Source organism: Hymenobacter cavernae, assembly GCF_014641455.1.
Classification (GTDB): domain Bacteria; phylum Bacteroidota; class Bacteroidia; order Cytophagales; family Hymenobacteraceae; genus Hymenobacter; species Hymenobacter cavernae.
The window spans coordinates 114,520-169,744 of sequence record NZ_BMHT01000002.1 but is presented as its reverse complement, the minus strand read 5'-3'; the positions used below and the strand labels follow the sequence as shown (position 1 = coordinate 169,744).

General features: G+C 56.9%; 57 protein-coding genes and 2 riboswitches (2 of these 59 running past the window's edge). Of the genes, 29 read left to right on the top strand and 28 right to left on the bottom strand.

The genetic code is table 11. The features are described from left to right. Positions 1-334: the 3' portion of a molybdopterin molybdotransferase MoeA gene (locus IEX74_RS05150; RefSeq protein ID WP_188811713.1), read on the top strand. It extends 887 nt beyond the left edge of the window; only the last 334 of its 1,221 coding nucleotides appear in the window; its start codon lies off the left edge, out of view; its stop codon occupies positions 332-334. A gap of 26 nt (positions 335-360) precedes the next feature. Here the strand turns inward: IEX74_RS05150 and IEX74_RS05145 are convergent, their stop codons facing one another. The 10 genes from IEX74_RS05145 to metH form a co-directional block, all read right to left on the bottom strand. Next, positions 361-777 carry a putative signal transducing protein gene (locus tag IEX74_RS05145; protein ID WP_188811711.1) on the bottom strand — a complete coding sequence of 139 codons (417 nt, stop codon included), beginning with the start codon at positions 775-777 and terminating at the stop codon, positions 361-363. A gap of 100 nt (positions 778-877) precedes the next feature. Beyond that, entirely contained in the window at positions 878-1,024 is a 147-nt protein-coding gene (locus tag IEX74_RS05140; protein WP_188811709.1) for an MFS transporter small subunit, read from the bottom strand. 34 nt (positions 1,025-1,058) lie between these two features. Further along, complete coding sequence (locus tag IEX74_RS05135; protein ID WP_188811707.1) at positions 1,059-2,492, bottom strand: OFA family MFS transporter; 1,434 nt, start codon at positions 2,490-2,492, stop codon at positions 1,059-1,061. Positions 2,493-2,614: 122 nt separating this feature from the next. After that, positions 2,615-4,123, bottom strand: coding sequence for an N-acetylmuramoyl-L-alanine amidase (locus IEX74_RS05130; RefSeq protein ID WP_188811705.1), 1,509 nt, complete (start codon positions 4,121-4,123; stop codon positions 2,615-2,617). A 27-nt stretch (positions 4,124-4,150) separates the two neighbouring features. Further along, the gene (locus IEX74_RS05125; protein ID WP_188811703.1) at positions 4,151-4,690 is read right to left on the bottom strand and encodes a hypothetical protein; all 540 of its coding nucleotides are present in this window, start codon (positions 4,688-4,690) and stop codon (positions 4,151-4,153) included. A 56-nt stretch (positions 4,691-4,746) separates the two neighbouring features. After that, positions 4,747-5,322 (bottom strand): energy transducer TonB, encoded by a 576-nt coding sequence (locus tag IEX74_RS05120; protein WP_188811701.1) that lies wholly within the window; start codon positions 5,320-5,322, stop codon positions 4,747-4,749. Between the two features lie 179 nt (positions 5,323-5,501). Beyond that, positions 5,502-6,080 carry an energy transducer TonB gene (locus IEX74_RS05115; RefSeq protein ID WP_188811699.1) on the bottom strand — a complete coding sequence of 193 codons (579 nt, stop codon included), beginning with the start codon at positions 6,078-6,080 and terminating at the stop codon, positions 5,502-5,504. A gap of 456 nt (positions 6,081-6,536) precedes the next feature. After that, entirely contained in the window at positions 6,537-7,007 is a 471-nt protein-coding gene (locus IEX74_RS05110; protein ID WP_188811697.1) for a tetratricopeptide repeat protein, read from the bottom strand. A 143-nt stretch (positions 7,008-7,150) separates the two neighbouring features. Beyond that, positions 7,151-8,107, bottom strand: coding sequence for a methylenetetrahydrofolate reductase [NAD(P)H] (metF, locus tag IEX74_RS05105; protein ID WP_188811695.1), 957 nt, complete (start codon positions 8,105-8,107; stop codon positions 7,151-7,153). Positions 8,108-8,268: 161 nt separating this feature from the next. Next, on the bottom strand, positions 8,269-11,982 hold the full coding sequence (gene metH / locus IEX74_RS05100; RefSeq protein WP_188811693.1) for a methionine synthase: 3,714 nt from the start codon (positions 11,980-11,982) through the stop codon (positions 8,269-8,271). A gap of 71 nt (positions 11,983-12,053) precedes the next feature. After that, a riboswitch (SAM riboswitch) is annotated at positions 12,054-12,164 on the bottom strand. A 227-nt stretch (positions 12,165-12,391) separates the two neighbouring features. On the opposite strand from metH, the gene IEX74_RS05095 reads away from it, so the two are divergent. From IEX74_RS05095 to IEX74_RS05085, 3 genes are all read left to right on the top strand, one after another. Then, a complete protein-coding gene (locus IEX74_RS05095; protein ID WP_188811692.1) occupies positions 12,392-13,528 on the top strand; it encodes an alkene reductase in 1,137 nt (378 codons plus the stop codon). Positions 13,529-13,707: 179 nt separating this feature from the next. Beyond that, the gene (locus tag IEX74_RS05090; RefSeq protein WP_188811690.1) at positions 13,708-14,586 is read left to right on the top strand and encodes an SDR family oxidoreductase; all 879 of its coding nucleotides are present in this window, start codon (positions 13,708-13,710) and stop codon (positions 14,584-14,586) included. Positions 14,587-14,750: 164 nt separating this feature from the next. Continuing rightward, positions 14,751-15,512: an alpha/beta fold hydrolase gene (locus IEX74_RS05085; protein ID WP_188811688.1), complete on the top strand. Its 762-nt coding sequence runs from the start codon at positions 14,751-14,753 to the stop codon at positions 15,510-15,512. 21 nt (positions 15,513-15,533) lie between these two features. Here the strand turns inward: IEX74_RS05085 and IEX74_RS05080 are convergent, their stop codons facing one another. Together IEX74_RS05080 and IEX74_RS05075 are read right to left on the bottom strand one after the other, a co-directional pair. After that, positions 15,534-17,846: a patatin-like phospholipase family protein gene (locus IEX74_RS05080; RefSeq protein WP_188811686.1), complete on the bottom strand. Its 2,313-nt coding sequence runs from the start codon at positions 17,844-17,846 to the stop codon at positions 15,534-15,536. A 140-nt stretch (positions 17,847-17,986) separates the two neighbouring features. Then, a complete protein-coding gene (locus IEX74_RS05075; protein WP_188811684.1) occupies positions 17,987-18,358 on the bottom strand; it encodes a DMT family protein in 372 nt (123 codons plus the stop codon). 110 nt (positions 18,359-18,468) lie between these two features. On the opposite strand from IEX74_RS05075, the gene IEX74_RS05070 reads away from it, so the two are divergent. The 3 genes from IEX74_RS05070 to IEX74_RS05060 all read left to right on the top strand — a co-directional run bounded on the left by IEX74_RS05070 (position 18,469) and on the right by IEX74_RS05060 (position 21,027). Continuing rightward, a complete protein-coding gene (locus IEX74_RS05070) occupies positions 18,469-19,200 on the top strand; it encodes a DUF3891 family protein (RefSeq protein WP_188811682.1) in 732 nt (243 codons plus the stop codon). A gap of 89 nt (positions 19,201-19,289) precedes the next feature. Beyond that, the gene (locus tag IEX74_RS05065; RefSeq protein WP_188811681.1) at positions 19,290-20,255 is read left to right on the top strand and encodes a YihY/virulence factor BrkB family protein; all 966 of its coding nucleotides are present in this window, start codon (positions 19,290-19,292) and stop codon (positions 20,253-20,255) included. Between the two features lie 61 nt (positions 20,256-20,316). Further along, the gene (locus IEX74_RS05060; RefSeq protein ID WP_188811679.1) at positions 20,317-21,027 is read left to right on the top strand and encodes a hypothetical protein; all 711 of its coding nucleotides are present in this window, start codon (positions 20,317-20,319) and stop codon (positions 21,025-21,027) included. A 130-nt stretch (positions 21,028-21,157) separates the two neighbouring features. On the opposite strand, the gene rlmN is transcribed toward IEX74_RS05060, so the two are convergent. Next, positions 21,158-22,225, bottom strand: a complete 1,068-nt coding sequence (gene rlmN, locus IEX74_RS05055) for a dual-specificity RNA methyltransferase RlmN (protein WP_188811677.1) — start codon at positions 22,223-22,225, stop codon at positions 21,158-21,160. A 182-nt stretch (positions 22,226-22,407) separates the two neighbouring features. Beyond that, positions 22,408-22,503, top strand: a riboswitch (TPP riboswitch). 68 nt (positions 22,504-22,571) lie between these two features. On the opposite strand from rlmN, the gene thiS reads away from it, so the two are divergent. The 7 genes from thiS (at position 22,572) to moeB (ending at position 29,337) form a co-directional block, all read left to right on the top strand. Further along, the gene (gene thiS, locus IEX74_RS05050; protein ID WP_188811675.1) at positions 22,572-22,775 is read left to right on the top strand and encodes a sulfur carrier protein ThiS; all 204 of its coding nucleotides are present in this window, start codon (positions 22,572-22,574) and stop codon (positions 22,773-22,775) included. Between the two features lie 31 nt (positions 22,776-22,806). Continuing rightward, a complete protein-coding gene (gene thiC, locus IEX74_RS05045; protein WP_188811673.1) occupies positions 22,807-24,678 on the top strand; it encodes a phosphomethylpyrimidine synthase ThiC in 1,872 nt (623 codons plus the stop codon). A gap of 60 nt (positions 24,679-24,738) precedes the next feature. Beyond that, complete coding sequence (locus IEX74_RS05040; RefSeq protein ID WP_188811671.1) at positions 24,739-25,503, top strand: hydroxymethylpyrimidine/phosphomethylpyrimidine kinase; 765 nt, start codon at positions 24,739-24,741, stop codon at positions 25,501-25,503. A 73-nt stretch (positions 25,504-25,576) separates the two neighbouring features. Further along, on the top strand, positions 25,577-26,203 hold the full coding sequence (locus IEX74_RS05035; RefSeq protein WP_188811669.1) for a thiamine phosphate synthase: 627 nt from the start codon (positions 25,577-25,579) through the stop codon (positions 26,201-26,203). Continuing rightward, the gene (locus IEX74_RS05030; RefSeq protein WP_188811667.1) at positions 26,200-26,973 is read left to right on the top strand and encodes a thiazole synthase; all 774 of its coding nucleotides are present in this window, start codon (positions 26,200-26,202) and stop codon (positions 26,971-26,973) included. The genes IEX74_RS05035 and IEX74_RS05030 overlap by 4 nt, the downstream gene beginning before the upstream one ends. A gap of 22 nt (positions 26,974-26,995) precedes the next feature. After that, positions 26,996-28,117, top strand: a complete 1,122-nt coding sequence (thiH, locus tag IEX74_RS05025) for a 2-iminoacetate synthase ThiH (protein ID WP_188811665.1) — start codon at positions 26,996-26,998, stop codon at positions 28,115-28,117. A gap of 167 nt (positions 28,118-28,284) precedes the next feature. Continuing rightward, on the top strand, positions 28,285-29,337 hold the full coding sequence (moeB, locus tag IEX74_RS05020) for a HesA/MoeB/ThiF family protein (RefSeq protein ID WP_188811663.1): 1,053 nt from the start codon (positions 28,285-28,287) through the stop codon (positions 29,335-29,337). Here moeB and IEX74_RS05015 read toward each other — a convergent pair. Continuing rightward, positions 29,323-29,934 carry a thiamine phosphate synthase gene (locus IEX74_RS05015; RefSeq protein WP_188811661.1) on the bottom strand — a complete coding sequence of 204 codons (612 nt, stop codon included), beginning with the start codon at positions 29,932-29,934 and terminating at the stop codon, positions 29,323-29,325. The genes moeB and IEX74_RS05015 overlap by 15 nt on opposite strands. A 13-nt stretch (positions 29,935-29,947) precedes the next feature. Further along, entirely contained in the window at positions 29,948-30,379 is a 432-nt protein-coding gene (locus tag IEX74_RS05010; protein ID WP_188811659.1) for a thioesterase family protein, read from the bottom strand. 140 nt (positions 30,380-30,519) lie between these two features. Here IEX74_RS05010 and mnmC2 point away from each other — a divergent pair, with 140 nt between their 5' ends. The 4 genes from mnmC2 to IEX74_RS04990 all read left to right on the top strand — a co-directional run bounded on the left by mnmC2 (position 30,520) and on the right by IEX74_RS04990 (position 33,932). Continuing rightward, a complete protein-coding gene (gene mnmC2, locus IEX74_RS05005; protein ID WP_188811656.1) occupies positions 30,520-31,194 on the top strand; it encodes a tRNA (5-methylaminomethyl-2-thiouridine)(34)-methyltransferase MnmC2 in 675 nt (224 codons plus the stop codon). A gap of 116 nt (positions 31,195-31,310) precedes the next feature. Then, positions 31,311-32,075 (top strand): type I methionyl aminopeptidase, encoded by a 765-nt coding sequence (gene map, locus IEX74_RS05000; protein ID WP_188811654.1) that lies wholly within the window; start codon positions 31,311-31,313, stop codon positions 32,073-32,075. Between the two features lie 87 nt (positions 32,076-32,162). Then, a complete protein-coding gene (locus tag IEX74_RS04995) occupies positions 32,163-33,392 on the top strand; it encodes a DUF2157 domain-containing protein (RefSeq protein ID WP_188811652.1) in 1,230 nt (409 codons plus the stop codon). Positions 33,393-33,398: 6 nt separating this feature from the next. Next, on the top strand, positions 33,399-33,932 hold the full coding sequence (locus IEX74_RS04990; RefSeq protein ID WP_188811650.1) for a GDYXXLXY domain-containing protein: 534 nt from the start codon (positions 33,399-33,401) through the stop codon (positions 33,930-33,932). Between the two features lie 72 nt (positions 33,933-34,004). Here the strand turns inward: IEX74_RS04990 and IEX74_RS04985 are convergent, their stop codons facing one another. From IEX74_RS04985 to IEX74_RS04945, 9 genes are all read right to left on the bottom strand, one after another. Next, complete coding sequence (locus IEX74_RS04985; protein ID WP_229755125.1) at positions 34,005-34,592, bottom strand: ExbD/TolR family protein; 588 nt, start codon at positions 34,590-34,592, stop codon at positions 34,005-34,007. A 36-nt stretch (positions 34,593-34,628) separates the two neighbouring features. Beyond that, positions 34,629-35,222 (bottom strand): 5-formyltetrahydrofolate cyclo-ligase, encoded by a 594-nt coding sequence (locus tag IEX74_RS04980; protein WP_188811648.1) that lies wholly within the window; start codon positions 35,220-35,222, stop codon positions 34,629-34,631. A 1-nt stretch (position 35,223) separates the two neighbouring features. Beyond that, positions 35,224-36,804, bottom strand: a complete 1,581-nt coding sequence (gene bshC / locus IEX74_RS04975) for a bacillithiol biosynthesis cysteine-adding enzyme BshC (RefSeq protein ID WP_188811646.1) — start codon at positions 36,802-36,804, stop codon at positions 35,224-35,226. Between the two features lie 139 nt (positions 36,805-36,943). Beyond that, entirely contained in the window at positions 36,944-38,257 is a 1,314-nt protein-coding gene (rimO, locus tag IEX74_RS04970; RefSeq protein WP_188811644.1) for a 30S ribosomal protein S12 methylthiotransferase RimO, read from the bottom strand. Between the two features lie 102 nt (positions 38,258-38,359). After that, positions 38,360-39,334 (bottom strand): signal recognition particle-docking protein FtsY, encoded by a 975-nt coding sequence (ftsY, locus tag IEX74_RS04965; protein WP_188811636.1) that lies wholly within the window; start codon positions 39,332-39,334, stop codon positions 38,360-38,362. Positions 39,335-39,515: 181 nt separating this feature from the next. Beyond that, entirely contained in the window at positions 39,516-39,677 is a 162-nt protein-coding gene (locus tag IEX74_RS04960) for a DUF4295 domain-containing protein (protein ID WP_188811634.1), read from the bottom strand. Between the two features lie 8 nt (positions 39,678-39,685). Further along, positions 39,686-39,868 carry a 50S ribosomal protein L33 gene (gene rpmG / locus IEX74_RS04955; protein ID WP_045689232.1) on the bottom strand — a complete coding sequence of 61 codons (183 nt, stop codon included), beginning with the start codon at positions 39,866-39,868 and terminating at the stop codon, positions 39,686-39,688. Between the two features lie 275 nt (positions 39,869-40,143). Continuing rightward, entirely contained in the window at positions 40,144-40,383 is a 240-nt protein-coding gene (gene rpmB / locus IEX74_RS04950; RefSeq protein ID WP_188811633.1) for a 50S ribosomal protein L28, read from the bottom strand. A 114-nt stretch (positions 40,384-40,497) separates the two neighbouring features. Then, positions 40,498-40,665 carry a C1orf53 family protein gene (locus tag IEX74_RS04945; protein ID WP_188811631.1) on the bottom strand — a complete coding sequence of 56 codons (168 nt, stop codon included), beginning with the start codon at positions 40,663-40,665 and terminating at the stop codon, positions 40,498-40,500. A gap of 232 nt (positions 40,666-40,897) precedes the next feature. Between IEX74_RS04945 and IEX74_RS04940 the strand changes: the two genes are divergently transcribed. Beyond that, positions 40,898-41,272: a hypothetical protein gene (locus IEX74_RS04940; RefSeq protein ID WP_188811629.1), complete on the top strand. Its 375-nt coding sequence runs from the start codon at positions 40,898-40,900 to the stop codon at positions 41,270-41,272. A 22-nt stretch (positions 41,273-41,294) separates the two neighbouring features. On the opposite strand, the gene IEX74_RS04935 is transcribed toward IEX74_RS04940, so the two are convergent. Beyond that, positions 41,295-42,209 carry an LEA type 2 family protein gene (locus IEX74_RS04935; protein ID WP_188811627.1) on the bottom strand — a complete coding sequence of 305 codons (915 nt, stop codon included), beginning with the start codon at positions 42,207-42,209 and terminating at the stop codon, positions 41,295-41,297. Positions 42,210-42,431: 222 nt separating this feature from the next. Between IEX74_RS04935 and rocD the strand changes: the two genes are divergently transcribed. From rocD to IEX74_RS04910, 5 genes are all read left to right on the top strand, one after another. Next, positions 42,432-43,676: an ornithine--oxo-acid transaminase gene (gene rocD, locus IEX74_RS04930; RefSeq protein ID WP_188811625.1), complete on the top strand. Its 1,245-nt coding sequence runs from the start codon at positions 42,432-42,434 to the stop codon at positions 43,674-43,676. Between the two features lie 98 nt (positions 43,677-43,774). Beyond that, positions 43,775-44,326: a hypothetical protein gene (locus IEX74_RS04925; protein WP_188811623.1), complete on the top strand. Its 552-nt coding sequence runs from the start codon at positions 43,775-43,777 to the stop codon at positions 44,324-44,326. 162 nt (positions 44,327-44,488) lie between these two features. Further along, positions 44,489-45,481, top strand: a complete 993-nt coding sequence (hemB, locus tag IEX74_RS04920; RefSeq protein WP_188811621.1) for a porphobilinogen synthase — start codon at positions 44,489-44,491, stop codon at positions 45,479-45,481. A 98-nt stretch (positions 45,482-45,579) separates the two neighbouring features. Next, positions 45,580-46,779, top strand: coding sequence for a transglutaminase domain-containing protein (locus IEX74_RS04915; RefSeq protein ID WP_188811619.1), 1,200 nt, complete (start codon positions 45,580-45,582; stop codon positions 46,777-46,779). A 36-nt stretch (positions 46,780-46,815) separates the two neighbouring features. Next, complete coding sequence (locus IEX74_RS04910; protein WP_188811617.1) at positions 46,816-47,340, top strand: GNAT family N-acetyltransferase; 525 nt, start codon at positions 46,816-46,818, stop codon at positions 47,338-47,340. Positions 47,341-47,460: 120 nt separating this feature from the next. Here IEX74_RS04910 and IEX74_RS04905 read toward each other — a convergent pair whose 3' ends face one another. Next, on the bottom strand, positions 47,461-48,006 hold the full coding sequence (locus IEX74_RS04905; RefSeq protein WP_188811615.1) for a hypothetical protein: 546 nt from the start codon (positions 48,004-48,006) through the stop codon (positions 47,461-47,463). A gap of 94 nt (positions 48,007-48,100) precedes the next feature. Beyond that, on the bottom strand, positions 48,101-49,456 hold the full coding sequence (locus IEX74_RS04900) for an APC family permease (protein WP_188811613.1): 1,356 nt from the start codon (positions 49,454-49,456) through the stop codon (positions 48,101-48,103). Between the two features lie 207 nt (positions 49,457-49,663). Between IEX74_RS04900 and IEX74_RS04895 the strand changes: the two genes are divergently transcribed. From IEX74_RS04895 to IEX74_RS04875, 5 genes are all read left to right on the top strand, one after another. Further along, positions 49,664-50,605: a cation diffusion facilitator family transporter gene (locus IEX74_RS04895; protein WP_188811611.1), complete on the top strand. Its 942-nt coding sequence runs from the start codon at positions 49,664-49,666 to the stop codon at positions 50,603-50,605. 95 nt (positions 50,606-50,700) lie between these two features. Beyond that, complete coding sequence (locus IEX74_RS04890; RefSeq protein WP_188811609.1) at positions 50,701-51,933, top strand: glycoside hydrolase family 1 protein; 1,233 nt, start codon at positions 50,701-50,703, stop codon at positions 51,931-51,933. Positions 51,934-51,939: 6 nt separating this feature from the next. After that, entirely contained in the window at positions 51,940-52,650 is a 711-nt protein-coding gene (locus tag IEX74_RS04885; RefSeq protein ID WP_188811607.1) for a phospholipase D-like domain-containing protein, read from the top strand. A gap of 83 nt (positions 52,651-52,733) precedes the next feature. Further along, entirely contained in the window at positions 52,734-53,264 is a 531-nt protein-coding gene (locus tag IEX74_RS04880; RefSeq protein WP_188811605.1) for a methylated-DNA--[protein]-cysteine S-methyltransferase, read from the top strand. 137 nt (positions 53,265-53,401) lie between these two features. Further along, positions 53,402-54,907 (top strand): ArnT family glycosyltransferase, encoded by a 1,506-nt coding sequence (locus IEX74_RS04875; protein ID WP_188811603.1) that lies wholly within the window; start codon positions 53,402-53,404, stop codon positions 54,905-54,907. A 211-nt stretch (positions 54,908-55,118) separates the two neighbouring features. Here the strand turns inward: IEX74_RS04875 and IEX74_RS23425 are convergent, their stop codons facing one another. Beyond that, positions 55,119-55,225, bottom strand: partial view of an OmpA family protein gene (locus IEX74_RS23425; protein ID WP_188811601.1) — the final stretch only. It continues 1,567 nt past the right edge of the window; 107 of the gene's 1,674 nt are visible here — the last part of the coding sequence; its start codon lies off the right edge, out of view — the gene reads right to left on this strand; its stop codon occupies positions 55,119-55,121.

Genomic DNA, 55,225 nt, shown 5'->3' with positions numbered 1-55,225 from the left:
TGCGCTGCCGGGCAATCCGGTTTCTACGTTCGTAAATTATTACCGCTACGCGCAGCCTTGGCTTCGGGCCATCCAGCTGCCTGCACCTAGCTTTGTGCCAATGGCGTATGCCATGCTAGCTACTGATGTCACGTTTCGCCCTAAGATTGTTCATTTTCTGCTCGTTAGCCTCGAATCAACTTCCGATGGCCGCGTGCTGGCGCACCCCGAGCGGGCGCATGGCTCCGGCGACCTAGCTAGTTTGCTGCCCAGCGACGGATTTTTAGAGTTGCCCGCCGAGCAAGACTTCTTTCCGGCCGGTACGGTGTTGCCTGTGTGGCGCTTCCGGGCATAATATCTTACTCAAAGCATGACGGTCTGCTAGCCTTTAAACTCGAACCCGCAGTGAAAACAGTGGTAATGTTCGCCGCGCAACGACCAACTAATCAAGGCGAACACACGCATCGGAACGTTGGCCGAAGGATCGAGCACAGGCTCGGTTGATACGTCGTGGGAGCCGCACCGCGGGCAGGTGCGCGTCGTTGTTTCGTCTTCGACAACGGGATTTACCCGCATCGGCACTACTTCATCCAGCAGAATCTGCTGCGCGGTAGCTAGGTCTTGCTGCCGGACGTGTAGGCGCACGCCGCCAGCAATAGGGCCGTAGGGGCGATTTTCGTTGCTCAGAAAACACGGGATATTCTCAGCGTCGAGGCGGCTTTTGGCTACGTGCGCTGCAATGTAATTCGGGAAGGATTCGAGCAGCACTATGCGGTCGGCGGCAGAGTCAGCAGACATGAGCAGGAGGTGTTTTCAACGAAAACAAAAGAGCACCCGGCTCGGTGCCAAGTGCTCTTCGAAAGTACGAACCTAGTGGGACGGTTCGTGGCCGGGTGAGCTATTTAAACAAAGCCAATGCTTTGATGAAGGTCTGCGACACGCCCCAAAGCAGCGGAATGCCGACGAACAGCCAGGCAAGAACCACAGAACCGCCGGTAGCTGGCTCGTCAGATACGGGAGTGGAAGAATTAGGTTGTTGGGTCATGATAATCAAAGAATTAGTGATGTGGAAGCGCGGCTTAGTGGCTGCCCGCTTCGATGGTAACAGGGCCTTTTTCGTAAAAACGCTCGGCTACGGGCCGCACCAGAAGGTCGGCGAGCAGGCCAACGGCCAGCAGCCCGGCCATGGTGTAGAACACGTTCTGGTAAGCCGCTGCGCCGGTCAAGCCTTTTTCAACGGCGCTTTCGTGCAGGTTGTGCACAATCAGCGGACCTAGCACGCCGGCCGTGCTCCAGGCCGTAAGCAGACGCCCGTGAATAGCGCCGACCTGGTACTTGCCAAACAAATCGGAGAGGTAGGCGGGCGCCGTTGCGAAGCCGCCGCCGTACATGCTGATAATCACGCACGCAACTACCACGTACAGCGTCAGTTGCAGGTTGTGGCCTAGGGTTGGGATGAGGGCGTAAAGCAAAATGCCCAGCCCGAAGTAGATAGCATACGCCACCTTCCGACCTAGCTTATCCGACGCCGACGACCAGAAGAATCGGCCGAGCAGGTTGAACAAGCTCAGCAAACCCACAAAGCCAGCCGCTGCCGCCGCCGTTACGCCCCGCCCCGTGCCCATAAACTTATCGGAGAAGGTTTCCTGAATCAGCGGCGAAGCGGTTTCCAACACCCCAATGCCCGCCGTCACGTTGGTGAGCAGCACCACCCACAACAGCCAAAACTGCGGCGTCTTGATGGCGTTGTCGGCCGACACGTTGCCGGTGGTGATAAGGGCGCTGTGCTCCGTGCTAGGTACATAGCCTTCGGGCGCCCAGTTATCAGCCGGCACCCGAATCGTCCAGACGCCGAACTGCATGAATAGCAAATAAATAATGCCCATCGCGATGAACGTAGGCGCTACCCCTTGCGGTGCGGAGCCCTGGAAATGGTTCATGAGGGCCACTGCCAGCGGCGAACCAATCATGGCGCCGCCGCCAAAGCCCATAATAGCCATGCCGGTTGCCACACCTTTGCGGTCGGGAAACCACTTAATCAGCGTACTCACCGGCGAGATATAGCCGATACCTAGCCCAATGCCGCCCACGAAACCGTAGCCGAAATACAGCAGCGCCAAACTGTGTAAATGCACGCCAAGCGAGCCGATCAGAAAGCCGCCGCCAAAGCACAACGAGGCCGCCATCATGGCCTTACGCGGCCCTACGCGCTCCAGCCACTTCCCAAAAACCGCCGCCGACAACCCGAGCAGCACAATGGCAATAGAGAACGTCCAGCCAATTTGCCCGGCGGTCCAGTCAGCAGGCGCCGGATGGTTCGGGTCGCCGCTGATGAGGGAACCCAGGGGCTTGTTGAACACGCTGAACGCATACGCCTGCCCAATAGCCAGGTGAATCGCCAAAGCAGCCGGCGGCACGAGCCAGCGGTTATAGCCCGGACCGGCAACGGTGCGGCTGCGGTTGAGGACTGAGGTACTGGCCGAACTAGTATCCAGTAGAGAGGTGGTTGCCATGAGGGGGAATGGATGAGGGAGTGAGGGGAAAGTGCCGCCTGCCTCTCGCAAGGCCAAGACGGCAAAAGCGGTGTACGAAGCCGGAAGCTAAAAAGCTAGGTCTGAAAGGATTGAACTTAGACTTATTGCTCTTGCGCTTTTGCCGACAGCCAGCCGCCAATTCCTCTCCGGCGAGTGCGGCGTAAAAACTCTTCTATTCCTTTGGTCAGCTGCTCGGCTATCTGCTGCTGAAATCGTGGATCAATAAGGCGCTTTTCATCCTCTGCATTGGAGATAAAAGCGGTTTCTACCAAAGCGTTAGGATATTCCGTGGGGCCGTTCAGCCCAAAGTTGAAGCTGCCCACATTGCCAAATCCTTTTAAGCCTGTCCTACGCATCGCCTCGTACAGCGCCACCGACAACGGCCGGAAAGCCAGGTAGCGGTAGTAGGTACTCGTGCCCTGCGTGGTTGCATTGCCCGTCGAGTTGACGTGAATACTCACCAGCAGATTCGGGTTGAGCTGGCGCAAGCGCAGAATCCGGTCGCTGTTTTCGACGGTCTTTTCCGTTTCCCGCGTCATCACCACACGGGCGCCGTGGCGGGTTAACTCCTGGCGCAGGCGCTGGGCAATGGCGAGGGTAATGTCTTTTTCGCGGGCACCCGTAGCGCCGGTAGCGCCTACGTTGGTGCCGCCGTGTCCGGCATCCACGGCAATAGTTAGCCCACGCAGGCGCAGCTTGGCAGGCGGGCGTTTTACTTTAATAACGAGCGTATTTCCCTGGTAAGCAATGCTGTAGCCCCAGGCTTGCTTATGACGCAGGTCCAGCACGAGTCGAAATACGTCGGGTTCTGGCTGTTCATAATGAACGTCGCTCAGCGCTTGCAAACCGTCGCGCTGGGTTATCCAGTTAGTGTTGGAAGTGGCTCCAAATACATCCACCGCGAGGCGAGTCGGCTCGGTAAGAAGCTGGGAGCGGTAAGGCAAGCGGGCGTCCAAAGGTACCTGCACGTAGTCATACAGCGAGTCGCCGTACACGCTCCACGAACCCGTGAGCGACCTAGGTACGAAGCCACCCGGCGGCAACAGCCGAATTACCTCCTGCGGCACCCAAGCCATTTGGCTACCAGATAGTTGTACCCGGTAGAGGTTGCCGACGCGCCCCGTGAGGTGCAGCACCACCAACGAATCCAGGTAACCTAGCTTGGCGCCGCCGAGCCGGTCTTCGCCAATGCCATAGTTCAGATAAGCCAGGGCGCCTTTCGTCAGGGCAAGCTGCGGCTCGTTGGGGTTCAGAAATCGGACCTTGTTGCGCGTGCTGGCCGTGGATCGGGTGCTATCAGGTGCAAGCACTTCAACGGTGATGGGGCGGTCGTGCAGCGTGTCGCCGGGCTGCACCACATAGGTCCCTTGGTAGATGCCGCGCTGCCCTTTCGTGAGGGCAGGGGCTAGCTCCACCAGTGGCTTGCCGCCGAAGAAGGTGGCCTGGCAACCCGCCTGCGCTTGCACGCGCACTTGCAGCCGGTCGCCGGGTTGCAGCCACTGATCGGCCGCCGGCACCGTTTCCGCTCGTTGAATAAGCGTTTGCGCGTAAGTGGCTTTATAGCTAAGGATTAGCCCAGCTAACAAGCCACACCCACGCGAAAAGTGCATACAGGCAGCACGCAACATGCTGTTTTACTAACGGTCGGCCGCTGGCTTGTTGCCGATGGCTTGGCCGTAGTCCTTAAGATCACGCCCATTCTCCAGCGCTAGGTACTCAGCCTGTAAGCTCTTGATGCGTACATCGTCAGAGGCCCGAATATCTAGGCGAATAGCGCGGCGGCGCTCATTCAGGTGCTTATAAATGGCGTCAGCATAATCCCAGTCGCGCTGAGTCCAGGTGCGGCGCTTGGCCCGAACCTGGCGCATAAACTGGGTGTAAGCCGCCGCCACATTATCAGGATTAATACTCTGAAAGTCAGAATAGGTGCCGAGCAATTCCTTGGTAAAGCTAGCTTCAGCTGCTTTACCGAGTGGCTGACTTTTGCGCACGCGGGCCGCTGAATCGTACTGCATTGTGCGGCGGCCCGCGGCGCGGAGCTTCACGGCTGCTTTGTCGGCGAGGGTATCGAGCTTACGGGCTTCCTGCCGCACAATTTCCTGTCGCTCGCGTGGCGTGCTGTCGCAAGCCGTGAGCCAAACCAGGCTGGCAAGCAGCAAGTTGGTCCGAAAGAGCAAAAAATAAGGCGCTGATGTCTCCATAAGCGCCTTATACGAAAAGTTGTTACTGTCGACTAATTGGTGGGCATTCGGAACACGACGGGCAGCTCATACTGTACCGCCACCGCCCGGCCATCTTTGCGGGCCGGAATCCACTGGTTCGGAATGTTGCGGCACACGCGCAGGGCTTCTTCATCGCAGCCGCCACCCACGCGAAGCACTATTTTGTGGTTGGATGCGTGACCTAGGGTATCAATAGCGAACGACACCAGAACTTTACCCTGCATCTTGGCTTCCTGCGCCCTAACCGGATAAATTAAGTTGCCAGCCAGAAACAAGGCCAAAGGCTGCTCACCACCTAGGTACAAAGGGGGCTGATCTACGTGGTTGCGGCTCCACTGCCCTAGCTGTAGCTCCACATTGTATTCGATGTCTTCGATGGGGCGATAGAACAGTAGCTTATTGGTGGAGTGGTCATACTTCTGCACCATCACCTTGCCGTCGCGGGTGGGCGCGTAGTACTCCCATACGCCGCTTTTTTTACCTTTTTCGAGCATACCGCTTTCCCACTCGGTGGTGCGTATGCGCTGGGCCCAGCCCGAAGCGGCCGTAAAAACTAGAGCAACTGAGAAGAGTAAATGGTACTTCATAGGTTGAAACGTTGGAGGGTGGGTACCAAGATCGATTCTGTTGGCGCCTCGAAATCGGGGCACCGGACCTACTTAAAAGCACAAAGCCAGCTCACAGCCTGCGCCATGAGCCAAATCTGACTACTATAAACGTTCTGCCATATTAGCTGCTGTCTGGTCGACTATCAGTGTCGAGCGCTTTACTTATCTAGCTTGAAGGAGAAGGGCATCATGTAGCGCACGGCTACGGCTTTGCTGCCAATACGCGGTGCAAGCCACTGATTCGGAATAGATTGGCAGGTGCGGAGCGCTTCCTGGTCGCAGCCGCCACCAACGGATTTCGTCACCTTATGCCCAGTGGCCCGGCCAAGCGTATCAATGGTGAAGGAGACAATTACCTTGCCCTGCACGCCGGCTTGCTGCGCAGTTTCCGGGTACTTCATCTGAGAAATATAGGAGCTAAGCACACCTGTTCCGCCAATGTATATCGGAGGCTGATCTACCTGGCTCATCATCCAGTCGCCGGGGTGCTTCTCTACCTCATAGGTCTGAGGCTCAACGGGTAAGTAGTAGAGTAGCTTATTATTCGTATGATCGTACTTCTGCACCACCATGGGTTGGTCGGTGTTGCGGCTATAGTTGTAGTATTCCCAAACGCCTACTTTCTTCCCCTTATCCATCGTGCCCTGCTCGAACTCAGTCTTAACGCTGCGCTGCGCCTTACTGATGGTTGGAGGAAGTGCAAGACAAAAGAATAACGCAAGTAAAGGTTGTTTCATATTCAAAAGAGGAAAATTAAGGGATTAGCCAAGGAAGCTGCCCCTTTTTGTTATTTCATGTTCTTAGATTAGTAGAATACGGCTATAGCTAAGTTGGTAACATGCTTCCGCTAGATAGTGCCTTATAGCGGTTGAATAGCGTAATAATTACGTTGTATAGGAGTACTGCGCTTCAGATCTTATTTTAAGTATAAAGAATATGCAAATAATAAACCACTTTTCGCAATCGATTGCAGATTGTATTATAAATGATTGCAATCGATTGATGTAGACAAATAGTTACCTGAGCAGCTTGACAGAGTCGAGCACTCCAGACGTCTTGCTAAGCTAGCTTGCAGAGAGTAGCCAGGGCTTTACAAGTAAGTATTAGTGACTTGAGTACCAGCCAAAACAAAAGGCGTACCGGATAGCTTCAAAAGCTAGCTGGTACGCCTAAAAGCAGCTTGTATGTTGAGTTCACTCAAGCTCATCCTCTAGATTCCGAATCTGCTCTGGTAATCCTGGCAAATTCGGGCAGAGGCGCTCTAACCGCCGGAGCACGTGCAACGACCCTCGTTGGTCACCCAGCATCCGGAGCATAGTTGCCCAGCCGGCCAGTGCCCCGAAGTGGCGCGGCTCCCTACGCAGCGTCTCGGTCACGTCGAGCAGGGAAGCGCGGTACTCGCCGCGCAGGTAGTAGGCCGTGGCCCGCTTGTTCCAGCCTTCCGCAAAGCTAGGTTGTGCCTCGATCAGATGCGTAAACAGGCTGATAGCCTGGGTGTAATCACCGGCCGAAAGGGCTCGGATGCCTTCTTCCAGGTGCTTATCGAGCTGCTGGTCGCCGGTCGTGAGCCACAGTTGCCAGATGCCATCCTGCAACGCTTCTATCTCAGCTGGCGCTTTGGCCAGCCGCAGCCGCTCAAATAAATCGTCGAGGTCATTTGTCATTTAACAATTACCAGTTACCAGTTACCAGTTCATAGGTTGACGACTTAGTGACCTAGGTAGGAACCAGGTGAGAAGTGTTAGCAAGGACTTATACCGCAAGAAGTTGAATAGATGTTAAATGTTAATTGGTAAATGTTAACTGACTAAAACAGTGCGGCGGCTATGCGGCGGATTGACTCCGACTTACTCATGGTGTAGTAGTGCAGGCAGGGCACGCCGTGGGCCATCAGCTCCTTCGATTGATTAATGCACCACTCGATACCGATCTGGCGGGCTGCTTCGTTATCGGGGGCTAGGTGCACGGCTTCCGCCAAGGCTTCCGGGATGCTCAGGTAAAAGGAGCGCGGCAGCATGGTGAGCTGGCTTTTGGTGGTGAGTGGCTTCAGGCCGGGAATGATCGGCACGGTGATGCCCGCTTCCCGGCAGCGTTTCTCGAAGCTGAAGAACTGCTCGTTGTCGAAGAACATCTGCGTCACGATGTAGTTGGCGCCGCGGTCTACTTTGTGCTTCAGGTAGCGAATATCGGCGCCGTAGTTAGGCGCTTCGAAGTGCTTTTCGGGGTAGCCCGCCGTGCCGATGCAGAAGTTGGTGGCGGCCGTTTCGTCCTGTTCCTGGTTCAGGTACTCGCCCTTGTTGAGGTCGTGTACCTGCCCGATCAGGTCGGCGGCATACGCGTGCCCGTTGGGATTCGGAATGAAGTGCCCTTCCGATTTGATCGGGTCGCCGCGTAGGGCCAGCACCGTGTCAATACCCAGGAAGTGCAAGTCAATCAGCGCATTTTCCGTTTCCTCCTTCGAGAAGCCTCCACAGATCAGGTGCGGCACCGTGTCCACGTCGAAGCGGTTCTTGATGGCCGCGCAAATACCTACGGTGCCGGGCCGCTTGCGCACCGTTTTCTTCTCCAATAAGCCGTTCGGATGGCGCTGGTACACGTACTCCTCGCGGTGGTACGTCACGTCGATAAACGGCGGCTTGAACTCCATCAGCGGCTCAATGTTGCTGAACAGGTTCTGGATGTTTTCGCCCTTGCGCGGCGGCAGCACTTCGAAGGAAAAAAGCGTTTTACCTTGAGCGCTAGCGAGGTGGTCGGTTACTTTCATGTAGAGAGCCGCCTAGGTTCGGTGAAGGAGTAGACGGAGCGGAATGTAGCGCGAAGCTCCCGCTTCGCGCATCGTTGAACGATAATCATTGTGAGTACAATACAAACAGCGCGGACGATACGTGAAGCGGGAGCTTGGCTAACACCTTCCTTCGGTTCGCGCTACAGCGCCGTAACGGGTACAGCAGTGGGGCTATAATTAAGGTTAGGCGAGAGCCAGCGTTCCAGCTCTGCCACCGGCATGTTCTTGCGTTGCGCGATATCCTCAACCTGGTCTTTGCCAATCTTACCCAGACCAAAATACCGCGAATCCGGGTGCGCGTAGTAGAGGCCGCTCACCGACGAAGCCGGGTACATAGCTAGGTTTTCGGTGAGCCGAATACCCGTTTTGTTCTCGGCATCCAGCAGCTCAAATAGCGTGATTTTCTCCGTGTGGTCGGGGCAGCCGGGATAGCCGGGCGCGGGACGTACGCCCCGGTACTTCTCCTGAATCAGCTCGTCGCCGCTGAGGTTTTCGTTGGGCGCGTAGCCCCAGAACTCCTCCCGCACGCGCTGGTGCAGGCGCTCGGCAAAGGCCTCGGCCAAACGGTCGGCCAGGGCTTTAATCATGATGCTGGAGTAGTCATCGTGCTCAGCCTCAAACCTTTCCAACAGTTTCTCAATACCTAGGCCGGCCGTCACGGCAAAGCCGCCGATGTAGTCCTCGCGGCCAGTTGCTTTGGGGGCGACGTAATCGGAGAAAGCCAGGTTCGGAATCTTGGGCCCTTTCTCGCCCTGCTGGCGTAGGGTGAAAAACTCGGTAGCTACTTGCTCGCGCGAGTCATCGGCGTATACTTCGATCGTGTCGTAACCGACCGTGTTGGCCGGCCAGAAGCCAACTACTGCCCGTGCGGTCAGCAGCTTCTCATCGATGACTTTGCGCAACATCGCTTGGGCATCTTCAAACAGCTTCGTGGCAGCCTCGCCTAATGTTTCATCTTGCAAGATGCGGGGGTAACGGCCGCGTAGCTCCCAGGTGTGGAAGAAGGGCGTCCAGTCGATGTATTGGGCTAGCTCATCGAGCGGATAATCTTCTAGCACCTTGGTACCTAGGAAGCTAGGTTTGGTGATGGGCGTCGTTTTCCAATCGGATTTAAACTGGTTTTCGCGGGCCGCTTCAATGGTGAGGTACTGCTTATCGCGCTGGCGGCCAGCGTGGTCGTCGCGGAGCTGGCGGTACTCTTCCGTCACGGTGTTGGCGTACATGTCCTTGCCCGAACCGAGCAAACCGGCCGCCACGCCCACGCTGCGCGAAGCGTCGTGTACGTGCACCACCGGGCCGGTGTAAGAAGGTGCAATCTTCACGGCTGTGTGCAGGCGTGAGGTCGTCGCGCCACCGATGAGCAGCGGCGTTTTCAGGCCACGCTTTTCCATCTCGGCAGCCACGTATACCATTTCATCCAAGGAAGGCGTAATCAGGCCGCTCAGGCCGATAATGTCGGCACCTTGCTTCTGCGCTTCGTCCAAAATGCGTTCCAGTGGCACCATCACACCTAGGTCCACGATATCGAAGTTGTTGCAGGCCAGCACCACGCCCACGATGTTCTTACCGATATCGTGTACGTCGCCTTTCACGGTGGCTAGCAGGATCTTACCCGCGGTCTGGCGCTCGGTTCCTTCTTTTTCGGCTTGCAGGTACGGCTCCAGGTAAGCCACGGCTTTTTTCATTACGCGCGCCGATTTCACTACCTGCGGCAAGAACATCTTGCCCGCGCCAAACAGGTCGCCAACCACGTTCATGCCCGCCATCAGCGGGCCTTCAATCACATCAAGCGGGCGGCCGACTTGCTGGCGTACTTCTTCCGTATCCTGGTCAATGAACTCCGTAATGCCCTTCACCAGCGCATGTTTCAGGCGCTCGGCTACGGGTAAGCTCCGCCACTCGTCGGCTACGACTACGGCTTTGTCTTTCTGCTTTACGGTGTCGGCAAAGGTCACGAGGCGCTCGGTAGCATCATCGCGACGATTCAGCAGCACATCTTCGCAAAGCTCCAGCAAATCCTTCGGCACGTCATCGTATACTGCTAGCTGGCTGGGGTTTACGATGCCCATGTCGAGGCCAGCGCGGATGGCGTGGTAGAGGAAAGCCGAGTGCATGGCCTCGCGCACCACGTCGTTGCCGCGGTAGGAGAAGCTGACGTTGCTAACGCCGCCGCTGGTGCGGGCACCGGGTAGGTTTTCCTTGATCCAGCGCACGGCGTTGATGAAGTCGACGGCATAGTTGCGGTGTTCCTCGATGCCGGTGCCAACTGTTAAGATGTTAGGGTCGAAGATGATGTCGGTAGCCGGAAAGCCGACTTCGTTCACCAGAATGTCGTAGCTGCGCTTACAGATTTCGATGCGCCGCTCGTAGCTGTCGGCCTGGCCTTGCTCGTCGAAGGCCATGACTACCATCGCGGCGCCGTACTGGCGCACGGTGCGGGCGCGTTCTTTGAACACTTCCTCGCCTTCCTTGAGCGAAATGGAGTTGACGATGCTCTTGCCCTGCACGCACTTCAGGCCCGCTTCCAGCACGCTCCACTTCGAGGAGTCGATCATAACAGGCACGCGAGCAATGTCGGGCTCAGAGGCAATCAGGTTGAGGAAGGTCGTCATGGCCTGCTCCGAATCGAGCATGCCTTCGTCCATATTCACATCGATAACCTGGGCGCCGCCTTCTACTTGAGCGCGGGCCACGGCCAAAGCTTCCTCGTAGGCACCCGTACGAATGAGGCGCGCAAAGGCACGCGAGCCAGTCACGTTGCACCGCTCGCCCACATTCACAAACAGGCTGTTATCGTCGAAGCCAAACGGCTCCAAACCGCTTAGGCGCGTCACGGGCGGTATTTCGGGCAGCGGCCTAGGTTGATACTGATTTACCAACCTAGCTAGCTCGCCGATGTGCTGAGGCGTGGTACCGCAGCAGCCCCCGATGACGGTGATGATGCCATCTTTCAGGTAATCCTCTACCACGCCAGCAAATTCCTCAGCTGATTCGTCGTAGCCACCGAAGGCATTTGGCAGTCCGGCATTCGGGTAAGCCGAAATGTGCACGTCCGAAATGCGGCTCAGCTCCTGCACGTACTGCTTGAGCTGGGCGGCTCCTAGGGCGCAGTTCAGGCCCACGCTTAGCAGCGGTAAGTGACTGATGGAGTTCCAGAAAGCCTCCACCGTCTGCCCCGAAAGCGTGCGGCCCGAAGCATCGGTAATCGTGCCCGAAATCATGATGGGCACCACGCGGCCGCCTTCGTCGAAGAACTTCTGCACCGCAAACAGCGCCGCTTTGGCGTTAAGCGTATCGAAGATCGTTTCGATCAATAGCGCATCCACACCGCCGTCCACGAGGCCGCGCACCTGCTCATGGTAGGCAGTAGCCAGCTCATCGAAGGTAATAGCGCGGAAGCCAGGCCGGTTCACGTCGGGCGAGAGGGAGGCCGTGCGGTTCGTCGGGCCGATGGCGCCGGCCACAAACCTAGGTTTGCTTGGGTCTTGGGCCGTGTATTCGTCGGCGGCTTCGCGGGCTAGGCGCGCCGACTCGTAGTTCAACTCATACACGACGTGCTCCAGGCCATAGTCGGCTTGGGCGATGGTAGTGCCGCTGAATGTATTGGTTTCCACCATATCGGCGCCGGCCGCAAAATACTCGGCGTGGATGCCGCGAATAATGTCGGGGCGGGTGAGGCTCAGCAGGTCGTTGTTGCCGCGCAGAGGCTTGGGATGATCCGCAAAGCGCGTGCCTCGGAAATCCTCTTCCGTCAGCGGATGTCGCTGAATCATAGTGCCCATCGCACCATCAAGCACGAGGATGCGCTGTTGGAGGATGTTGTAAAGGGGCGAGTCGGGACAGGCTATTTTCATGGTTTCTCCTTCGGAAATCGGCGTACTACTTGAGCCTATCCAGAAAGAGAAAACTGCGCGCGCAGGTTCCGTACTTATCTTCTCCGGCCGCGAATTCCGGCCGAATGGGAGTTGGCACCTTGTTTTATTTCAGGTTGCCAAGACGTCACAGGGCCCAGTCCCTCGGTCTTTCTGGATAAGTATCAGGGCAAAGATACGGCGGAACGGTGGAAAAGTAAGCGCTGCCATGTAGGAACGCGCCGTGGCGCGTTCGGCGTTGAACGACCTTTGTTGAACAACCGCCTTCAAACGGCGCGGGTGCCGAACGCGCCGCGGCGCGTTCCTACAGCCCTAAACATTCGTGTAGCTACACTGGTTGATGCCCTTGAATAGTTTGCATCCAACTTAGTATGCTCACATATTTCTTATCATGACTCAGAAAACCAAGCTTTTTACGCCCTTCACCATGGGCGCGCTTACCTTGCCCAACCGTTTTGTGATGGCCCCGATGACGCGGAGCCGCGCCAACAACGAAGGCAATGTTCCGACCGACTCGACGGTAAAATATTACGTGCAGCGGGCTTCCGCGGGCCTCATCATCACCGAAGGCTCGCAGGTTTCGCAGCAGGGCGTGGGCTACATCTTCACGCCGGGTATCTACTCGGAGGCACAGGTAGCGGGCTGGAAGAAAGTGACGGATGCCGTGCACGCTGCCGGCGGCCGCATCTTTATTCAGCTGTGGCATGTGGGCCGCATTTCGCACCCCGCCTTCCACAATGGAGAGCTGCCGGTAGCACCATCGGCGGTGCAGCCCACGGGCGTTAAAGCCTTTACGGCCAACGGGATGGAAGAAATTCCGACGCCGCGCGCTTTGGAAACCAGCGAAGTGAAGGCCGCCGTAGAAGATTTCCGCAAAGCTGCCGAAAACGCCAAAAAAGCTGGTTTCGACGGCGCAGAAGTGCACGGTGCTAATGGCTATCTGGTGGATCAGTTCATCCAGGATGGCACCAACCAGCGCACCGACGAATACGGCGGCAGCGTGGAAAACCGCGCCCGCTTCGCGTTGGAAGTGGTGCAGGCCGTGGCCGGCGTGTTTGGCGCCGACCGTACGGGCATTCGCCTCTCGCCTAATGGTGGCATGGGGGGCATCAACGACGCTGACCGCCTGGGTACGTTTAGCTACGTAACCGAGCAGCTCAATAAGCTAGGTTTGGCGTATCTGCACGTGATTGAAGCGCTGCCGGGCCACCCGATGGCGGCTAAGCCCGGTCAGGGTCTGATTGCGCCAACTTTGCGCCAGATCTTCACGGGGCCGTTCATCCTGAACGGCGGCTACACCCAGGAAACCGCCGAAGCAGCGCTGGAAAACAATGAGGCTGACCTCATTGCATTCGGTGTGCCCTTCATCTCGAACCCCGATTTGGTAGAGCGTTACCAGCAAGGCGCAGCCCTCAATGACCCCGATCAGGCTACCTTCTACGGGGGCGGTGATGAGGGCTACATCGACTATCCGTCGCTGGCGGAAGCCGGTTATGCCACCCAGGATATCGAGCAGAGCAAAAGCTAAAACCTAGCTTTTCAAAAGAGAAAGGCCAACCGCTTTGTAGCAGTTGGCTTTTTTGCTGAACGTTTCCTCCGAAGACCTAGGTAGCCGTCTTTACAGAAAAATGCTCACAACTTTTTGGGTTCGGCCGGACCTTCCTGGGTGTTCTGCGTATTTCAAGGCGACCAATCATCTACTTGACAATGAACACCGAGCAAAACGAACCACGGCCTACCAACAGCGAGCTGAACCCTAGCCCCATGCCCTACCCAACCAGTCAGGAGGACATGAAGCACCAGCCCGATTCGGATTTATCGAACTATAAAGCGGCCGGCAAGCTTACGGGCAAAGTCGCCCTCATCACCGGCGGCGACTCCGGCATTGGGCGGGCCGTAGCCATTGCCTTCGCCAAAGAAGGCGCCGACGTAGCGGTGATATACCACGAAAATGCCTCTGATGCTGACGTGACCGGCCAAGCTGTGCAGGCAGCAGGGCGCAAGTTCCTGTCCATCCAGGCGGATGTGCGCTCCGCAGATGCCTGCCGCAATGCCGTGCGTCAGACCTACGAGGAGCTAGGTGGCTTCAATATTCTGGTGAACAACGCCGCCTACCAGATGGGCTACGAGAGTTTCGAAACCATTCCGGAGGAGAACATTCACCGCACCTTCGACACCAACATCAAAGGCTACATTTTCATGGCGCAGGCGGCCATTCCGTTTCTGAAGGAAGGCGACTCCATCATTAACACGGGCAGCATCGCGGGCCTTATGGGCAACCCGCACTTGGTGGATTACGCTTCTACCAAAGGCGCTATTCACACCTTCACTAAAAGCTTGGCGGCTTACCTGGGCGAGAAGAAGATTCGGGTGAATGCGGTATTGCCCGGCCCCATCTGGACGCCGCTCATCGAAGGCACCATGATCAAAGAGGACCTGAAGAAGTTTGGGGATGAAACCATGCTAGGTCGCCCTGGGCAGCCCGAAGAACTAGCGGGTGCCTACGTGCTGTTTGCCTCGCAGGACGGGAGCTACATGACAGGCAGCTTGCTGGAAGTGACCGGCGGTATGCCGAAAGGTAGCTAAGTAAACCTTTGTTTGTCAACGCTAAAAGCCCTATTGTCTACCAAGTAGGCAGTGGGGTTTTTTGTTGCAAAAAAGGTCTTTGCACCGATCAGGGACTATACGGTAGCCGGCAAGGCCCGTTCTGCGTAGTGGAGCTTATACTAATTGCGATAAGCCACCCGCCCATGCCTGATACCGACAGCTTCCTGAACAATCCGGTATTTGTTTGCCTGCACTACTGGGCGGGTTCCGCTCGCGAGTGGGACCAGGTAGCAGCAGAGCTGGCACCAGAGTTTAAGTGCCTTGCGCCTGACCTAGGTGGTTTCGGGGTTGCTGCAGTGCCCAAAGGTGGCCACAGCATAGAGGCTTACACCGATTCCATCGCCGCGCTGATTGCGGAAAAGCAGCTCACGAGCTTTATTCTGGTTGGCCATAGCATGGGCGGTAAAATCGCGCTGAACCTAGCTGCTCGGCACCCGGCGGGGCTGCGGGGCTTGGTGCTGCTTTCGCCTTCGCCGCCTACGCCCGAGCCCATGACCGACGAAGACCGCACCGCTTCGTTGCGCGCCTATGGCAATGCTACGGCGGCGCTTGGCACCTTCACCCACATCACGGCGCGGCCGGTAAGCACCGAAATCCGCGTTCAGATAATTGAGGACAACCTGCGGAGCCGCCGCGAAGCCTGGGATGCGTGGCTGCTGCATGGCAGCCGTGAGAATATCACCGGACACATGTGCGACATCCAGGTGCCCTGCACCATCCTGGTCGGCGATGCCGATGCGGTGATGTCGCCGTCGGTACACGGGCTGGAAACGCTGCCCTATCTGCCCGAAGGCACGCACCTGGAAATTATCAGCGGCGCCGGGCACCTGTTGCCCTATGAGGCGCCGCAGGAAGTAGCCGCCCTGCTGCGCAAGTTTGGGCGGCGGGTAGAAACACCTAGGTAGGTGCTGAGCGAGTAGCGCTACCTACTCCAGCGACCGATTGTGGAACAGCAAAAAGCCAATGTGGCCGAACACACCCCAGCGCTTGGCCGAGTCGTCGTAGTGGATGAGGTGGACGGCCAGCGGACCCAGGCGAGTGAAGTAGACCAAGCCCGTGCTGGCCGTCAGGCGCGGCCGGTCGAAGCTGCCGCGCCTGACAGCTTGCTGATTGGCGCCTTCCACGAAGGGGCGGTAAGCCAGGTGCACAAACCCTTCGGAACGCCATTCTAAGCTGCCCAGCACCGTGCGGGAGAAGCGCAGACCAGCCGCAGCGTAGCGTGTAGCGCGGTAATTATCCAGGAACAGCGTGCGCGAATCGACCAGCGGCGCAAATACCGGCGCGGTAGTCAACGAGGAGCGGTAGTTGGCAAACCGCCCCTGGCCGCTGATCATAATTTCCCCGAAATAGCCCCAGACGTTCTTTTTATTGATGGCAGCAAAATACTGTTCCGTAGTGGCCGAAAACTGAAGCCATTGGTGGCTATCAGAGTAGTTGTTGTCGAATACGGAGGTGGAGCCGGGCGTGTATTTCTCCGTGCCCTGCACGGCGCGGATGCCAATAGCGGCTCGTCGCCCGCCCGTTGGGTATTGCTTGCGGTTCAAGGAGTTGCGCGTGAAGCGCACCGCTGCCGTGAGGCCGCGAAAGCTGGTGCGGTCGAGGGTGTCGCTGGAAGAAACCGTGCGGTTGTTGGCGTAGTTGTCCTGGTTGCCGAAGTAGCCGGCTTCCAGCGTCACGCGGCTGCGGTAGTTGGGGCTGATGCCGCCTTGTAGCGTCGCACTCAGGTCGCTCTGCTGAATCAGCGTGTTCTGAATGTCGCGCCCCAGCAAGCCGCCCGTTTTCTGGTAGCTCCAGTTATTGTAGGTGATGGTCGGCTCGATGTAGAACGGCAGCTTCTCCGGAATGGTAATCCGAAACCGACCCTGGCCCGCGTTGTAGAACCGGCCCAGGCTCACGTTGGCGGCCGTCGTGTACAGAAACTTCTTCAGGTAGCGGAATTCCAAACCTAGGTAGATGTTATCAACCGGCCGGGTAGCCAGCACAAAACCAACTTCCGCCGACAGGTTGTTGTTCTTGCTGGCATCTACGCTGAAGGTGTAGCCACCCTGCGCTTTGTCGTAGCGGATGCGCGGGTAGACGCCCCGAAAGAAGTCGTCGGCGGCCAGGCGGTAGTAACCTTCCTCAATATCATCGGGTGTGTAGGTGCGCCCCTCGCGCTGAAAAAAGCGGCGCACGTAGGTGTCCTGACCCGGCTTCAGCCCTTGCACCGTGATGCGGCTGAAAACCGGCGCCGGCTCCTCTTTGTGAAACGCCGCGCGCCGGGAGGCCAGCGCTACCGTATCCTCGCGACGCTCGATGCGGCGCAGCATAGTCGGCAGCTTGGCCTGGGCGGCTTTCGTACCTAGGTCGATCAGCTCGCGCACTTTGTCGAAATCCGTGGAGCCGTAGCCTTCCAGGTCAGGCTGAATGAACACGCCATTCGGACCAACGGCCAGCGTGTCGGCCACGCTGGCACCCAGAAAAACCAGCGTGCCGGCCAGCAGCTGGTCGTCCTTCTGAAACGGATATTTCTTGTAGGCCACGTCGCCCACGTTCACCCCAATGATGATGTCGGGCTTAAACTCGGCCTTCATCACGTCAGTGGGGAAGTTGTTGTAGATGCCACCATCGAACAGGTAGCGCCCGTCGGGGTTGCGGATGGGGCGGAACACCAGCGGCACCGCCATCGAGTTGCGCACCGCATCCGACAGCGAGCCGCTGCGCTGCACCACCTGATTGCGGGTGAAAACCTCCGCCGCCAGGCACCGGAACGGCACAAACAGCTTGTCGAAGTTGTAGTCGGCCGCGGCACCGGCGGGGGCCAGCAGCTTGGCCAGCACGAAGTTCAGGTTGACGTCGTTGATCAGGTTGGGCGTGATGCTCGTGCGCAGCGCCGAGTCGATGGCCACGCCCACGCGAAGCGCCGACGGCGACGCATCGGAGTTCAGGTAGTTGAAGGTTTTGCTTTCCAGCTGCCGCCCCGAAACCCAGTTCTGAAACTCCGGGTTCACCACAATCTTCTCAATCTCGGCGGGCGAATAACCCGCCGCGTACATGGCGCCCACCACCGAGCCCATGCTCGTGCCAATGATGTAGTCGATGGGGATGTTGTTCTTTTCCAGCACCTTCAGCACGCCTACGTGCGCCAATCCCTTCGCCCCGCCGCCGCTCAATACCAGCCCCACTTTCTGGGCCGATGCCGCCCCGCAAACACTCAGAAGCAACACCAGGGAGACGAGAAGCGCGTAGGGTTTCGGCATAAAAGAACGAGCTGAGCAGTGGGCCACTATCGGCGCGTTTCCTACGCACCGACAGCCCGCAAGTTATGACTTGACGAGGAGTTGCCGGCGCTCCACCCAACCTAGGTTTGTTGGAGCTGATTTAGGTTCGACGTGTCGGCTTACCACTTCCGGAAAATAACGTACACCGCCGCCACCAGCAAGGCAAACCCAACCACATGGTTCCAACCTAGCTTGTCAGTTTTGAACACGTAAACGGCGCATAAGGTAAAGACCGTCAGGGAAATAACTTCCTGAATGACCTTTAGCTGAAAGAGGTTGAACGGTCCGCCATTTTCCTCGAAGCCAATCCGGTTGGCGGGCACCTGAAACACATACTCGAAGAACGCCAGCCCCCAGCTAATGAGTATAACACCTACTAGTCCAAGCCCATGCAGCCAGCTGATTTTCTTGAACTGCAAGTGCCCGTACCAGGCAAACGTCATGAACAGGTTAGAAATGGTGAGCAGCACGATGGTGGAAAGTCCTTTCATGAAAGAGTAGTTAAGTGATAAAGCAACTCAGTAACGGAGTGGCTGAGTAACGGTTTAAGCGTATTGAACGTCATTACTCAATTGCTCCGCTACTCAGTTGCTCTTCTTTCATGATTGTTAATTACACTTCCGACGGCTGGCAGATCATCTACCAGCAGGCGCACGCCTTGCTGGCCACCCAGCTCGCCTGGCACTGGCAGCCGTTCGGCCCCACCGACCGCTGGGTGGGCATTCTGGCCGCCACCGCCCAGCACGACGACGAGCAGCAGGCCTGGGACGGGCACTACGGCTTGACGCCTGCCGGCGCCCCGGCCAACTTCACCATGAAGGAGTTTTCTCTGGAGCAGGCCACTGGCGTGCTGCGCGCAGCTAGGTTTCAGGGGCAATGGCGCAGCCTACTCACCAGCATGCACCTGAGCTTTCTCTACGAAACCCTACGCGGCCAGAAAAAAGAACTAGATGCATTCCTGGATGAGCAGCACGCCAACCAGGAACGCTGGCGCAAAGCGTTGAAGGTAAACAAGAAAGAAGCGCAGCAAGCCTACGACCTCATGCAGTGGTGCGACCGGCTCTCGCTTATTCTTTGCCGCCACGAACTGCCCGAAATGGGCCGTGCCCTCGAAATCAGCACCGGCCCCGACGGGCGCCGCTACGACGTGGCGCGCCCTGATGCTGACGGCCCTGTGATTGTCACGCCGTGGCCTTTCGTCGTGCCGCAATTCACGGTGAGTGTGGAGGCCAGCACGCTCAGCCAGCTACAGTTTAAGGATGATGCCGAGCTTGCTGCTGCCTTGCGCGCTGCCCCGATCCGAACGTTGCAGTGGGAGCTGCGCAAAAGCTAGGTTACAGTTAATCAAGCCCAACGCAAGCGCCCGAGCGCCGTACTACTAGCAAAACGGTCTGCGTCATCGTTCTCTACATCTGCATTCTCATGGCTCACTATCGCTTCTCCGACGTTGTTTCTGTTCTAAAAGCGTCGGCTGCCGAGTTCAGCAACAACAACTCGTTTCGGCACGCGGCGGCGCTGTCGTACTACACCATTTTTTCGCTGCCGCCGCTGCTGCTCATTGTCATCACGGTAGCCAGCGCGGTGTTTGGCGGCGAGGCCCTAACCGGGCAGATCTACGAACAGCTGAAAGGCTTGGTCGGGGCCGATTCGGCCAAGTTTCTGCAAGACAGCATTGCTAAGTTTACCGTGCAGCAAAAAGGTGGGGTCGCGACGGCCATTGGCGTTGGTACGCTGATCTTCACGGCTACCACGTTCTTCGTGACGCTACAGGAAAGCATCAACGACATCTGGAACCTGAAAGCCAAGCCCCGCAACGGCATCGTGCAGTTTCTCCGCGACCGGGTGCTTTCCTTCGGCCTGATTCTGAGTGTGGCGCTGCTGCTGCTTACTTCGTTCGTAATCAGTGCTTTGCTCAGCGTGTTTACGGGCTATCTGCAGCGTATCTGGCCCGATGCTGCGATCCTACTCATCCGCCTGATTGACTTCGCAATTTCACTAGCTGTTACGACCACCTTGTTTGCCATGATCTACCGCTTCCTGCCCGACGCCATCATCCGGTGGCGCGACGTCTGGATCGGGGCACTTATCACGGCGGCGCTGTTTGTGCTAGGTAAGTTCCTGATTGCCTTCTACATCTCGTATGCCAATCCGGGCTCGGCATTCGGTGCGGCAGGTTCGGCCATCGTGCTGCTCGTCTGGATCAACTATTCTTCGCTCATCATCTTCTTCGGGGCCGAGTTTACCCAGGAGTTTGCCGATGCTTTCGGCCAGAAAGTGCAGCCCAAAGCCCACGCCGTACGCGTCGAATCACGCGAAGTGCCGGAAGGGGAGAGCAAAGAGGAAATTAGTACGGGCCGACCTAGGTCTACGGGCCGGTGGCGGGCCTGATGGCAGTGGTCTTCCGGGTGGCGAATGATAGCTTTTAGCTAATATTTAAGTAATTTGCTGCATGAAGAAGATCTTATTTATTGCTCTATTATCAACTGGGCTCGGTGGTTCTTATGCCACAAAAGCCGCAGATACAGCTACTGCTATCGATACTACCGGCGAGCATAGCATGATTAAGAACATCAGCGCCGATATGTGTCGGCAGCTTGAAGCGGAAAACAAAAAATCACCACTGACAAAGCTTTCCCAAGACGAAGCCATCCAGCTATTTACCCGGCTGATGCTGGCTAGCGCCGCCAACAACCCGACTTTCACCAGGCTTATCGTGGCGCACAAGAGCGATGCCCGCAGCTATGGGGAGCAGCTAGGTAAAAACGTGGCTACATTGATGGTAAGCGAATGCCCTGTCAGCTTGCCGCTCTTTATGAAGCTAGGGGCACAGCAAATGCGGGAAAAGCACTCCATGAGTGAACAGGAAATCAAGCTATTGACCCCAATAGCTTCCGCGGTTTGCCAGAACCTGGAGGATCGGCAGAAGAAACAGGACCTTGCCACTTTGTCGGCCCAAGAACGCATCCAGTTGCTGGGCGAGACCATGCAGCAGGCTATGAAGCCGTATGCCAAGGAGCTAAGCCAGTTTTATGGCCCCGATATCTTTCTGGACAACAAGCGAATGGAGGAGGTAGGGTCAAAATTAGCCATCCAAATGGCTGAACATTGCCCCGCGTCGCTTGGCACTATCAGTGGTGTGGGCCAGAGCCGTCCAAAATGATGAAGTAGGGCTACTATTTCCCAACCTAGATTACTTATAAAAACCGGCGGGTAGTCGTACTTCAATCTGACATCTTCCAACAAAAAGCCCCGCCTTGTCGACAAGGCGGGGCTTTTTGTTGGAAGACCTTCTACGCCTCAACCGGCTTCTCCTTAACGGCGAGCTGACCGCAGGCCGCGTCGATGTCTTTGCCTCGCGAGCGGCGCACGTTAGTTTGTACGCCGCGGTCGGCCAGGTACTTATGGAAAGCTACCAGCTTGTCGTCGCCGGTGTTGCGGTAGTCGGCATTCTCAATGGGGTTATACTCAATGAGATTGACTTTGCAGGGCAACCACTTCGTAATTTGGAACAGTTCCTCGGCGTCCTGCAAGGTGTCGTTGAAGTTCTCGAACACAATGTATTCGTAGGTCACTTTGCGGCCCGTTACCTGGTGGTAGTACTGCAAGGCTTCCTTCAAGGCGGCCAGCGAGTTAGCCTCGTTAATGGGCATAATCTCGTTGCGCTTAGCATCGTTCGGGGCGTGCAGACTCAAAGCTAGGTTGGCCTTCACGTCGTCGTCGGCCAGCTTCTTGATCATCTTGGCAATACCGGCCGTGCTGATGGTGATGCGGCGCGGGGCCATGTTCAGGCCATCGGGGGCCGTGATGCGCTCCACGCTTTTCACGACGTTAGCGTAGTTCAAGAGCGGCTCGCCCATGCCCATGTACACAATGTTGGTGAGTGGCGTGCCATATTGGGCTTCGCACTGCTCCCGGATGCGCACCACTTGGTCGTAAATCTCGGCCGCGTCGAGGTTGCGCTTGCGCTCCATGTAGCCCGTGGCGCAGAACTTACACGTGAGCGAGCAGCCTACCTGCGAGCTGATGCAAGCAGTCATGCGCGTATCGTGCGGGATGAGCACGCCCTCCACAATGTTGCCATCGTACAGCCGAAACGCCGACTTGATGGTACCATCGTTGGAGAGCTGCTGATTCTGCACTTTCACGCCATTGATGGCAAAGTGTTGATCCAGTAACTGCCGCGTGCTCAGCGAGATGTTGTTCATCTCCTCAAACGACGAAGCCGTGTTTTTCCATAGCCACTCCAGCACCTGCTTGGCGCGGAAAGGCTTTTCGCCGTGCTCCACCATAAAGGTTTTGAGCTCGTCGGGAGTGAGTTTGCGAATGTCGCGTTTGGTGAGTACGGGCAAGGATATCATAGCTGCAAAGATACAACGTAGCAGGCAGTTGGGTTCCCTCTGGATAGTAGAGACGCAATATTTTGCGTCTAGTCGTTGAACGACTCGCGTGCGCCGGTCCGACGCCCTAGGCGTCGGACCGGTAAGACGAACACTGCCGAATTTTATTTGCTCAACTAAAATAAATCCACCTACCTTGGCTGCATAAACTTTAGGGGTGTTCCGCCGCGCGGGACTGAGAAATACCCTTGGAACCTGATCCAGGTAATGCTGGCGAAGGGAAAAGTGAGAAGCGAGAGCCTGCGGGCAGGGGCGTGCACCTACTAAAGTTTATTGTATTGATAATCAACCAGCTAAACCTAGCTCAATGGTTTTCTACGTCAACAATAAACCGCACGAAGCCGCCGTGGAACCCACGCTGGCCGCTGCTCTCACGGAGCTACAGCTTGCCGACCAACGAGGCGTAGCGGTAGCCGTGAACGACCGGGTTGTGCCCCGCACGGATTGGGCTAGCTATGCCCTCCAGGCCCAAGACCGCATCACTGTAATTCGCGCAACGCAGGGCGGCTAGGCCGCGCATTTTCCTCTCCTTCTTTCCTACGATGAAAAAAGACCAAGCTCCCCAGCAAACGCTGGTGGAACGCGCGCCCCTGACCGGCTCGCGCAAGATCTACGTGCCCGGCCAACTCTACGACATTCGGGTGGCGATGCGCGAAATCGTCCTGACAGATACGCAACGCAAGTTCAACTTTACCAATTCCACGGAGCAGAACCCGCCCGTGACGGTGTACGACACCAGCGGCCCCTACACCGACCCTGACGTGGAAATCGACCTAAGGAAAGGGCTGCCGCGCTTGCGCGAAGAGTGGATCGTGAGCCGCGGCGACGTGGAAGAATTACCCGGCGTTTCGTCGGAGTACGGGCAGTTGCGCGCTGACGACGAGAAGCTAGACCACCTGCGCTTCGAGCACATTCGGCGGCCATATAGGGCCAAGCCGGGTCAAAATGTGACCCAGTTGCACTATGCCAAACAGGGCATCATCACGCCCGAAATGGAGTATATCGCCATTCGCGAAAACCAACGTATCGACCAAATAGCCAATGATGACGCGCTGAAAACGCAGCACGAGGGCTACAGCTTCGGGGCAAATACGCCGCATGGTTTCATCACGCCGGAGTTTGTGCGCGACGAAGTAGCGGCTGGCCGGGCCATCATCCCCTCCAATATCAACCACCCGGAGAGCGAGCCGATGATTATTGGACGCAACTTCCTGGTGAAGATTAATACCAACATCGGCAACTCGGCCGTGACGTCGAGCATTGAGGAAGAGGTAGATAAGGCCGTGTGGAGCTGCCGCTGGGGCGGCGACACGCTCATGGATTTGAGTACGGGCAAGAACATCCACGAAACGCGCGAGTGGATTATTCGCAACTGCCCGGTGCCGGTGGGCACGGTGCCGATTTATCAGGCGCTGGAAAAAGTGAACGGCAAAGCCGAGGATCTGACCTGGGAGCTGTTCCGCGACACACTCATTGAGCAGGCCGAGCAAGGTGTCGACTACTTCACCATTCATGCTGGCGTGCGCCTAGCTTACATTCCCTTGACGGCCAAGCGTGTGACGGGTATCGTGTCGCGCGGTGGCTCGATCATGGCGAAGTGGTGCCTGGCGCACCATAAGGAAAGCTTCCTCTACACGCACTTCGAGGAAATCTGCGAAATCATGAAGGCCTACGACGTGGCGTTTTCGCTTGGCGACGGTCTGCGTCCTGGTTCCATTGCTGATGCCAATGACGCGGCGCAGTTTGCGGAGCTGGAAACCCTTGGTGAGCTGACCAAAATTGCCTGGAAGCACGACATTCAGGTGATGATTGAAGGTCCCGGCCACGTGCCCATGCACCTGATTAAGCAGAACATGGACAAGCAGTTGAAGGAGTGCCATGAGGCGCCGTTCTACACCCTAGGTCCGCTCACCACCGACATTGCGCCCGGCTACGACCACATCACGTCGGCCATCGGCGCGGCGATGATTGGTTGGTTCGGTACGGCCATGCTGTGCTATGTGACGCCGAAGGAGCACCTAGGTCTGCCGAACAAAAAGGACGTGAAGGACGGCGTAATTACCTACAAAATCGCCGCCCACGCCGCCGACCTCGCCAAAGGCCACCCCGGCGCGCAGTACCGCGACAATGCCCTGAGCAAAGCTAGGTTTGAGTTCCGGTGGGAAGATCAGTTCAATCTGAGCCTCGACCCTGACACTGCCCGCGAGTACCACGACGAAACCCTGCCGGCTGAAGGCGCGAAAGTGGCGCACTTCTGCTCGATGTGCGGTCCGCATTTCTGCTCGATGAAAATTACGCAGGAAGTCCGCGACTTCGCCGCCCAGCAAGACGTGGCGACAGATGATGCCCTGACGAAAGGCTTGGCTGAAAAAGCTAGGGAGTTCGTGGAGAAGGGCAGCGAGATTTATCTGTAACCCATACAGAACATCATTTCGACTAGCGGGAGAAATGACGTTCTAACAAAAAGTTGCTGAATGCTCACGCCTCGCCCTTACGCCCTCAGCATCGCTGGCTTCGACCCTAGCGGCGGCGCTGGCTTGCTGGCTGATTGCAAAACCATGGAAGCGAACGGCGTCTATGGCCTAGGGGTGTGCACAGCTTTGACAGTGCAGAACGATGTGCAGTTTGAGCAGGTGAACTGGATGCCGGCCGCTACCATCCTTGATCAAGCGCGGCTGCTCTTTACGCGCTTCCCCGTTAAGTGGGTAAAGATCGGACTGTTTGAGAGCCTGAGTCAGTTGCCTGAACTACTAGAGTGGCTGCGGGCACAACAGCCGCGGGTACAAATTATCTGGGACCCAGTGTTGAAAGCGAGTGCTGGTTATGAATTTCATGGCCAGCCTAGCTTTGACTTAGTGCAGCGAGTATGCATACAACTCGCCTTGCTCACACCCAACCGCCCCGAAATGCTGCGCCTATGGCCAGCGGCCAGCGCCGAAGAAGCCGCATTGGCTGTCAGTGCGTTTTGCCCGGTACTGCTAAAAGGCGGCCACGCTGATGGGGAGGTTGCCACCGATATTCTCTTCGTGGATGGGGAGCAATACGCTTTCACCGCACCGCGCCTGCCGCACGGCGAGAAGCACGGCAGCGGTTGCGTGTTATCGGCGGCTATTCTGGCGAGCTTGGCGAAAGGCAATTCATTGGTAGAAGCTTGTAGCGAAGGTAAGAGTTACACTACTGCCTTCTTGGCCAGCAATGACACGCTGCTGGGCTATCACGCTGTAGCGCGGACTCTGTAGTCCGCGCCTGGAAGAATAGACGCGAACGGAAGCAAGCGCGGACTACAGAGTCCGCGCTACAAAGTAAAACCACATGCAAATCAGTCCACTTCATTATATCACTGACTCGCCCGCACTGGCCGACCTAGCTTGCCAGGGCGGAGTCGATTGGGTGCAACTGCGGGTGAAGAACCTAGCTTACGACGCTTGGGAGCAGCTCGCCCGCGAGATGCAGCAGGTGTGTCGCCAGCACGGCGCCAAGCTCATTATCAACGACAACCCGCAAATAGCGCAAGCCATCGGGGCCGATGGGGTGCACCTAGGCAAGCAAGATATGCCGCCGCAGGAAGCCCGTGCTATTCTCGGCCCCGGTTACATCATAGGCGGCACGGCCAACACCTTCGCCGATATTGAAGGCTTGGTAGCGGCTGGTGTGGACTACATCGGGCTAGGTCCATTTCGTTTCACCACCACCAAGCAGAATCTGAGCCCTATCCTAGGATTGAAGGGCTACCAAACGCTGCTGGCGCAATGCCGCGCTGCGGGTTTCGCGGTGCCGATTGTTGGCATCGGCGGCATTGTTCTGTGTGATGTAGAGGCGCTTCGCGCAACGGGCTTGCACGGCATTGCGGTAGCGGGCGCCGTGTCGGTCACGGCAGATCCGGCTGCGGCCGCCGCTAAGTTTTTAGCCGCCTTCGCCAGTTTACCCGCTTCTGTATGACGCCTCAGCCACTCACTATTGCAGGCCGCGTGTTTTCCTCGCGCCTGTTTACCGGCACCGGCAAGTTCAGCTCAGCGGTGCTCATGGAAGAAGCGTTGCTTGCTTCTGGCTCTGAGCTCGTGACGGTAGCCCTTAAGCGTGTTGATGTTGCTGATAGCCAAGATGATATTTTGCGCCACCTGGCTCACCCACAGTTCAACCTTCTGCCCAATACCTCGGGCGTGCGTACGGCCCGCGAAGCCATTTTTGCTGCCCAATTGGCCCGCGAAGCACTGGAAACCAACTGGATCAAGCTCGAAATTCACCCCGACCCCAAGTACCTGCTCCCCGACCCCTTGGAGACGCTGAAGGCCGCCGAAGAACTCGCGAAGCTAGGTTTTGTAGTGCTACCCTACATCCACGCCGACCCGGTGCTATGTAAGCGCTTGGAAGAAGTAGGCGTAGCCGCCGTGATGCCCCTAGGTTCGCCTATTGGTAGTAACAAAGGCTTGCTGACCAGAGAGTTTCTGGAAATCATTATCAGCCAGAGCCGGGTGCCAGTGGTGGTCGATGCCGGTATTGGGGCGCCTTCGCACGCTGCCGCCGCTCTCGAAATGGGCGCCGATGCGGTGCTGGTCAATACGGCTATTGCTGTGGCGGGTCAACCGGTACAAATGGCGCAGGCCTTCCGGCTGGCCGTGGAAGCGGGGCGGCTAGCATATGAGGCGCGACTTGCAGCACCCGTGGCGCATGCGGAAGCTAGTTCGCCGCTCACGGCCTTTTTGGATTAACTAAACTAGGTCATTCAAGCCCATGAGTTTCCGCCCGATCTTCGACGCACATAGCTGGGACGATGTCAAAGCCAGCATCTACGCCAAAACGGCGGCTGATGTGGAGCTAGCTTTGCGCGCTCCGAAACGCACGTTGGAAGACTTTAAAGCGCTGATTTCGCCCGCCGCTGCGCCTTACCTGGAGCGTATGGCCCAACTCAGCCACCAGCTCACGCGCAAGCGCTTCGGTAATACGGTGCAGCTGTATGTGCCTATGTACCTGTCGAATGAGTGTCAGAACATCTGTACGTACTGCGGCTTTAGCCTCGATAATAAGATTCGGCGGCGCACGCTCAGCGGAGTAGAGATGCTGCAAGAGGCAGCGGTGCTCAAAGGTTGGGGCTATGAGCACGTGCTCCTGGTGACCGGCGAGGCCAACCAAACCGTCGGCGTTGACTACCTGCACAAAGCCATTCAGGTGCTGCGCCCGCACTTTGCCCAGATTTCTATGGAGGTGCAGCCGCTAGATGAGCTTGATTATGAGTTATTAATAGTAGGAGGCTTGCATGCCGTATTAGTCTACCAAGAGACGTACCATCAGCAGGATTACAAAAAGCACCACCCGAAAGGCAAGAAGTCGAACTTCTACTACCGCCTCGAAACACCCGACCGCTTGGGCCAAGCGGGCGTGCACAAGATGGGGCTAGGGGTGCTGTTTGGGTTGGAAGACTGGCGTACCGACAGCTTCTTCACCGCCCTCCACCTCAACTACCTGGAGCGCACCTACTGGCAAACCAAGTACAGCCTCTCGTTTCCGCGCTTGCGCCCAGCTCAGGGCCTGCTCCAGCCCAAAGTCGAAATGACCGACCGCGAACTAGTGCAGCTGATTTGCGCCTACCGCTTGCTCAATGAGGAAGTTGAGCTGTCCATTTCAACCCGCGAGACGCCCACTTTCCGCGACCATATTGTGCGGCTAGGTATTACTTCCATCAGTGCCGGTTCCAAGACCAACCCCGGCGGCTACATCGTGGAACCCGAGTCATTGGAGCAATTCGAGATTTCCGACGAACGCAGCCCCCAGGAAATTGCCGCCATGCTGCGCCGCCAAGGCTACGAACCCGTCTGGAAAGATTGGGACGCCTCGCTTACGGCTTTGGCGCGCTGATTCTCAATTATATAGGTAGTTGCGCTACGAACGGCTGAATGGTGTAGAGACGCGACACTTCGCGTCTCCTGAACAGCTGAAACTGGCCAACTAGCTAAACAACATCCGCGACGATTAGACGCGAAGTGTCGCGTCTAATCGTCGCTCTAAATCAAACGTTTTCTTCTATGACCACCGCCGAACTGCGTCGCTATGACCGCCACATTCGTCTGCCGGAAATCGGGTTGGAAGGCCAGCACAAGCTGAAAGCTGCCCGTGTGCTCGTAGTAGGTTGCGGTGGCCTAGGTTGCCCGGTACTCCAGTACCTAGCTGCCGCTGGCGTAGGCAACCTAGGGTTGCTCGACTTCGACACAGTAGACGAAACCAACTTGCAGCGCCAGGTGCTTTACACCACGGCTGATGTCGGCCGGTCGAAAGCGGAAGTAGCAGCGGAAAAACTGCGGGCGCAAAATTCGCTCATCAGCGTGCAGTCGCACCTAACTCGGATAACCGCGGCTAATGCCCGTACGCTGCTGGCTGACTACGACATAGTAGTCGATTGCTCCGACAACTTTGCCACACGCTACTTGCTCAACGATGCCTGTGTGTTGCTCGGTAAGCCGCTGGTGTTCGGCGCGATTTTCAAGTTTGAAGGGCAAGTAACTGTCTTCAATTACCAGGGCGGGCCTACCTACCGCTGCCTCTTCCCCGAGCCACCGGATGAGTCACCCAATTGCTCCGAAATTGGGGTGCTAGGTGTGCTTCCGGGTATAGTGGGTACGTTGCAAGCCAACGAAGTCGTCAAGCTCATCACCGGGGTAGGGGAGGTGCTGAGCGGCCGATTACTCATCTTGGATGCGTTGCAACTCGCTTTTACTACGTTTTCTTTTGAAGCTATTTCGTCTAATCAGGTGCCTAGGGACCTAGTTGATTATCAGAGTGTCTGTGAAACGGATACGGTGCCAGAAGTCACGGCCGACGAGCTGAAGCACTGGCTTGGAGAGCAGGCAAACCTACTATTGCTTGATGTGCGTGAAGAGCACGAGTACACCGCGTACAACATCGGTGGGCGCTTAATTCCGCTAGGACAACTCGCGGCAGCTTTGCCTACTCTGGAGCGCACTCAACCTATTGTGGTGCACTGCGCCAGCGGCCGCCGTAGCCAACAAGCTGTGCGGTTGCTACAGACGCACGGCTTCGAACAAGTCGCCTCTTTGCGCAATGGCTTAGCTGATTTCTGATTTGATAGCTCGGAAGGCTGCCACCGGATCGGGAGCCTGCCACACGGCGCCGAGCACCGCCGCACCCGCGAAGCCCAGGTCTCGGGTAGTGGCTATGGTATCGGCGGTGATGCCGCCAAGCGCAAGAACTTGCGGCGTATACTGCTGCCGATACTGTAAGTTTTGCAGTTCCTCTCGCAGCAGACCTAGGTCGAAGGCGCTGCTGTAGCCTGCTTTGCTGATACTGTCGAAAATTGGGCTGAGCAGCACGTAGTCGTAGCCGTGGCGGTGCTGCTGCACTTCCTGAAGCGTGTGACAGGAAGTAGATAACGTTTGCCCTGGCTGGCGTGCGCTAGGTTGCCAACTAGCGCGCGCCCAAGCTGGTAGATGCAAGCCATGTAGCGCGTAGCGTCTTGCCAGCGCATAGTGCGAGTGCAGCACCATGCGTGGGTGAAAAACTGCTGGTATCGCCTGCAAGTATTCTTCCACACGCGCCTCGTGCCAAGCAGGCTTGCGCAGGTGAAACAACGCCAGCCCGGCTTCGAACAGCCGGATCAGCACCGCAACTTCCTCTGGGCTTTCCTCTGGTGGAGAAATAATCAAAAGCTTGAACCGCATATAAGCCAAGTACTTACTTGTGCTCTGGCAAGCGAGCAATAATGCCTGTTGGTAGGGCGCGGAGCTTGCGAGTATTGTAGTCGAAGCACAACATGCCGGTTTTGGCTCGCGCAATTTCGCGGTCATCTTGTGCTTTTACCCAGTATGCTACGTCGAAGCCGTATTTGTTTAAGTCAGCGGCGGCTAGTTGAATGTGGAGCACGTCGCCGTGGAAAGCTTCGCCTTTGTATTCAATAGCAACGTCGGCCATAATGAGACCTAGCTGTGTTTCGGGCTCAAACTCCGGCAAGCCGATGTGTTGCAGAAATTGCACCCTAGCTTCGTGTAAGATGCTGAGCAGCGCATCGTTGCCGAGGTGGGCGCCGTAGTTGAGGTCGGTGATGCGGACGGGAATCTTGACCGTGAATAAGAATGTCTCGGGGAGGGCTACTTTTACGCGGGCCATGTTATTGTATGGTTTCTACTGGTCTGTTAGGTTGAGGCAACGCAGCATCTCGCCGGCAATAGTAACTTTCAAGCGTCAGCACTAGCCTGGCAGGCGAAATGCTGCTTGTGCTGGTCTGATGTTCTAAACGAAAAAAACGAATGCAAGTAGAAGTTCGCACCACCCAAGACGGCTCCAGCACACTCTATGTGCCGGCCCTGGATGAGCACTACCATTCTACGCACGGAGCTGTGCAGGAGGCAGTGCACGTGTACCTAGGTGCTGGATTGGAGCCAGCTATGGCGAAAGGCAAGAGTCCGGTGCGGGTGTTAGAGATTGGGTTTGGTACGGGGCTGAACGCGGTGCTGACTTTGCAGCGCAGCCTCACGGCTACCGTTGCCGTCGCCTACGATACTGTAGAAAAATACCCGCTGGCGCCCGACGTCATCAGCAGCCTTCAGGCGGAGCGCTACTTGCTGAATCCGGAGTTACTAAGCTTGTATGAGCAACTGCACACTGCCGCTTGGGATGAGGCCGTGCCGCTGCTGCCGCGCTTTCTGCTGCGCAAGATTACGGGCGCTTTGCAGGAAACGCACCTAGCTTCCAATCACTACGACGTCATCTACTTCGATGCTTTTGCCCCTGAAAAGCAGCCCGATATGTGGACGGAAGAGGTGTTTGCCCAACTTTACGAAGCTGCCGCACCGGGCTGCCTGCTCACGAGCTACTGCGCGAAGGGTAGCTTCCGACGCAGCCTGAAAGCAGCCGGTTGGCTCGTAGAAAAACTGCCTGGCCCCGCGGGCAAACGGGAAATGACTCGAGCCAGCAAACAGTAGGCTGTTTGCTGCAAGCCACGCATTTGCCGCTGCAAATTCAGGATGCAGAAAACTAAACTATTGGACAAGTAATTTATAACCACTAGACATCTGACCTTAGCACCACTTGATAAGCCATGTCAATAGCCTCAGAAAGCGACCTGCTCGGAATGCAGAAAATCAGCGAAGCGGTGGGCTTAACGCTGAAACACATGCGGGAGTATGCCCGGCCGGGCATGACGGCAAAACAGCTGGATGACTACGGCGGGCAGCTGTTGCAGGAGCTAGGTGCCAAGTCGGCGCCCCGCCTGACGTATAATTTTCCGGGCTGGACGTGTATCAGCGTAAATCAGGAAGTGGCGCACGGTATTCCGTCGGCTCATAAAATCTTGAAAGAAGGTGACTTAATCAACATTGACGTGTCGGCGGAGCTAGATGGTTTTTGGTCTGATAACGGCGGCTCCTTCGTGCTAGGACAAGACCACCAGAAGCATCAACCGCTCGTGGAGGCGTCGAAGCGCATTCTGCAAAAGGCAATTTCGCAGATCAGAGGCGGCGTGAAGATTGCGGAAATTGGTCGCCTGATTGAAAACGAAGCGCGAAAGTCGGGCTACAAGGTGATTCGCAACCTCGCCGGGCACGGCATCGGCCGAAGCTTGCACGAAGCGCCGCACGATATCCTCAACTGCTACGATGGGCGCAACCGGGCCCGCTTCAAGAAGAACTCGGTGGTAGCCATCGAAACGTTCATCTCCACGGCTTCCAGCTACGCCGAGGAGCAGCAGGATGGCTGGACGCTGCTGGGCAACCGCGGCGGCTTTGTGGCCCAACACGAACACACGCTGGTCGTTACGAATGGCAAGCCCCTCATCCTGACCGCCATGAACGGCATTTGGGAGTAGCCGCAAATTTGCCGCAAACCTAGCTGCCGGACCAGGTGCCTGACCTAGGACTCCGCCTTCCCGCATTCTGCGTATGTTGCAGAAGCTATGAGTCGTAAATTTCTTGAAACGGAAAGCCCGAAGTGGGTGGAGCAGGGCATCATCAATGCCGAGCAGCAGCAGCGGCTGCTCGGGCTCTACCCGCCCGATGAAAAGGCTATCGGCTTGCTGCCCCTGCTTGGTAGTTTGCTGGTGGGCCTGAGCGCCTTGAGCTTGATTGCCGCTAACTGGCAAGGGCTGCCGGAAACGGTGCGGCTGGGCATTCTGCTGAGCGCGCTGGCCGGGAGCTATGCCGCGGGCGAGCATTTTTTGCGCCGCGGCAACCATTCCCTCGGCATTGGGCTGACGGGCCTAGGTCTGATCCTGTTCGGCGCTTCTATCATTCTGGTCAGCCAGATGTACCAGCTCATCGGCTACGACGTTACGGGGCTTGTGGCCTGGGCCGTGGCCGCTACCGCCCTCACGTACCTGTATCAGAGCCGGGCGCTGTTCATCATGACGGTGGTTATCAGCTGCATTGTGCAGGGCTACAACACGGGTCAGCTCGGCGCTTTCAGCTACGCCACGGCCGCTTTTACCGCGCTGAGCCTAGGTTATTACTGGTGGCGCCACCCCGATGCACTTCTTAGCACCGTGCTGGCAATAGGTTTGCTCTGGCAGGCGGGCTTGCTGGTGAGCTTTCTGCACATCAAAATCACCTGGTTCTTTGTGGGTGCCATGCTGATCTACACGCTCGGCGACTGGCAAAACGACCGGCCGGCGGGCCGCGCCATGCAGGGGCCGCCGATAGCGGCGGCGTTCCTGTTTATGCTAGGGCTGGCGGTTTTTGGCGAAGCAGGCAGCTACACCGATATGCTCCGGCCGCCGCTACTGGCGTACCTGGCTGCCCTGGGAGCAGTGTTTGGGTTATCATTAGTGGCTAAGCGCAAGCGCGGCCGCCTCGGTGGCGCCACCGATTGGCTGCTGCTGCTGCCCGGCTTCTACCTGCCCGGTGGGCTGCCGCTGGCTATTGCTGCGCTGGTGGTGCTGTATGCCTACACCGGCACGCTGCTCTGGCGCGCCCACCAGGAGCAAAACTCCGACCGCGTAACCCTCGGCACTGTGCTGTTCATCCTGACCACCGCCGTGGCCTACTTCAAGCTGACCTGGGGCTTCATGGATAAGTCGCTGTTTTTCCTGCTGGGCGGCGTGTTGCTGCTGGGGCTCAGCTGGTATCTGCAACGGCGGGCTGCCCAAACGCTGGCCTCTTCTGAGCCAACCGACAAACCTAGGTCTTAACTGCGCATGGCCACTCCGCTCCCCTCAAATCATCGGCGTTGGGTGCTGCTGCTCGTGGCAGCGCAGATGCTGTTTATCCTAGCCGTAGCCGCCGCCGGGTACGCCACCACCGCATACGGCCGCGTGGTTACGCTCCGCACGCTGCCCGTCGACCCGCGCGACCTGCTCTACGGCGACTACGTGCGGCTGAACTATACCATTAGCCAAGTGCCCATTTCGCTGTGGCAGGAAACTACGTTGCCGCGTCGTCGGCAGGCGGTGTACGTGGTACTGCGGCCGGCCGGTGAGGCGTACGAGGCCGTGCGCGTCTACGCTCAGGAGCCCACCGAATTGCCCGCCGATCAAATTGTGCTGCGCGGCTGGATCGAAGACCGGTATCGGCGCAGCCTGCACATTCGCTACAACCTGGAGCGCTACTACGTGCCCGAAGGCAAAGGCAAAGAGCTGGAGCGCAAAGGACGTCATCACAACATGTTAGTGCGCGTGAGCATCGCCCCGTGGGGCCAGGCCAGGATTACGGAAGCGCAGGTGCTGCCCTAGGTTTTACAAATCTTGTTGAGCCGCTCCGTAGCCCAGGGTTTAAACCCTGGGCTATTGAGTGAAAGATGCTATTTACAACCCATTTTGCTTCAGCAATTCCCGATCAGTCCGATCAAGGTCAACCAGTGCATATTTCTTTTGGTTGGTGATGCTCATCTCATCCAGCGCATCCACCAGGTTCTGGTAAGACGCTTCATTCGTAGGCTTAATAAGCACAACTGAGCCGGGTTTCCGGTGCTGCCGATCCAGTAGCAGCTGCCGCAATCCTTCTGACGCAAACGAAGTAGTGTGCAGCTCGGGCTGCGAGCGAGCATCGTTCACCCCATAGAAGTAATGCACTTGGTTGTGCTTACCTAGGATGAGCGTAAGGGCTTTGCTGGCGGGGATTTCGGAGCTGTGCTCATCTGGTTTGGGCATGTTCAGCGTCATCACGGTCGGCTTGCTGAACGTGGTGGTGAGCATGAAGAACGTGAGCAGCAGGAAAGCTAGGTCTACCATCGGCGTCATGTCGAGGCGGAAGCCCACTTTGCGGGCGCGGGGTTTGCCGTCTTTCGCGGCGGAAGCGGAGGGCTGGATTTCGGCCATATTGGTGAGTTGGTTGAGGTGAAAGATATTGGTACTCACCCAACGTAGCCACTTGCCACCGTATTGCTTTATCAATATATAACCTAGGTATAGCGGTTCATCAACCAAGGCCTAGGTTGTTAGATCGGTACTGCCAAACCGCCACACCCGCTCCGGCGTGATGCACGCGTGCAGCGGCATATCACCCGCCCAAGCATCGACAATGCGCTCAACGGGTGGCTCTAAGCTCAAACCAACTCGCAGCGCTTTCGGCCGGCATTCCAGCAAAAATCGGTCGTAAAACCCTTTCCCGTAACCTACCCGGTGACCTAGCTCATCGAAAGCCAGCAGCGGCAGCAACACCGCATCGAAGGCTGCGGGCGCTACTTCCGTCGCCCCAACCGGCTCGGGAATATGCCAGCGGTTTTCTGCCAGCGGTGTTGCGGGGGTAAGATGATAATGGCGCAGGCTAACCGTATCCGGCTGCACAACGGGCACCGCCAGTTGCATCGGCAGCTGCTCGCGCCATACCCGCTGGATAATCAGCCATGTATCCGGCTCATTCTGAGAGGTAACCGGTAGAAACAAGTGTAGCCACTGCCACTTCGTTACTTCAAAATGACGAAACAGCTGCTCGCACAGCAGCTTGCTCCGGGAGGCTAGCTCCTCGGCTGCTAAAGCACGACGGCGAGCTAGCATCTGTCGGCGGAGGTCGGCTTTGCGCACGCTATTCTTCCTCCAGAATAGCAAACTGCAGCGCCAGCGGCTCAAACGCCTCTAACAACTGCGACACAAACTGCGGATTGTTAATCAGAATGGACAGCACATTGTCTTCACGCTCTTGCAGGCTGCCGCCAGGGAATAGCTTGTCTTTCAGCGCGGTAAGCTGCGAATAAGCCGTTTCGTGCTTGGCTTCGGCGGCTTTGCTCAGGCGCTTTTCCAGGCCTGTCACGCCGCCAGCCACTTTCTGCGCTTCAGCGGCCACGGTCTTCACCAGGGTTGGGTCGAGGCGCTGGGCCAGGTCGGATATCTCTTTGAAGATGGTCGCAAGTGCCTGCTGCTGAGCAGCCAGGCTCACTTCTTCCTGACCAAGAGCGGCGCCTACTTGCTTCTTCAGCTCGGACAGCGGCTTAAACAAATCGACTGGTGTCAGACCTAGCTTGCGGAGCTTGCCCGCGTTAGCGCGACCTAGGTACAGGGCAGAATTGCGCGGCAGCAGGATCGGGAAAGGCATCCCGTTATCGGCGAATACCTGTTTGAGCTGAAACCAGTAAGCGACTTCCGCACCGCCACCCACGTAGCACAGGTTCGGTAGCAGAATCTCTTGATACAGAGGGCGCAACACTACGTTCGGGCTAAACTGCTCCGGGTGCTGCTGGGCTAGGGTTAGCAGCTCTTCCTGGCTGTAACATCGGCTGGTGTTGCGCACCGCAATACAGTCGTCCTCGGGTTCCAGTCGCTCCCGTTTGCCTTCTTCCGTGATGAAGAACAGATTGATTGGCCGTGAGTAAACCTGGGGCTTGTAGCCGGCCTCTTCCAATTGATCATCAGTAACTTGCACGGCCTGGTTCGAAGCTTGCTCCCGAATTTCACGCTCCAATACAGGCACGAAGGTCTGCTTCAGCGCGGCATCGTCGCCATCAAGGCTGACCAAACCTAGCTCCCCAAACAGCGCGTGCGTGAGCTTGCGCGTCGCCTCCGTCAGCGTCGCCGATTCACGATATGCTTCGTGGAATAACGCTGGCACATCAGCGGGCAATTGATCCAGAATAGCTTCTGCCAGGCCACCTAGATTTAAGCGCCCTACCGGCCCACCGATGTTGTCGGCCGCCCATTCGTAGCGTTTGCCGAACAGGTTGAAGTGGTTGATTTCGGCAAAATCGTGGTCTTCCGTCGCCATCCAGTACACCGGCACGAAATCGTACTGCGGGTAGCGTTCCTTCAACTGCTGACACAACTTAATGGCCGTCACGATTTTATAAACAAAGTACAGCGGTCCGGTGAGCAAGTTCAGCTGATGCCCGGTAACTACCGTGAACGTAGTGTCTTTTTCCAGCAGACCTAGGTTGGCCGCTACGCTGGGGTGTACATCAGCCAGGCTGGCGTATTGCTCCCGCAGCGCCGCAACCAGGCGCTGACGCGCCTCGGGCGAGTAGGCTTGCTTCTTCTCCTCAATCTGAGCCTCAAACGCTTCCAGCGTTGGAAAGCGCTGATAATAAGGCTGGAGCGCTGGGTGCTGAGCCAGGTAATCCGTAAGCAGCGAGGAAAAAGCGCCGGTTGTTTTATAGTCGAGGTGATGAAGAGGCATGACGAAAGTCAGAGGGTGCAGGTGCAAAAGTCCGCAAAAAAAAAGCAGACCCGCGTTGGGTCTGCTTTTGCAACGGGTTCCAAGCAGAACCCGCGAGTGTCGTAAATGTTCCTTCGAGCGGTTGTAGCGCGGAGCTAGCTTACACCAGCGTGCCGTACAAGTCGAAGTCCGAGGCGTCATTGATCTGCACCGTGGCAAAATCTCCGATGCGCACGTACGTATCAGGCGTGGCGGGCACCAGCACTTCGTTGTCTACTTCGGGCGAGTCGTACTGCGTACGACCCACAAAGTAGCCGCTCTCTTTGCGGTCAAAGAGTACTTTGTAGGTCTGACCTACTTTTTCCTCGTTCATTTCCAGCGAGATACCTTGCTGAAGCTCCATGATCTGGTCGGCGCGGTCCTGCTTCACCTCGGCGGGCACGTTGTCTTCCAGCGTATACGAATGGGTGCTTTCCTCGTGCGAGTAAGTGAAGATACCTAGCCGGTCGAAGCGCGTTTGGGCCACGAAATCATACAGCTCCTCGAAATCCTGCTGCGTCTCGCCGGGGTGACCGGCAATCAGCGTCGTACGCAAAGCAATGTCCGGCACGCGCTGGCGGATGGTATCCACCAGCTCAATCGTGCGGCGCTTCGAGATGCCCCGACGCATGGTTTTCAGCATGTTATCCGAAATATGCTGCAAGGGCATATCCAGGTACTTGCAGATGTTCTCGCGCTCAGCCATCACATCCAGCGCATCCAACGGGAACTGCGACGGATAGGCGTACTGCAAACGAATCCAGTCGATGCCGGGCACGTCGGAGAGGTGGCGCATCAGGTCGGCCAGCTTCCGCTCGCCGTAGTGTTGCAGGCCGTAGTAGGTGAGGTCTTGGGCAATGAGAATCAGCTCCTTAGTGCCCATGCTGGCGAGGCGCTTGGCTTCGCGTACCAGATCCTCAATCGGCCGATCAACGTGCTTGCCGCGCATCAGCGGAATGGCGCAGAACGAGCACGGGCGGTTGCAGCCTTCCGCAATCTTGAAGTAAGCGTAGTGCTTGGGCGTCGTAATCAGCCGCTCGCCTACCAGCTCGTGCTTGTAGTCAGCGTTGAGCACCTTCAGCATCTGCGGCAGCTCCAGCGTACCGAAATAAGCATCAACCTGCGGAATCTCCACCTCCAGGTCGTCTTTGTAGCGTTGAGAGAGGCAGCCAGTTACGTACAACTTTTCCAAGCGGCCGGCTTCCTTCTCGTCGGCGTAGCGCAAAATAGTATCAATGCTTTCCTGCTTGGCATTATCGATAAAGCCGCAGGTATTGATAATCACAATGTTAGCGTCGGACTGCTCGGCTTCGTGTGTTACCTCGAATTGGTTGGCTTGTAGTTGCCCCATGAGAACCTCCGAGTCGACCACGTTCTTCGAGCAACCTAGGGTAATGACGTTTACTTTATTGGCCTGCTGGCTTCTAACTTTCACAGTACTGCTGAATTGATATGATTTGAGCTAAGGCTGAGAACAGAAAACTAGTTCCCTCCTTGTTGCAAGGTGAGAACTAGTTTTTACCGATAGCAATAGCTTTTACTGCTTGGAAAACAACGAGTTGACAAACGTGCGACGGTCGAAAAGCTGCAAGTCGGTCATCTTTTCGCCCACCCCGATGTAGCGCACGGGGATGTTGAACTGGTCGGAGATGCCAATAACCACACCGCCTTTGGCCGTGCCGTCGAGCTTGGTAATAGCCAGGGCCGAAACCTCGGTGGCCTTGGTAAATTCTTTGGCCTGTAAAAAAGCATTCTGCCCGGTGCTGCCATCCAGTACGAGCAGAACTTCGTGCGGCGCATCCGGAATCACCTTCTGCATCACGCGCTTAATCTTCGATAGCTCGTTCATGAGATTCACCTTGTTGTGCAGGCGGCCGGCGGTGTCGATAATCACTACATCTGCCTGCATCTCAACGCCTTTCTGCACCGCGTCGTAGGCGACGGACGCCGGATCGGTGTTCATGCCGTGCGAAATAACCGGTACCCCCACGCGCTGCCCCCAGATAATCAGCTGGTCGACAGCGGCGGCCCGGAACGTATCGGCGGCACCTAGCACCACCTTCTTGCCGGCCGAGTGGAAGCGGTGGGCTAGCTTACCAATGGTCGTGGTTTTGCCCACGCCGTTCACCCCAACCACCATAATCACGAAAGGCGCGCCGGTGTTGTCCGGTCGCTCCAGCACGGCCGTTGAGCCGGAGTTGTTATCCGACAGCAGGTCGGCAATTTCTTCGCGCAGAATGCGGTCCAGCTCGCCGGTGCTCACGTATTTGTCGCGGGCCACCCGATCTTCGATGCGCTTGATAACCTTTACAGTAGTATCAATGCCCACGTCGGCATGCACGAGCACGCCTTCCAAGTCGTCGAGCACTTCTTCGTCGACCTTAGATTTGCCGACAACAGCCTTGCTGAGCTGGTTGAAGAAGCTGGTTTTGGTCTTTTCCAGACCTCTATCCAGCGACTCCTGCTGCTCCTTGCTTTCCTTGTCCTTCTTGAAAAAGTCGAAAAGTCCCATGTAGTTCGGGGGTAGCGCGAAGCTCCAGCTTCGCGTGTCGTTGCTGAGAGTGAACGACCAATGTAACAGCTAGGAGCTAGCCGTTCAACGATGCGCGAAGCTGGAGCTTCGCGCTACAACGCAAAAAAGTCCCACGCTGGCGGGACTTCTTCACTTCAGGTAAAACGCCATCAGGCGAAGCCTACTTGACTCCGGTGGTCAGGTACTCCTGAACTTTGTCAACGGGCACCATTTCCTCGCGGAACGTGTAGGCGCCAGTCTTGTCAGATTTCACGGCGCGAATGACTTTTGCCCAGTCTTTGCCCGTTGCGGTTTTCAGGGTTGCTACTACTTTCTTAGCCATTGCTCAGCTTACTTGATTTCCTTGTGAACGGTCATCTTCTTGAGCACGGGGTTGAATTTCTTCAATTCGATGCGCTCAGGCGTATTCTTACGATTCTTCGTGGTAATGTAGCGCGAGGTACCCGGCTGTCCCGAGTTCTTGTGCTCGGTGCACTCGAGGATTACCTGCACCCGGTTTCCTTTCTTAGCCATCTCGACTGGGTTTTTTGGATTAAGGACTGCAAAGGTACGGCGTTTTTTGAAATTATCAAATAGTCAGCCGGCTATGTACTTTATTTATAAGCTGCTGGTTCTCTGAAACGCACGTACTCGGCACCTGACGGCTCAGGCAGGCACCTAAAAAAGCGGCAACGAAACGAGCAGCTACATCCGAGGATGCGGGCTTGTTCCGTTGCCGGTAAAGCGGTCAGGAGAAAGCGGCTTGTATAAGACCTAGGTCTTGCGCTGCGAAGCTCCTGAAGGGAAAGCTAGTAGACGATGAAGCCTTGCTCCTTGGCCTTCTTCAACACGGCCATGATGCCGTTCTTGTTGATGGTACGGATAGTAGAGGCAGCAACTTTCAACGTTACCCAAGCATCTTGCTCCGGAATGTAGAAGCGCTTTTTCTGCAAGTTCGGGTAGAACTTACGCTTGGTTTTGTTGTTGGCGTGCGAAACGTTGTTGCCTACGCGGGTACGCTTGCCGGTCAGATCACAAACTCGGGCCATGATATTTAGAGACTTAGAGGTTTCAATGCTGGAAAAAGGGACGCAAATATCGGTAAAAGTCTGACAAGACCAAACTCCTAAGCTGAAAAATAGCAGGTTAGCTAGGTTGGAAGCTCAAGAACGCGGCTTTTTTTCCTTGCGAAATCCCCACGGACAGTGCCGACAGCCGCTTTGGCAGCAGTAGCCGCGCCGCAAATGATATTGCTCGGTGAAGACTATATAACCTTCCGGCGTGAGGTAATAATCACCGGGTTGCAGCGGTTGCGGCGTGACGTTGGGCATAATAGAAGGCCGCAAGATACAACCTGACGCGAACTTAGGAACGCTATTTGGATGGAGCCGCGCCAGTACTATCTGCTTAAGGTAAAGCAGCTTTTATCGTATCCGACGGCTTCAGTATATGGTTAAAATTATACTAACAGGTGCTTTTATCCTGGTAGCGAGTGTTTGTAGTTCCGCGCAGCAGTGCCTTGCTGATAAGCCAGTGCTAACAGCGCACGCTGATTTGCCTGAGATGGAACAAGCTATCCGGGTGAAAAAACAGCTTGATGCAGTCATCGCTGCGCCAATACTGCGGGCCCACCGCTCATTGCCCCACACCAAGCAACGCTACCTGCTCGGTCTTGAATCGGATGAGAAGCTTCTCCTGACGGCTCGCATTTTCGACAAAAGCGGTGTGTTCGAGCAGGTGTTTGCGGAGGTACAGGATTGGTCGCGTGATTCTATAACTGCGGTAATCGTCAGTGATTTAGATACAGTCAGGGAATACCAGGAAGGACAGGTTATCACGTTCTCGGAGAAGCACGTACTGGACTGGATTATTACCCGGTCCGACGGTTCGGAAGAGGGAAACTTCGTTGGTAAATACATCGCTAGTCTTCAGCAGTAAAGCTAGCTATACATTCAGAGTTCTACTTTGGAATGTTCTTCAAGTCCTGAAGTGAGCCGCTGCTCTGAAATTTTACTTTGCTGTCTTTGGGGTTCTGCTTGCCGGCCGCTACCGTGATGGTGCCGGTTAGGTTGTAAGGTGTCTTCTTGGCTTTAAACAAGGTTTTGAACGCCACTTTCGGCATGGCTTTGGGCTCAAATTTCACGTGGATGGGCATCAGCTCGGTGCCACGCTTGCGGAAGGATACGTCCTTGGTTTCCACGCCTTTCACCTGCATGTCGTCGCTGATACGGAAGTCGTAGGCGACATTCTTCACGGTGAAGGGGAAGGGGTTGTAGTTAGTCACTTTGATGGTGATGGTGGCTTGGCCGTCCTTCAAACCTAGGTGAGTCACGTCGATGTCGGCAATTTCGAAGTGCGGCAGTTTCGGCACGTAGATGCGCTTGCTGACCCGCACCGGAATCTTCTCGGTGCCGAGCAGCGGCAGATGCGTGTACATATCCATCGTCATGGCCACGTCGACACAGTCGCGCTGGATGGATTTTATCTTGTGCGCCACCTTGCTAAGGTCCATGTTCACGGGAATGCTGAGCGTGCTCATACCACTGCTTTGCACCACCGTCGGCTGGTCTTTGGCCCCGCGACTGATGGCCGTGCCGTCGATGTAAGTCACGTAGCGGAAGCTGTCCACCTTCATCGTCAGGGGCACATTATTGCGGAGCTGCACGCGCATCTGGGCCTTCAGCGAATCGGGTGTGATGTTACCGGTCTGCATACTAACGTTGCTCAGGGTTGGGAGCAGGTCTTTGCCGCGGTTCGTTGCAAAATAGCCAACCACGCCGGCCACTACGAGCAGCAAAAGCAGGATCAAGAGGGTATTCCGGATGGGGTGACTTTTTCTACGGTAGTTGCGGTTGCTGGAGGAGCGGGAGGCCATACAGAGGGGATTATAGCAAACTAGGCACTGCGCCGGGAAAGCTAGGTTGAATGCGGTTGAGCTTCAGTGCTTTATTCGCTGTTGGTAGAGGTACGGGGCACAGCGTGTCTAGGGTTATTGTTGAGGTAGTGTAAAATTGAGTAGTCAGCCCTGCGTGCGCTTTTTCCGTAAGTTTGAGCCTACCGCTCTCGTAGCCCTTCCCACCAATTTACTCTTCTCTTTATGGACGCTACTTCTGCTACCGCCAGCCGCAGCCAGGCGATAATGGCTCTCGAAGACCGCTATGGCGCCCACAACTATCATCCGCTGCCCGTGGTGCTTAGCCGGGGCGAAGGCGTGCACCTGTGGGACGTGGAAGGCAAACGATACTACGATTTTCTTTCGGCGTACTCGGCTGTTAATCAAGGCCATTGTCATCCGCGCATCATCGGGGCGCTGACGGAGCAGGCGCAAAAGCTGACCCTCACCTCGCGGGCTTTTTTCAACGACCAACTCGGTGAAGCGGAAAAACAGCTCTGTGAATTATTTAACTATGACAAGGCGCTGCTGATGAACTCGGGCGCCGAAGCCGTGGAAACTGCCCTGAAGCTAGCCCGCAAATGGGGCTACCAGGAAAAGTGGATTGCCCCGAACCAGGCGCGCATTATAGTAGCTGAGCACAACTTTCACGGCCGCACTACGGGCATCATCTCCTTCAGCACCGACCGCGAAAGCACCGGCGGGTTTGGGCCGTATAACCCTGGCTATCAGGTGGTGCCTTACGATGACCTAGGTGCGCTGGAAGAAGCCGTGAAAGATCCGCACGTATGTGCTTTCCTCGTTGAGCCGATTCAGGGGGAAGCGGGGGTGATGGTGCCTTCGGAAGGTTACCTGGCCAAAGCCTACGACATCTGCCAGGCGCACAAGGTGTTGTTTATTGCTGATGAAATTCAGACAGGGCTAGGTCGCACGGGCAAGCTGCTGGCGACGGATTACGAAAGCGTGCACGCCGATATTCTGGTGCTGGGCAAAGCGCTATCGGGTGGCGTGCTGCCAGTGTCGGCGGTGCTGGCCCGCGACGAAATTATGCTCACCATCCAGCCGGGGCAGCATGGCTCCACGTTTGGCGGTAATCCGCTGGCCTGCGCCGTGTTGCGCGCCGCGCTGAACGTAGTGCAGGAAGAAAAGCTGGCCGACAATGCGGCAAACCTAGGTGAGCTATTCCGCGAACGGATGCGCCAGGTGCAGGCCAAGCGCCCGCAGGTAATTGAAGAAGTGCGCGGCAAAGGCCTGCTCAACGCAGTGGTTATCACGCCTTTCGAGGATGGTCGCACCGCCTGGGATGTGTGCGTGGCGCTGATGGAACGCGGCGTGCTGGCTAAGCCAACGCACGGCGACATCATTCGCTTTGCCCCGCCGCTGGTTATCACCGAAGAGCAGCTGCACGAAGCCTGCGACGTTATCGAGCAGGTCATCCTGGCTTTCTAGTTGCCGGCAACCTAGGTTTCAAACTCAGGCTCCACAAGCGCTTCATTCCTAATTGAGCGGGCTTCCCTACGATGAGCAGTCCGCTTTTCGTTACCCGCATGATCATATCTACTCCGAGTCGCTTTCTGGCCTTGATTATCCTGACGCTACTGGCCAGCTGCCGCAGCGAACAGGCTATGTTTCAGCTTACAGCCCCGCGTGAGCAACAAACTGCATTCGCAAATAAGCCGGAGCCTTTGCCGGCCGCTGAACCTAGCTTATCAGCGGTAGAAAAGCACAGTGCTAAGCCGTTGAACGTTGTTGTGCCGCGCCGCGAAGCTAGGTTGCCAAGAACGGCGAAAGCCAAAGCGGCTCAATTCTTAAAGCAGCGAGCCACAGTAGCCAGCCGCACAATGCGCCCAAAGCTGGTAAATAAACCGAACACTGCCGCGCGGCGTGGCGTGCGGGAAGAAGGGGAAGGCAAACCGGCGCTGCTGGTGCTGGGGATTGTGCTAGTTGTGGCCGGTGTGGTAGCTGGATTCCTGATTGGCGGCGGTGCGGGCTTCTTTGTGGGGCTGCCGATTGGCCTGCTGGGTTATTTCTTCTTTATGAAGGGCTTGTTGGGGCCTAATGCCTGGCTGGAAGTGGCGAATGAGCTGTTTCAGCTGTAACCGATCTGTCATTCCGAGCTAAGCGAGGAATCTGAGTAGCGTTGCTGCATCATAAACTCAGGTTCCTCGCTTAGCTCGGAATGACAGCTGTTTAAAATCGCCTTTGTGGCAACCTTACCTTTGCCGGCGTTGTTCTCCCCGGTTGAATCTTCTGAATGTAGTATGGCTATTATCCCCACGCACCGGCCTCGGCGCAATCGTAAGTCGCAGGTAATTCGAGACTTAGTACAGGAAACTACGCTTTCCGTTCACGACTTTATCTACCCGATCTTCATGATCGAGGGGCAGAACCAGGTTATTGAAGTAAAATCAATGCCGGGTATTCACCGCTTTTCGCCCGACCGCATCATCGACGAAATTGGCGCCTGCGTTGAGCTAGGTATCAAATCCTTCGCGCCGTTTCCGGGGCTGGAAGACAGCGTGAAAGACCGCCTTGCCCGCGAAAGCGCCAACCCGAACGGGCTTTATCTGCGCACCGTCGCCGAAATCAAGCGGCAGTTTCCGGAAGTTGTGCTCATGACCGACGTGGCTATGGACCCGTACTCCAGCGACGGCCACGACGGCGTAGTGGACCCCGAATCCGGCGAAATCCTGAACGATTCCACCCTAGAAGTACTCGGCCAGATGGCACTGGCGCAGGCCCGTGCCGGCGCCGACGTTATTGCGCCCAGCGACATGATGGATGGCCGTGTGGCCTTCATCCGCGACGTGCTCGACAGCAACAGCTTTAGCAATGTGAGCATCATGAGCTACACGGCTAAGTATGCCTCGGCCTTCTACGGTCCATTCCGCGACGCCTTAGACTCAGCGCCCAAGAAAGGCGACAAGAAAACCTACCAGATGAACTACGCCAACCGCCGCGAAGCGCTGCGGGAGCTAGCTCTTGACGAGCAAGAAGGTGCTGATATGGTAATGATTAAGCCCGCGCTGAGCTACCTCGATATCATCCGCGAAGTGCGCAATGCCACCACGCTGCCCGTTACGGCCTACAACGTGAGCGGCGAATACGCGCTGGTGAAAGCTGCCGCCCAGAACGGCTGGGTCGACGGTGAAAAAACTATGATGGAAGTGCTCATGAGCATCAAGCGCGCCGGTGCCGATGCCATCCTGACCTACTTTGCCAAGGAAGCGGCTGCCGTGCTGAAGCGCGGTTAAAAGTAGCGACTGGCTGATTTTTTGCCATTGGGCAAACTCTGTGGTGTGAGCCGCAGGGTTTGCCCAATTTTATTTATATCTGATTCTTAAGTGCGCCGATGTTTACGCGTTTTTATCAATATGCTCTCGTAGCTAGCTTGGTGGGGTATAGCTTCAGCGTAACGGCACAGGCACAGTCAGTTAAAAGCCGCACGCCGCCCCCGAACATCTACCAGGCGGTGGACACGAAGATGCGGCAGCTGCCCGACTCCGCTACGCACACCGTGGGCGGGCTGGCGCGCTACATCAACGCCTCGTTCTCAACGGAAGCGGATAAAGCTAGGGCGGCGTTTGTGTGGGTAGCCCGCAACATTCGCTACGATGTAGAGAATCAGTACATGCTTGAATTTCAACGAGAACCGGCAGTCGTGGTGCAGGAAACCTTGGCGAAGCGCACCGGGGTTTGCCGGCACTACGCCGAGCTATACAGCGCTCTGGCAAACCAAGCGGGCCTAAAGAGCTACGTGGTAGCTGGCTACGGCAGCCTGAAATCGGCGGTGGGCCACGTGTGGTGCGCCACCCGCATCGACGGGCAGTGGTACCTGATGGACCCAACCTGGGCCGCGGGCCACGTCTCAAATGATACGTTTGTGCCGCATCTGAGCAACGAGTACTACAAAGTGAAGCCCGCACGCTTCATTGAAACGCACATGCCTTTTGATCCGCTGTGGCAGCTGCTGCGGGCGCCCCGGACGCCGCAGCAGTTTCAGCAAGGAATTGTGCCCGCCGAGCCGAAGCCCGCGTTTGCCTTCGCCGATTCGGTGGCGCTGTACGAGCAGCAAACGCCCCTGCAACAGCTGCACGCCACCAACCGCCGGATAGAGCGTAATGGTGTAAGAAACGGATTGACTTTCAATTATTTGGCGAACAGCCGTCAGCAGGAAGAGAGCTGCCATATTGAAGCGTACAACGACGCTATGCAAGCGTTCAGCGAAGGCGCCAACAAGCTGAATTCCTTTATCGAATTCTTCAACCGGCAGTTTCAGCCCAAGAAAACCGACGCGCAGTTGCAGCAGCTACTACCGCCAATAGCTGCCGATTTTGAGCATTCGCGGGCGCTGCTGGCAACCGTGCACCTTCAGGGAGCCGAAAACCAGACCATTGTGAAGCAGTTTGAAGGCTCGTTGCAGGAAGCCGAAGCCAAGCTGCACAATTGTGAGGCCTTCATGGCGCATTACCTGCGCACGGGCAAGCTTTTGCGGCCCACGTTGTTCATGAATGTTAGTAGTATTGGCGGCCGTAATGAGATGATGCGCTGATTGCAGCATTAAGCTAACCATCTTTCACCTACTGACTTGAGTTACCACGCTTCTAACTTATCTTTACGCCGAGCTACCGCGGCTGATGTGCCCGGAATCCTGGGCCTTGTTCGGCGGGTAGTGCCGCTGATGAATGCCGCCGGCAACCTGCAATGGTCGGCTGATTACCCGAATGAGGCTGTTTTTCAGCGGGATATAGACCGGCAGCACCTGTGGGTAGCCGAGCTCGACGGTGAGTTGGTCGGCATAGCGGCCCTCACCAACGACCAGGACGAGGAATATATCCAAGCCGATTGGGATGTAACCGAAACTGCGCTGGTTACGCACCGGCTCGCCGTAGATCCCGCTGCTCAGGGCAAGGGCGTGGCGGCTGCACTGCTGAACAAAGCCGAAGACCTAGCCCGCGAGCAGGGCGTGCAGGTGCTGCGCGTCGATACCAACTCCGAAAACAAGGCCACGCAGCGGCTTTTTCCGAAGCTAGGTTACCGCTTTGCAGGCGAAATCTCGCTGGGGTTTCGGCCAGGCTTGCGGTTCTTTTGCTACGAGAAGCGGCTGGCCTAGCTAGGTTATAGCGCGAAGCTCCTGCTTCGCGTGTCGTTGAACGACAATCGTTGAAAAGCCACCGGTATTAGTCGTTCAACGATACGCGAAGCGGGAGCTTCGCGCTACATCGTTCTACACTCACTCCGGCACCGCGAAACTCTGCAAAGCAGCCAACTCCTGCTTGATCGTCTTCTCCCATTTTGCCTGCTTGGCTGCAAGCGTGCCGTACTGCGTGTCGACTCCGTAGTGCTGGCGGCGCTTGGCCGCGGCGGCCACAATCTGCTCTTCCGGGCCAGGTTTCCTGGCGGTTGAAGTGGCGGCGGTGGGCGTCTGAGTGGCTTGGCGCAGCTGGCGGGCGTAAATTTCCATGATGTCGAACAGCGTTTGCTGGAAGCGCAGCTGCTCCTGCACGTGCTGCCCAGGATTGATGCTGGAGGCGGAACGCACCATGTTGTTGCGCACGATAACCCGTTTTTGGTGCGTGTAGAGGTTGGTGCGCGTTTCGGTAGCAAGCTGAAACCCGGCTTTTCCTACTTTCCCTTTCTTCAGCTTAACGCCAAAGTCGCTGACGCTCAGGCGATGTTTGGCGCTCCACGATACCAGATCAGCCGCGGGGCTTTGAGCTTGACCAAAAGCAGTTATAAAACTGAATAATAAGGCAACGGTGCTTAGCAGTATCTTCATAAAACATGACTAGTGAAACAGGCGCGAGAAGATACAGCGGAAGGCTTTATAAAGCTTTGAAATTGTCGGTACACCCAAAGCAGGCTCACGGCAACTACTCCGCAAACGGCCACCGTTTCTGCTGCCGGCTCCAGAGCAGAAACGCTACAATGCCCGCGCTGATTACCGCCAGGCCGGAGAGCATAAACCTAGGTCCGGTGCTCCAAAAAACAGCCAGCCAGACCACCACGGCAACCACTACCGGCAGCGGATAAAGCGGCATCTGGAAGGGCAGGCCCTCCGTACCGCGTCGGCGCCGTAGTAGCACGAGGCCGATAGCTTGCCCCACAAACTGCACCAGAATGCGCATTGCCAGGATGGCGCTAATCACTTCGCCCAGCCGGAACAGCAGGCTGAACACGAACCCCACGCCACCCAGAATCAGGAGGGAGACGTGCGGGAACTGCTTGGTAGGATGCACTTTGGCAAAAAGCGGCAGAAACTCGCCATCGGCGGCGGCGGCGTAGGGGATGCGGGAGTAGCCCAGCAGCACCGCAAACAGCGACGCAAACGCCACCCACAGCACCAGCGCCGTGGCAAACTGCGCCGCCACCGGCCCGTAGATTTTCTCTACGAAGGTGCTGACAATGAACTCGGAATGCTGCGCCTCTTGCCACGGAATGACGGTGCCCACGCTCCAATTGAGTAGCAGGTACAAGGTCATAATCCCCAGGATACTCAGGAAGATGCTGCGCGGAATCAGCTTTTGCGGATTAATGACTTCGGCCCCTAGGTGGCACACGTTGTAATAACCTAGGTAGCTGTAGATTGTCTTGACGGCGGCCTGCCCCATGGCCGCGGAAAGCAGCACGCCGGGCAGCGCCGAAAAGCCGCCCGTGGGCAGCCACGCTACTGTGTGCTCGGCGTGCGTGACGCCGCCGAAAATCAGCCAGCCCATGAGCCCTAGCACACCAAACCACAGCATAACGCCCAGACGACCAATATCTTCGATGCGGCGGTAGAGCAGCGCAATCAGGGCCAGCACCACCACGCCCGATACCAGCTTGGGCTGCCACCACGCCGTGAGCGGCACTAGGTAGCCGAAGTACTGCGCGAAGCCGATGGCACCCGACGCCACCACCAGCGGCGCCTGTACCAGCGTTTGCCACACGTACAGAAACGACATCAGCCGGCCCCACTTCTGCTCGCCGTAGGCTAGCTTCAGGAAGCGGTAGGAGCCACCAGCGGCCGGGTAAGCCGCGCCCAGTTCCGACCAGATCAGCCCGTCGACGATGGCTAGGCCGGCGCCCACCAGCCACGCCAGCAGGAAGTACGGCCCCATGAAACCCATCACCAGCGGCAGGGTCACGAACGGGCCAATGCCCACCATGTCAATCATGTTCAGGGCGGTGGCTTGCACCAGACCTAGGTTGCGACGAAGGGTAGGCGCAGAAGAGTCGGCGTGCGGCATAGAGCGAAAGTAGGAGCGAAAGCCAGGTAGCCTGGCTACGAAAATGGGTATTGCAGAGTAAAAGCTAGGTACCCCCAAATATGTTCGGGTGCCGGAAATAACGGGTATTTTTTAGCTTAGCTGCCGTTGGAAGGAGGGCAGGAGCTAGCTTAGGCGTTCCAACCCCACTTCCACACCCTGCGTACCATAGCTCTGTAACACTACATTATGTCCGGACACTCCTCCTCCAAGTTTGCCATTTACGGGGCCATTGGGGCCAATATCGCCATTGCCATCAGCAAGTTTGTGGCGGCTTATTTCACCGGAAGCTCGGCCATGCTCTCCGAAGGCATTCACTCGTTTGTGGATAGCGGCAACGGCTTTTTGATCTTACTCGGTGTGAAGCAAAGCGAGAAGCCCGCCACCATTCAGCACCCCTTTGGTCGCAGCAAAGAGCTGTACTTCTGGGCCTTGATTGTGGCCGTGCTGGTGTTTTCAGTGGGCGGCGGCATGTCGTTCTACGAAGGCATCGAGCACCTGAACCACCCGGCGCCCATCACCGACCCGACCTGGAACTACGTGGTGCTAGGCTTGTCGATTGTCTTCGAAGGCATTTCCTGCACGCTGGCACTGAAAGCCTTCAACCAGGATCGGGGTGATATGGGCTTTCTTGAAACCCTGCGCCGCAGCAAAGACCCGTCGGTGTTTGCCATTCTGATGGAAGATATTGCCGCGCTGGTAGGGCTGGTGTTTGCCCTGGCCGGCGTATACCTAGGTCATGCTCTGAACAATCCGTACTTCGATGGTGCGGCCTCCATTCTGATTGGTTTGCTGCTGGTAACCGTAGCCATTTTCCTGATTTACAAAACGAAAGGCCTGCTCGTAGGCGAGGGCGTAGACGAAGAAACCCTGGCTTCTTTGCAGGAAATTGCCCGGGCGCAGTCCGGTGTGGAAAACGTGCGCCCCCCGCTCACCTCCTACCTAGGTCCGCACGATGTAGTACTGGCTCTGGACGTGCAATTCAGCCGCAACCTGACCGCCGTGCAGGTAGAGCAAACTATTGATGGCTTACAGGACGCTATTCGGGCAAAGCATCCGGAGTTTAAGCGCATCTTCATTGAGGCAAAGTCGCTGGGCCAAAAAGATCGTGCTGCAACTTTAGCCCGATAAGCTGATTAAGAATGGTACTTTGCTAGCGCTAAGCTCGGCAGGCGGTCCGCTGATCGGCTGCGAGTTGGTACCTTGTGTTTATTTTTTCCTGCACCATGCCGCGTCCTCAACACACCCTGAAATCTGATTTTGGCTCTAGCCCGTTCCAGGCTTTTTGGATGGGCGGCTACGAGTGCACCGACCAGCTGAACGCCTTCGGCAACCGGGTAGATTTTCTGAACGTGACCAACCACCTGGAGTTGCTTGATCAGGATTATCAGGATCTTAAGCCCTTCGGTATTGGCACCGTGCGCGAAGGTATCCGCTGGAGCTTCGTCGAAAAAACTCCGTACCAATACGACTGGAGCACCGTGCAGGTGTTGCTTGATGCGGGCAAGCGCCACGGCATCCAGCAGGTTTGGGACCTGTGCCATTTTGGCTACCCCGACGACCTCACGCCCTTGCACCCCATGTTCGCCCGGCGCTTCGCGGCGCTGTGCCGCGCCTTCGTCGACTTCTACCGCTCGCAGCGCCCCGACGACACGCTCATCGTGACGCCCATCAACGAAGTGAGCTTTATGTCGTGGCTCGGCGGCGATGCGCGCGGCACGTCGCCGTATTGCGTGGGGCAGGGTTGGGAGGTGAAGTATCGCCTGATGAAGGGCTACGTGGAAGGCGTGGCCGCCTTGCGCGAAGCCGATCCTAGCATCCGCATCCTGACTACCGAGCCGCTCATCAACATCGTGCCGCCGCCGTGGGCTGATGCGGAACACCGTCGTCGTATCGACGAATACCACCACCACCAGTTTCAGTCGGTCGATATGCTGGCCGGGCGCATGTGCCCCGAGCTGGGTGGTCGGCCGGAATTCGTTGATATCCTAGGTTTTAACTTCTACTACGACAACCAGTGGCAGCTTGATCCCTACGAGCGGATTCCGTGGGCAGAGGAGCCCGCCGACGCGCGCTGGCGCCCATTGAACGAGTTGCTGATGGCTGCTCATAAGCGCTACAACCGGCCAGTGGTTATCACCGAAACCAGCCACCCCGGCATCGACCGGCCTAAGTGGACCCGTATGATTGCCAAGGAATGTGCCCTGGCGCTGCGCAAAGGCGTGCCGTTGTGGGGCGTGTGCCTGTACCCCATCATCGACCGGCCTGACTGGGACCATCTCACGCCTTGGCATCAATCGGGCCTGTGGGACGCGGAGCTGCGTACCGACGGGCAGCCGCATCATCGGGTACTGTATGCGCCTTATGCGCAGGCACTACGGGAAGCCCAAGCCAAAGTAGCCGCCGCGGCAGTTCCCAAGAAAGTCCCCTCTTCGAAAGCTAGCCTTTCCTTGTCGTAACCTTGTATGAGCCAGTCAGCTGCCACCGCCGAGTTGCTTACCCACTTCCGTCGCGCCTTCACCGATTCGGTCCTGACGGCAGAGGAAGCGCGGGATTTGCGGCAGCGGCTGGCGGCGCACGGCTTACAAGGCAAGGAGCTGGAAGAGCTGCGCCGACAGTTGTTTGCCCTGGCTGAAGAGCGGTTTAATACCTTCAAGGACAAGAAGATGGTGGAGTGGCTGGCGGCTGCCAGCGCCTTGTTGCTGCCACCTGCCGAGCCGCAGGCAGCCCACTCAGAAGTGTTCTTTAGCCCCGGCACGGCGTGCCTGGACGCTATTCTGGCGTTCATCAACCATGCCGCGCATCGGCTGGATGTGTGCGTATTCACCATCTCCGACGACCGAATTGCGGAGGCGCTGCTGGCGGCACACCGGCGTGGCGCGGCCATCCGGCTGCTCACCGACAACGACAAGCTCCACGACCAGGGCTCCGACATCAAGTCGTTGCAGGCGGCGGGCGTACCGGTGCGCATCGACCGGACACCCAATCACATGCACCACAAATTTGCCGTGGCCGACAACCGGGTGGTGCTCACGGGCAGCTACAACTGGACCCGCTCGGCGGCCCTGGCCAACCTCGAAAACCTGCTCGTGACCGACGATGCTACTGTGGTGCAGCGCTATAGCACCGAGTTCGAGCGCCTCTGGTCGGAAATGCAGCAGTACGATGGAGTTTAAGAAGTGTTGAGTTTTAAGTGTTGAGTGTTGAGTTTTTAAAATGATAATTGGTAACTGATAACTGGTAACTGAAAAAAGGGGATATGCTGCCGCCCAATTCAATACTCAACATTCAAAACTCAACACTTCTTCAATCAGCATTTCTCGCTTCACCGGTGGGCTTGCTGGAGTTGCGCGGCACTGAGGCGGGTTTGTCGGCGGTGCTGTTTCAGGAGGAAAATGAGGGTGCGGTGACGCCTGTTGGGGCGGTGCCAGAGTGTCTGCGCGAAGCTGTGCGGCAGCTACAGGCCTATTTCGGCGGGGAGCTGCGCACCTTCGACCTAGCTTATGACTTGCGTCAGGGCACTGACTTCCAGCGCCGCGTGTGGGCCGCACTACCGGGCATCGGCTACGGCCGCACCGCCTCCTACCTCGACCTGGCCCGCCAGCTCGGCGACCCCAAAGCGGTGCGCGCCGTGGGTGCGGCCAACGGCCAGAACCCGCTGGCTATCGTGTGGCCGTGCCACCGGGTTATTGGCACCAGCGGGCAGCTTACAGGTTATGCCGGTGGGCTGGCCCGCAAGAAGTGGCTGCTAGCGTTCGAGAATCCGCCAGCGCAGGGCGAGTTGTTCTGAAACCTAGGAGGCTTACTTACTCAACTTGTAAGATGTTGCTTGACGTGCGTAATCATCGTTCGCGCTAGCACTATTGCACGGACATTATCCGAGAAGCCTCTCGCCGCTCAAGCCGGCTTGCCTTAACTTGCGGCCATATGCGTATTAACTCGTTAACTACCGCCGCTCTGCCCCGCTGGTTCTGGCCTCTGTTGCTAGGGTTGAATTTCCTTTTGCACGCTCCTTACTTTCGGCTTCCTCCCGCCAGCATCCATGTGTGGCGGCAGTCTGATACCATGGCCGTTGCGCGCAACTTCTACGAGGAAGGCATGAACATCCTAGAGCCTCGCGTTGATAAGCGCAATGACACAGATGGAATTACGGGTATGCAGTTTCCTTCGTACGAATGGCTGGTGGCCGGCAGCTATCATCTGTTTGGCTTCCACGAAGCGCTACCTAGGTTGCTCAACTGGCTCATCTACATGGCCGGGGTGGTGGCTTTTTACTACTTGGTGCGGCAGGTAAGCGGGTCGGAGTGGTTCGGGGGTGTAGGCGCCTGGTGCCTGGCTTGGAGCCCCGAGACGTACTACCACGGCATCAATGCCTTACCCGACATCCTGGCGCTCACCGCTTCTATTGCCGGCCTGTTCTGGTTTGGCCGGTGGCGAGAAGAGAAGAGCCTAGCTTATCTCGGATTGAGTCTGGTCGGGGTGACTTTGGGCGGGCTTACCAAGCTTCAGTTTCTAGCCGTCGGCTTTCCCATTGCCGTGTTGGTAATGCGTGATCTGCTCCAGCGTCGCTACTCTTGGCAGCAAATAGTGCTGCTAATTAGCTACGCGGTGGTGGCGGTAGGGGTGTCTCTGGCGTGGTATGCCTACGCGCTGAAGCTGATTAAAACCTCTGGGCTCGAGAATTTTGGGCTAGAGTTTCGGCCGGCAGAGGACCTAGCTACCGGGCTAGCTATCCTGAAGCGCAATTTGTTATCTGATTGGCCGGAGCTTCTATTAGGCTATGGGGCACTGGCGCTGCTTTTAGTGGGGCTATGGCGGCTAGTGCGCCATGCTCCGGTTCAGAATCCCTGGTTCGTTCCTGGGCTCATCTGGGGGCTTGCGCTGATGGTATACTACCTGATTGAGCTTCACCAAATGCGGGGGCATACCTATTACATGTTGCCCCTGTTGCCGCCCTTGCTGCTGCTCGCCGTGTGGGGCGCTGCCTGGCTACAGCGCTTGCCAAAAGCTAGGGTTTGGCTGTTGGCGTTGCTCGTCGTGCAGCCTGTTTGGGCTTTTGCACGGGTAAACTATAACCGGTGGATGCACCTCAATCCCGATGTCGCGCCGGAGCTGTTTAACCCAGTGAGCCGAGCTCAACTAGAAGCCGCCACGCCAGCGGGTGCCTTGTGCGTAGTCGGCCCCGACAACTCCAGCTGCATTGACCTGTATTTCCTACATAAGAAAGGCTTCGGCTTTGAATGGACAGCCCAACTGCTGGACAATACTCCCAATGGACAGCCGTACATCGCAGATTGTATTGCTCGCGGAGCACGGTATTTGTACACCAATGATACGACCGCTGTCAAAGATGCCCGTTTGCAGCCGTATCTAGAGCAGCGGCTAACCAAAGTGGGGGATTTTAGCGTCTGGAAGCTGCGCCCACAACCCTGAGCTAGGTCGACCGAACCGGACCTCAGCGGGGCAACACCCATCGTTGAAACCTAGGTAGCTTACCAGTTCCGCAACTTGCGTTAACTAGAACATCATGCTGAGCCGGTCGAAGTATCTCTACCGGTTCGTTGAGCTAGCATCAGGATTACCATTACGGTAGAGATGCTTCGACCAGCTCAGCATGACGTTCCGCACTTCTTCCAGAAACAACCTACCAGCCACTAGGCGTAGCGCCCCAAGTGGATTTTTTCTTCACCACCGGGCGCTTTACTGGCGTCTTCTTTTTAGCGGAGCTTTTCTTGGCAGGAGCCGCTTTGC

What these genes read in the sequence shown, in the direction of transcription:
- rpmG (WP_045689232.1), bottom strand. Translation starts at nt 39,868, where the DNA reads ATGGCTAAGAAAGGAAACCGGGTGCAGGTAATCCTCGAGTGCACCGAG.
- ftsY (WP_188811636.1), bottom strand. Translation starts at nt 39,334, where the DNA reads ATGGGACTTTTCGACTTTTTCAAGAAGGACAAGGAAAGCAAGGAGCAG.
- IEX74_RS05130 (WP_188811705.1), bottom strand. Translation starts at nt 4,123, where the DNA reads ATGCACTTTTCGCGTGGGTGTGGCTTGTTAGCTGGGCTAATCCTTAGC.
- metF (WP_188811695.1), bottom strand. Translation starts at nt 8,107, where the DNA reads ATGAAAGTAACCGACCACCTCGCTAGCGCTCAAGGTAAAACGCTTTTT.
- IEX74_RS05080 (WP_188811686.1), bottom strand. Translation starts at nt 17,846, where the DNA reads ATGCCGAAACCCTACGCGCTTCTCGTCTCCCTGGTGTTGCTTCTGAGT.
- IEX74_RS04900 (WP_188811613.1), bottom strand. Translation starts at nt 49,456, where the DNA reads ATGCCGCACGCCGACTCTTCTGCGCCTACCCTTCGTCGCAACCTAGGT.
- rlmN (WP_188811677.1), bottom strand. Translation starts at nt 22,225, where the DNA reads ATGATATCCTTGCCCGTACTCACCAAACGCGACATTCGCAAACTCACT.
- IEX74_RS05140 (WP_188811709.1), bottom strand. Translation starts at nt 1,024, where the DNA reads ATGACCCAACAACCTAATTCTTCCACTCCCGTATCTGACGAGCCAGCT.
- IEX74_RS05065 (WP_188811681.1), top strand. Translation starts at nt 19,290, where the DNA reads ATGGCTCACTATCGCTTCTCCGACGTTGTTTCTGTTCTAAAAGCGTCG.
- IEX74_RS04995 (WP_188811652.1), top strand. Translation starts at nt 32,163, where the DNA reads ATGAGTCGTAAATTTCTTGAAACGGAAAGCCCGAAGTGGGTGGAGCAG.
- IEX74_RS05135 (WP_188811707.1), bottom strand. Translation starts at nt 2,492, where the DNA reads ATGGCAACCACCTCTCTACTGGATACTAGTTCGGCCAGTACCTCAGTC.
- IEX74_RS04875 (WP_188811603.1), top strand. Translation starts at nt 53,402, where the DNA reads ATGCGTATTAACTCGTTAACTACCGCCGCTCTGCCCCGCTGGTTCTGG.
- IEX74_RS05030 (WP_188811667.1), top strand. Translation starts at nt 26,200, where the DNA reads ATGACGCCTCAGCCACTCACTATTGCAGGCCGCGTGTTTTCCTCGCGC.
- IEX74_RS04915 (WP_188811619.1), top strand. Translation starts at nt 45,580, where the DNA reads ATGTTTACGCGTTTTTATCAATATGCTCTCGTAGCTAGCTTGGTGGGG.
- IEX74_RS05015 (WP_188811661.1), bottom strand. Translation starts at nt 29,934, where the DNA reads ATGCGGTTCAAGCTTTTGATTATTTCTCCACCAGAGGAAAGCCCAGAG.
- IEX74_RS05035 (WP_188811669.1), top strand. Translation starts at nt 25,577, where the DNA reads ATGCAAATCAGTCCACTTCATTATATCACTGACTCGCCCGCACTGGCC.
- IEX74_RS04990 (WP_188811650.1), top strand. Translation starts at nt 33,399, where the DNA reads ATGGCCACTCCGCTCCCCTCAAATCATCGGCGTTGGGTGCTGCTGCTC.
- hemB (WP_188811621.1), top strand. Translation starts at nt 44,489, where the DNA reads ATGGCTATTATCCCCACGCACCGGCCTCGGCGCAATCGTAAGTCGCAG.
- IEX74_RS04935 (WP_188811627.1), bottom strand. Translation starts at nt 42,209, where the DNA reads ATGGCCTCCCGCTCCTCCAGCAACCGCAACTACCGTAGAAAAAGTCAC.
- IEX74_RS05090 (WP_188811690.1), top strand. Translation starts at nt 13,708, where the DNA reads ATGAACACCGAGCAAAACGAACCACGGCCTACCAACAGCGAGCTGAAC.
- metH (WP_188811693.1), bottom strand. Translation starts at nt 11,982, where the DNA reads ATGAAAATAGCCTGTCCCGACTCGCCCCTTTACAACATCCTCCAACAG.
- thiC (WP_188811673.1), top strand. Translation starts at nt 22,807, where the DNA reads ATGAAAAAAGACCAAGCTCCCCAGCAAACGCTGGTGGAACGCGCGCCC.
- IEX74_RS04890 (WP_188811609.1), top strand. Translation starts at nt 50,701, where the DNA reads ATGCCGCGTCCTCAACACACCCTGAAATCTGATTTTGGCTCTAGCCCG.
- mnmC2 (WP_188811656.1), top strand. Translation starts at nt 30,520, where the DNA reads ATGCAAGTAGAAGTTCGCACCACCCAAGACGGCTCCAGCACACTCTAT.
- rpmB (WP_188811633.1), bottom strand. Translation starts at nt 40,383, where the DNA reads ATGGCCCGAGTTTGTGATCTGACCGGCAAGCGTACCCGCGTAGGCAAC.
- IEX74_RS05070 (WP_188811682.1), top strand. Translation starts at nt 18,469, where the DNA reads ATGATTGTTAATTACACTTCCGACGGCTGGCAGATCATCTACCAGCAG.
- IEX74_RS04945 (WP_188811631.1), bottom strand. Translation starts at nt 40,665, where the DNA reads ATGCCCAACGTCACGCCGCAACCGCTGCAACCCGGTGATTATTACCTC.
- IEX74_RS05085 (WP_188811688.1), top strand. Translation starts at nt 14,751, where the DNA reads ATGCCTGATACCGACAGCTTCCTGAACAATCCGGTATTTGTTTGCCTG.
- IEX74_RS04895 (WP_188811611.1), top strand. Translation starts at nt 49,664, where the DNA reads ATGTCCGGACACTCCTCCTCCAAGTTTGCCATTTACGGGGCCATTGGG.
- IEX74_RS05040 (WP_188811671.1), top strand. Translation starts at nt 24,739, where the DNA reads ATGCTCACGCCTCGCCCTTACGCCCTCAGCATCGCTGGCTTCGACCCT.
- IEX74_RS04940 (WP_188811629.1), top strand. Translation starts at nt 40,898, where the DNA reads ATGGAACAAGCTATCCGGGTGAAAAAACAGCTTGATGCAGTCATCGCT.
- IEX74_RS05115 (WP_188811699.1), bottom strand. Translation starts at nt 6,080, where the DNA reads ATGAAACAACCTTTACTTGCGTTATTCTTTTGTCTTGCACTTCCTCCA.
- IEX74_RS04885 (WP_188811607.1), top strand. Translation starts at nt 51,940, where the DNA reads ATGAGCCAGTCAGCTGCCACCGCCGAGTTGCTTACCCACTTCCGTCGC.
- IEX74_RS05075 (WP_188811684.1), bottom strand. Translation starts at nt 18,358, where the DNA reads ATGAAAGGACTTTCCACCATCGTGCTGCTCACCATTTCTAACCTGTTC.
- IEX74_RS05010 (WP_188811659.1), bottom strand. Translation starts at nt 30,379, where the DNA reads ATGGCCCGCGTAAAAGTAGCCCTCCCCGAGACATTCTTATTCACGGTC.
- IEX74_RS04925 (WP_188811623.1), top strand. Translation starts at nt 43,775, where the DNA reads ATGATCATATCTACTCCGAGTCGCTTTCTGGCCTTGATTATCCTGACG.
- IEX74_RS04880 (WP_188811605.1), top strand. Translation starts at nt 52,734, where the DNA reads ATGCTGCCGCCCAATTCAATACTCAACATTCAAAACTCAACACTTCTT.
- IEX74_RS05095 (WP_188811692.1), top strand. Translation starts at nt 12,392, where the DNA reads ATGACTCAGAAAACCAAGCTTTTTACGCCCTTCACCATGGGCGCGCTT.
- moeB (WP_188811663.1), top strand. Translation starts at nt 28,285, where the DNA reads ATGACCACCGCCGAACTGCGTCGCTATGACCGCCACATTCGTCTGCCG.
- IEX74_RS05060 (WP_188811679.1), top strand. Translation starts at nt 20,317, where the DNA reads ATGAAGAAGATCTTATTTATTGCTCTATTATCAACTGGGCTCGGTGGT.
- IEX74_RS05120 (WP_188811701.1), bottom strand. Translation starts at nt 5,322, where the DNA reads ATGAAGTACCATTTACTCTTCTCAGTTGCTCTAGTTTTTACGGCCGCT.
- IEX74_RS05145 (WP_188811711.1), bottom strand. Translation starts at nt 777, where the DNA reads ATGTCTGCTGACTCTGCCGCCGACCGCATAGTGCTGCTCGAATCCTTC.
- IEX74_RS04905 (WP_188811615.1), bottom strand. Translation starts at nt 48,006, where the DNA reads ATGAAGATACTGCTAAGCACCGTTGCCTTATTATTCAGTTTTATAACT.
- thiS (WP_188811675.1), top strand. Translation starts at nt 22,572, where the DNA reads ATGGTTTTCTACGTCAACAATAAACCGCACGAAGCCGCCGTGGAACCC.
- IEX74_RS04960 (WP_188811634.1), bottom strand. Translation starts at nt 39,677, where the DNA reads ATGGCTAAGAAAGTAGTAGCAACCCTGAAAACCGCAACGGGCAAAGAC.
- IEX74_RS05110 (WP_188811697.1), bottom strand. Translation starts at nt 7,007, where the DNA reads ATGACAAATGACCTCGACGATTTATTTGAGCGGCTGCGGCTGGCCAAA.
- bshC (WP_188811646.1), bottom strand. Translation starts at nt 36,804, where the DNA reads ATGCCTCTTCATCACCTCGACTATAAAACAACCGGCGCTTTTTCCTCG.
- rocD (WP_188811625.1), top strand. Translation starts at nt 42,432, where the DNA reads ATGGACGCTACTTCTGCTACCGCCAGCCGCAGCCAGGCGATAATGGCT.
- map (WP_188811654.1), top strand. Translation starts at nt 31,311, where the DNA reads ATGTCAATAGCCTCAGAAAGCGACCTGCTCGGAATGCAGAAAATCAGC.
- thiH (WP_188811665.1), top strand. Translation starts at nt 26,996, where the DNA reads ATGAGTTTCCGCCCGATCTTCGACGCACATAGCTGGGACGATGTCAAA.